Origin of the sequence: Mesorhizobium sp. M1348 (genome assembly GCF_040317925.1) — a bacterium.
In the GTDB taxonomy this organism is placed as follows: Bacteria; Pseudomonadota; Alphaproteobacteria; order Rhizobiales; family Rhizobiaceae; genus Mesorhizobium.
Genome location: NZ_JAMYLH010000008.1, coordinates 112,804 through 167,158, shown reverse-complemented (window position 1 = coordinate 167,158; position 54,355 = coordinate 112,804). Strand labels below are relative to the sequence as shown.

The 54,355-nt window shown below is 63.2% G+C and carries 61 protein-coding genes (1 of these 61 cut by a window edge); 28 read left to right on the top strand and 33 right to left on the bottom strand.

Features of this window, described 5'->3' with window-relative positions; translation table 11 throughout:
* A protein-coding gene (gene leuB, locus NKH13_RS16465) for a 3-isopropylmalate dehydrogenase (RefSeq protein WP_352719399.1) crosses the window boundary here: on the top strand, positions 1-458 show its end. It extends 646 nt beyond the left edge of the window; the window shows 458 of its 1,104 coding nt (coding positions 647-1,104); the start codon falls outside the window, past its left edge; the stop codon is at positions 456-458.
* 4 nt (positions 459-462) lie between these two features.
* Positions 463-948 (top strand): GNAT family N-acetyltransferase, encoded by a 486-nt coding sequence (locus tag NKH13_RS16460; protein ID WP_352913051.1) that lies wholly within the window; start codon positions 463-465, stop codon positions 946-948.
* Here NKH13_RS16460 and NKH13_RS16455 read toward each other — a convergent pair.
* The 3 genes from NKH13_RS16455 to NKH13_RS16445 form a co-directional block, all read right to left on the bottom strand.
* The gene (locus NKH13_RS16455) at positions 938-1,600 is read right to left on the bottom strand and encodes a DUF805 domain-containing protein (RefSeq protein ID WP_352913049.1); all 663 of its coding nucleotides are present in this window, start codon (positions 1,598-1,600) and stop codon (positions 938-940) included. The two genes, NKH13_RS16460 and NKH13_RS16455, sit on opposite strands and share 11 nt — an antisense overlap.
* A gap of 70 nt (positions 1,601-1,670) precedes the next feature.
* Complete coding sequence (locus NKH13_RS16450; protein WP_352719396.1) at positions 1,671-2,384, bottom strand: DUF805 domain-containing protein; 714 nt, start codon at positions 2,382-2,384, stop codon at positions 1,671-1,673.
* 83 nt (positions 2,385-2,467) lie between these two features.
* Positions 2,468-4,300 (bottom strand): DEAD/DEAH box helicase, encoded by a 1,833-nt coding sequence (locus NKH13_RS16445; RefSeq protein WP_352719395.1) that lies wholly within the window; start codon positions 4,298-4,300, stop codon positions 2,468-2,470.
* 201 nt (positions 4,301-4,501) lie between these two features.
* Here NKH13_RS16445 and NKH13_RS16440 point away from each other — a divergent pair, with 201 nt between their 5' ends.
* The 3 genes from NKH13_RS16440 (at position 4,502) to NKH13_RS16430 (ending at position 6,980) form a co-directional block, all read left to right on the top strand.
* Entirely contained in the window at positions 4,502-4,645 is a 144-nt protein-coding gene (locus tag NKH13_RS16440; protein ID WP_352719394.1) for a hypothetical protein, read from the top strand.
* 106 nt (positions 4,646-4,751) lie between these two features.
* A complete protein-coding gene (locus NKH13_RS16435; protein WP_023680535.1) occupies positions 4,752-5,786 on the top strand; it encodes an aspartate-semialdehyde dehydrogenase in 1,035 nt (344 codons plus the stop codon).
* A gap of 516 nt (positions 5,787-6,302) precedes the next feature.
* Positions 6,303-6,980, top strand: a complete 678-nt coding sequence (locus NKH13_RS16430) for a hypothetical protein (protein ID WP_352913046.1) — start codon at positions 6,303-6,305, stop codon at positions 6,978-6,980.
* Between the two features lie 134 nt (positions 6,981-7,114).
* Here NKH13_RS16430 and NKH13_RS16425 read toward each other — a convergent pair whose 3' ends face one another.
* Complete coding sequence (locus NKH13_RS16425; RefSeq protein ID WP_352913044.1) at positions 7,115-7,525, bottom strand: ACT domain-containing protein; 411 nt, start codon at positions 7,523-7,525, stop codon at positions 7,115-7,117.
* Between the two features lie 257 nt (positions 7,526-7,782).
* On the opposite strand from NKH13_RS16425, the gene NKH13_RS16420 reads away from it, so the two are divergent.
* Both NKH13_RS16420 and NKH13_RS16415 read left to right on the top strand, forming a co-directional pair.
* Complete coding sequence (locus NKH13_RS16420) at positions 7,783-8,193, top strand: DoxX family protein (protein ID WP_352913042.1); 411 nt, start codon at positions 7,783-7,785, stop codon at positions 8,191-8,193.
* Positions 8,194-8,377: 184 nt separating this feature from the next.
* Entirely contained in the window at positions 8,378-8,641 is a 264-nt protein-coding gene (locus NKH13_RS16415) for a YMGG-like glycine zipper-containing protein (protein WP_352466510.1), read from the top strand.
* A 72-nt stretch (positions 8,642-8,713) separates the two neighbouring features.
* Here the strand turns inward: NKH13_RS16415 and rpsP are convergent, their stop codons facing one another.
* The 7 genes from rpsP to NKH13_RS16380 all read right to left on the bottom strand — a co-directional run bounded on the left by rpsP (position 8,714) and on the right by NKH13_RS16380 (position 15,720).
* Positions 8,714-9,115 (bottom strand): 30S ribosomal protein S16, encoded by a 402-nt coding sequence (gene rpsP, locus NKH13_RS16410; protein ID WP_352913040.1) that lies wholly within the window; start codon positions 9,113-9,115, stop codon positions 8,714-8,716.
* 50 nt (positions 9,116-9,165) lie between these two features.
* The gene (locus tag NKH13_RS16405) at positions 9,166-9,492 is read right to left on the bottom strand and encodes a chorismate mutase (RefSeq protein ID WP_352913038.1); all 327 of its coding nucleotides are present in this window, start codon (positions 9,490-9,492) and stop codon (positions 9,166-9,168) included.
* 7 nt (positions 9,493-9,499) lie between these two features.
* Entirely contained in the window at positions 9,500-11,101 is a 1,602-nt protein-coding gene (gene ffh, locus NKH13_RS16400) for a signal recognition particle protein (RefSeq protein ID WP_352719391.1), read from the bottom strand.
* 410 nt (positions 11,102-11,511) lie between these two features.
* Positions 11,512-12,474 (bottom strand): CPBP family intramembrane glutamic endopeptidase, encoded by a 963-nt coding sequence (locus tag NKH13_RS16395; RefSeq protein ID WP_352913036.1) that lies wholly within the window; start codon positions 12,472-12,474, stop codon positions 11,512-11,514.
* Positions 12,475-12,621: 147 nt separating this feature from the next.
* Positions 12,622-13,224 carry a DUF1236 domain-containing protein gene (locus NKH13_RS16390; protein ID WP_352913034.1) on the bottom strand — a complete coding sequence of 201 codons (603 nt, stop codon included), beginning with the start codon at positions 13,222-13,224 and terminating at the stop codon, positions 12,622-12,624.
* A 63-nt stretch (positions 13,225-13,287) separates the two neighbouring features.
* Positions 13,288-14,382, bottom strand: coding sequence for a zinc-binding metallopeptidase family protein (locus tag NKH13_RS16385; RefSeq protein ID WP_352913032.1), 1,095 nt, complete (start codon positions 14,380-14,382; stop codon positions 13,288-13,290).
* A 90-nt stretch (positions 14,383-14,472) separates the two neighbouring features.
* Positions 14,473-15,720: a flavin monoamine oxidase family protein gene (locus NKH13_RS16380; RefSeq protein WP_352913030.1), complete on the bottom strand. Its 1,248-nt coding sequence runs from the start codon at positions 15,718-15,720 to the stop codon at positions 14,473-14,475.
* Between the two features lie 185 nt (positions 15,721-15,905).
* Between NKH13_RS16380 and NKH13_RS16375 the strand changes: the two genes are divergently transcribed.
* Positions 15,906-16,706, top strand: coding sequence for a lytic murein transglycosylase (locus tag NKH13_RS16375; protein WP_352466610.1), 801 nt, complete (start codon positions 15,906-15,908; stop codon positions 16,704-16,706).
* Between the two features lie 105 nt (positions 16,707-16,811).
* Here the strand turns inward: NKH13_RS16375 and NKH13_RS16370 are convergent, their stop codons facing one another.
* Both NKH13_RS16370 and NKH13_RS16365 read right to left on the bottom strand, forming a co-directional pair.
* Entirely contained in the window at positions 16,812-17,192 is a 381-nt protein-coding gene (locus tag NKH13_RS16370; protein WP_352913028.1) for a hypothetical protein, read from the bottom strand.
* A 799-nt stretch (positions 17,193-17,991) separates the two neighbouring features.
* The gene (locus tag NKH13_RS16365) at positions 17,992-19,215 is read right to left on the bottom strand and encodes an argininosuccinate synthase (protein WP_352913027.1); all 1,224 of its coding nucleotides are present in this window, start codon (positions 19,213-19,215) and stop codon (positions 17,992-17,994) included.
* A gap of 169 nt (positions 19,216-19,384) precedes the next feature.
* Between NKH13_RS16365 and NKH13_RS16360 the strand changes: the two genes are divergently transcribed.
* Positions 19,385-20,026 (top strand): LysE family translocator, encoded by a 642-nt coding sequence (locus tag NKH13_RS16360; RefSeq protein WP_352479689.1) that lies wholly within the window; start codon positions 19,385-19,387, stop codon positions 20,024-20,026.
* Here the strand turns inward: NKH13_RS16360 and NKH13_RS16355 are convergent.
* The 3 genes from NKH13_RS16355 to NKH13_RS16345 form a co-directional block, all read right to left on the bottom strand.
* Positions 19,998-20,477 carry a hypothetical protein gene (locus NKH13_RS16355; RefSeq protein WP_352913025.1) on the bottom strand — a complete coding sequence of 160 codons (480 nt, stop codon included), beginning with the start codon at positions 20,475-20,477 and terminating at the stop codon, positions 19,998-20,000. The two genes, NKH13_RS16360 and NKH13_RS16355, sit on opposite strands and share 29 nt — an antisense overlap.
* Positions 20,474-21,706: a dual-specificity RNA methyltransferase RlmN gene (gene rlmN / locus NKH13_RS16350; RefSeq protein ID WP_352913023.1), complete on the bottom strand. Its 1,233-nt coding sequence runs from the start codon at positions 21,704-21,706 to the stop codon at positions 20,474-20,476. The genes NKH13_RS16355 and rlmN overlap by 4 nt, the downstream gene beginning before the upstream one ends.
* A 192-nt stretch (positions 21,707-21,898) precedes the next feature.
* Positions 21,899-22,405, bottom strand: coding sequence for an invasion associated locus B family protein (locus NKH13_RS16345; RefSeq protein ID WP_352913021.1), 507 nt, complete (start codon positions 22,403-22,405; stop codon positions 21,899-21,901).
* Between the two features lie 361 nt (positions 22,406-22,766).
* On the opposite strand from NKH13_RS16345, the gene NKH13_RS16340 reads away from it, so the two are divergent.
* Positions 22,767-23,375 carry a methyltransferase family protein gene (locus NKH13_RS16340; protein WP_352719381.1) on the top strand — a complete coding sequence of 203 codons (609 nt, stop codon included), beginning with the start codon at positions 22,767-22,769 and terminating at the stop codon, positions 23,373-23,375.
* 45 nt (positions 23,376-23,420) lie between these two features.
* Here NKH13_RS16340 and NKH13_RS16335 read toward each other — a convergent pair whose 3' ends face one another.
* The 4 genes from NKH13_RS16335 to NKH13_RS16320 form a co-directional block, all read right to left on the bottom strand.
* Entirely contained in the window at positions 23,421-23,783 is a 363-nt protein-coding gene (locus NKH13_RS16335; protein WP_352719380.1) for a YkvA family protein, read from the bottom strand.
* 92 nt (positions 23,784-23,875) lie between these two features.
* The gene (locus tag NKH13_RS16330; protein ID WP_292665165.1) at positions 23,876-24,172 is read right to left on the bottom strand and encodes a 4a-hydroxytetrahydrobiopterin dehydratase; all 297 of its coding nucleotides are present in this window, start codon (positions 24,170-24,172) and stop codon (positions 23,876-23,878) included.
* Between the two features lie 6 nt (positions 24,173-24,178).
* Positions 24,179-24,775: an RNA 2',3'-cyclic phosphodiesterase gene (gene thpR, locus NKH13_RS16325; RefSeq protein WP_352466496.1), complete on the bottom strand. Its 597-nt coding sequence runs from the start codon at positions 24,773-24,775 to the stop codon at positions 24,179-24,181.
* Between the two features lie 136 nt (positions 24,776-24,911).
* Complete coding sequence (locus NKH13_RS16320; RefSeq protein ID WP_292665168.1) at positions 24,912-25,556, bottom strand: arylesterase; 645 nt, start codon at positions 25,554-25,556, stop codon at positions 24,912-24,914.
* Between the two features lie 107 nt (positions 25,557-25,663).
* Here NKH13_RS16320 and NKH13_RS16315 point away from each other — a divergent pair, with 107 nt between their 5' ends.
* From NKH13_RS16315 to NKH13_RS16300, 4 genes are all read left to right on the top strand, one after another.
* Complete coding sequence (locus NKH13_RS16315) at positions 25,664-26,374, top strand: ABC transporter ATP-binding protein (RefSeq protein WP_352913020.1); 711 nt, start codon at positions 25,664-25,666, stop codon at positions 26,372-26,374.
* The gene (locus tag NKH13_RS16310) at positions 26,374-28,923 is read left to right on the top strand and encodes an ABC transporter permease (RefSeq protein WP_352913019.1); all 2,550 of its coding nucleotides are present in this window, start codon (positions 26,374-26,376) and stop codon (positions 28,921-28,923) included. The genes NKH13_RS16315 and NKH13_RS16310 overlap by 1 nt, the downstream gene beginning before the upstream one ends.
* Before the next feature lie 219 nt (positions 28,924-29,142).
* The gene (locus NKH13_RS16305) at positions 29,143-29,922 is read left to right on the top strand and encodes a Bax inhibitor-1/YccA family protein (protein ID WP_254817871.1); all 780 of its coding nucleotides are present in this window, start codon (positions 29,143-29,145) and stop codon (positions 29,920-29,922) included.
* 167 nt (positions 29,923-30,089) lie between these two features.
* Positions 30,090-30,659 (top strand): GNAT family N-acetyltransferase, encoded by a 570-nt coding sequence (locus NKH13_RS16300; RefSeq protein ID WP_352913018.1) that lies wholly within the window; start codon positions 30,090-30,092, stop codon positions 30,657-30,659.
* Positions 30,660-30,663: 4 nt separating this feature from the next.
* Here NKH13_RS16300 and NKH13_RS16295 read toward each other — a convergent pair whose 3' ends face one another.
* Positions 30,664-31,050 carry a DUF2794 domain-containing protein gene (locus NKH13_RS16295; RefSeq protein ID WP_031212724.1) on the bottom strand — a complete coding sequence of 129 codons (387 nt, stop codon included), beginning with the start codon at positions 31,048-31,050 and terminating at the stop codon, positions 30,664-30,666.
* Positions 31,051-31,704: 654 nt separating this feature from the next.
* Positions 31,705-32,454 carry a DUF1223 domain-containing protein gene (locus NKH13_RS16290; protein WP_352913017.1) on the bottom strand — a complete coding sequence of 250 codons (750 nt, stop codon included), beginning with the start codon at positions 32,452-32,454 and terminating at the stop codon, positions 31,705-31,707.
* Between NKH13_RS16290 and NKH13_RS16285 the strand changes: the two genes are divergently transcribed.
* Entirely contained in the window at positions 32,453-32,584 is a 132-nt protein-coding gene (locus NKH13_RS16285; RefSeq protein ID WP_352913016.1) for a hypothetical protein, read from the top strand. The genes NKH13_RS16290 and NKH13_RS16285 overlap by 2 nt on opposite strands.
* Before the next feature lie 45 nt (positions 32,585-32,629).
* Positions 32,630-33,301 (top strand): ceramidase domain-containing protein, encoded by a 672-nt coding sequence (locus NKH13_RS16280; protein ID WP_352913015.1) that lies wholly within the window; start codon positions 32,630-32,632, stop codon positions 33,299-33,301.
* A gap of 66 nt (positions 33,302-33,367) precedes the next feature.
* Here the strand turns inward: NKH13_RS16280 and acnA are convergent, their stop codons facing one another.
* Positions 33,368-36,058, bottom strand: coding sequence for an aconitate hydratase AcnA (gene acnA, locus NKH13_RS16275; protein ID WP_352913014.1), 2,691 nt, complete (start codon positions 36,056-36,058; stop codon positions 33,368-33,370).
* A gap of 282 nt (positions 36,059-36,340) precedes the next feature.
* On the opposite strand from acnA, the gene ccmA reads away from it, so the two are divergent.
* From ccmA to NKH13_RS16255, 4 genes are all read left to right on the top strand, one after another.
* Positions 36,341-36,949 (top strand): heme ABC exporter ATP-binding protein CcmA, encoded by a 609-nt coding sequence (ccmA, locus tag NKH13_RS16270; protein WP_352913013.1) that lies wholly within the window; start codon positions 36,341-36,343, stop codon positions 36,947-36,949.
* Between the two features lie 70 nt (positions 36,950-37,019).
* A complete protein-coding gene (gene ccmB, locus NKH13_RS16265; protein WP_352913012.1) occupies positions 37,020-37,685 on the top strand; it encodes a heme exporter protein CcmB in 666 nt (221 codons plus the stop codon).
* Between the two features lie 126 nt (positions 37,686-37,811).
* Complete coding sequence (gene ccmD / locus NKH13_RS16260; RefSeq protein ID WP_352913011.1) at positions 37,812-37,979, top strand: heme exporter protein CcmD; 168 nt, start codon at positions 37,812-37,814, stop codon at positions 37,977-37,979.
* The gene (locus tag NKH13_RS16255) at positions 37,976-38,548 is read left to right on the top strand and encodes a DsbE family thiol:disulfide interchange protein (RefSeq protein ID WP_352913010.1); all 573 of its coding nucleotides are present in this window, start codon (positions 37,976-37,978) and stop codon (positions 38,546-38,548) included. The genes ccmD and NKH13_RS16255 overlap by 4 nt, the downstream gene beginning before the upstream one ends.
* A gap of 186 nt (positions 38,549-38,734) precedes the next feature.
* Here the strand turns inward: NKH13_RS16255 and NKH13_RS16250 are convergent, their stop codons facing one another.
* On the bottom strand, positions 38,735-38,902 hold the full coding sequence (locus NKH13_RS16250) for a hypothetical protein (RefSeq protein ID WP_023721879.1): 168 nt from the start codon (positions 38,900-38,902) through the stop codon (positions 38,735-38,737).
* A gap of 261 nt (positions 38,903-39,163) precedes the next feature.
* On the opposite strand from NKH13_RS16250, the gene NKH13_RS16245 reads away from it, so the two are divergent.
* Positions 39,164-40,081, top strand: coding sequence for an SMP-30/gluconolactonase/LRE family protein (locus tag NKH13_RS16245; protein WP_352913009.1), 918 nt, complete (start codon positions 39,164-39,166; stop codon positions 40,079-40,081).
* Between the two features lie 32 nt (positions 40,082-40,113).
* Positions 40,114-40,323 (top strand): tautomerase family protein, encoded by a 210-nt coding sequence (locus tag NKH13_RS16240; RefSeq protein ID WP_352913008.1) that lies wholly within the window; start codon positions 40,114-40,116, stop codon positions 40,321-40,323.
* Between the two features lie 263 nt (positions 40,324-40,586).
* Here NKH13_RS16240 and NKH13_RS16235 read toward each other — a convergent pair whose 3' ends face one another.
* The 8 genes from NKH13_RS16235 to NKH13_RS16200 all read right to left on the bottom strand — a co-directional run bounded on the left by NKH13_RS16235 (position 40,587) and on the right by NKH13_RS16200 (position 47,844).
* Positions 40,587-41,120: an NADPH-dependent FMN reductase gene (locus NKH13_RS16235; protein ID WP_352913181.1), complete on the bottom strand. Its 534-nt coding sequence runs from the start codon at positions 41,118-41,120 to the stop codon at positions 40,587-40,589.
* 40 nt (positions 41,121-41,160) lie between these two features.
* Entirely contained in the window at positions 41,161-41,781 is a 621-nt protein-coding gene (locus NKH13_RS16230) for a pyridoxamine 5'-phosphate oxidase family protein (RefSeq protein ID WP_352719366.1), read from the bottom strand.
* A 67-nt stretch (positions 41,782-41,848) separates the two neighbouring features.
* Positions 41,849-42,514: a septation protein A gene (locus tag NKH13_RS16225; RefSeq protein WP_352468104.1), complete on the bottom strand. Its 666-nt coding sequence runs from the start codon at positions 42,512-42,514 to the stop codon at positions 41,849-41,851.
* 60 nt (positions 42,515-42,574) lie between these two features.
* Positions 42,575-44,332: a signal recognition particle-docking protein FtsY gene (ftsY, locus tag NKH13_RS16220; RefSeq protein WP_352913007.1), complete on the bottom strand. Its 1,758-nt coding sequence runs from the start codon at positions 44,330-44,332 to the stop codon at positions 42,575-42,577.
* A gap of 11 nt (positions 44,333-44,343) precedes the next feature.
* On the bottom strand, positions 44,344-45,645 hold the full coding sequence (mtaB, locus tag NKH13_RS16215; protein ID WP_352913006.1) for a tRNA (N(6)-L-threonylcarbamoyladenosine(37)-C(2))-methylthiotransferase MtaB: 1,302 nt from the start codon (positions 45,643-45,645) through the stop codon (positions 44,344-44,346).
* Positions 45,645-46,529 carry a diaminopimelate epimerase gene (dapF, locus tag NKH13_RS16210; RefSeq protein WP_352913005.1) on the bottom strand — a complete coding sequence of 295 codons (885 nt, stop codon included), beginning with the start codon at positions 46,527-46,529 and terminating at the stop codon, positions 45,645-45,647. The genes mtaB and dapF overlap by 1 nt, the downstream gene beginning before the upstream one ends.
* Before the next feature lie 74 nt (positions 46,530-46,603).
* A complete protein-coding gene (locus NKH13_RS16205) occupies positions 46,604-46,765 on the bottom strand; it encodes a DUF1328 domain-containing protein (RefSeq protein WP_352719361.1) in 162 nt (53 codons plus the stop codon).
* Positions 46,766-46,833: 68 nt separating this feature from the next.
* Positions 46,834-47,844 (bottom strand): MBL fold metallo-hydrolase, encoded by a 1,011-nt coding sequence (locus tag NKH13_RS16200; RefSeq protein WP_352913004.1) that lies wholly within the window; start codon positions 47,842-47,844, stop codon positions 46,834-46,836.
* A gap of 303 nt (positions 47,845-48,147) precedes the next feature.
* Between NKH13_RS16200 and NKH13_RS16195 the strand changes: the two genes are divergently transcribed.
* Complete coding sequence (locus NKH13_RS16195; protein ID WP_292660650.1) at positions 48,148-48,687, top strand: protease inhibitor Inh/omp19 family protein; 540 nt, start codon at positions 48,148-48,150, stop codon at positions 48,685-48,687.
* Positions 48,688-48,830: 143 nt separating this feature from the next.
* Positions 48,831-50,033: a cell division protein ZapE gene (gene zapE / locus NKH13_RS16190; RefSeq protein ID WP_352913003.1), complete on the top strand. Its 1,203-nt coding sequence runs from the start codon at positions 48,831-48,833 to the stop codon at positions 50,031-50,033.
* A 33-nt stretch (positions 50,034-50,066) separates the two neighbouring features.
* Here the strand turns inward: zapE and NKH13_RS16185 are convergent, their stop codons facing one another.
* Positions 50,067-50,495 carry a GNAT family N-acetyltransferase gene (locus NKH13_RS16185; protein ID WP_352913002.1) on the bottom strand — a complete coding sequence of 143 codons (429 nt, stop codon included), beginning with the start codon at positions 50,493-50,495 and terminating at the stop codon, positions 50,067-50,069.
* Between the two features lie 232 nt (positions 50,496-50,727).
* Between NKH13_RS16185 and mdh the strand changes: the two genes are divergently transcribed.
* From mdh to sucD, 4 genes are read left to right on the top strand one after another with little or no spacing between them, the layout of a single operon-like run.
* Positions 50,728-51,696 (top strand): malate dehydrogenase, encoded by a 969-nt coding sequence (gene mdh, locus NKH13_RS16180; RefSeq protein ID WP_352913001.1) that lies wholly within the window; start codon positions 50,728-50,730, stop codon positions 51,694-51,696.
* A gap of 41 nt (positions 51,697-51,737) precedes the next feature.
* Positions 51,738-52,931: an ADP-forming succinate--CoA ligase subunit beta gene (sucC, locus tag NKH13_RS16175; RefSeq protein ID WP_352913000.1), complete on the top strand. Its 1,194-nt coding sequence runs from the start codon at positions 51,738-51,740 to the stop codon at positions 52,929-52,931.
* A 4-nt stretch (positions 52,932-52,935) separates the two neighbouring features.
* Positions 52,936-53,307, top strand: a complete 372-nt coding sequence (locus NKH13_RS16170) for a cupin domain-containing protein (RefSeq protein ID WP_352912999.1) — start codon at positions 52,936-52,938, stop codon at positions 53,305-53,307.
* A 49-nt stretch (positions 53,308-53,356) separates the two neighbouring features.
* Positions 53,357-54,259: a succinate--CoA ligase subunit alpha gene (gene sucD / locus NKH13_RS16165; protein ID WP_352719356.1), complete on the top strand. Its 903-nt coding sequence runs from the start codon at positions 53,357-53,359 to the stop codon at positions 54,257-54,259.
* The last annotated feature ends 96 nt before the right edge of the window (positions 54,260-54,355 follow it).

Genomic DNA, 54,355 nt, shown 5'->3' with positions numbered 1-54,355 from the left:
CCGACGTCAAGCTCGATCACATGTTGGCCGATGCCGGCGGCATGCAGTTGGTGCGCTGGCCGAAGCAGTTCGACGTCATCGTCACCGACAATCTGTTCGGCGACATGCTGTCCGACATCGCCGCCATGCTGACCGGCTCGATCGGCATGCTGCCGTCGGCCTCGCTCGGCGCGCCGGATGCGAAGACAAAAAAGCGCAAGGCGCTCTACGAGCCGGTGCACGGCTCGGCGCCCGACATCGCCGGCAAGGGCATCGCCAATCCGATCGCCATGATCGCCTCCTTCGCCATGTGCATGCGCTATTCCTTCGGCATGGTTGAACAGGCCGACCGGCTGGAAGGCGCGATCGCCGCCATTCTCGATCAGGGCTTGCGCACCAGGGATATTCATTCACCGGGGATGACCGAGGTCGGCACCGCTGAGATGGGCGACGCGATCATCGCCAAGTTCCTGGGCTGATCCCATGTCGGTCGACGTCCGCTGGGCGACGACCGGGGATGCCGCGGCACTCGCCACCATGCTTTGCGAAATGGCGGTGCATTACCGGCAGCCGCCACTCGACGCCAGCCAGACTTTGTCGGCGGCGCAGAAATGGCTTGGCGACGAAAGCCCGGCCTATCCGCATTTTGCGCTCGCCTTCGTCGATGGCGAAGTTTGCGGGCTGGCCTCGGTTGCGATCGCGCATCCCGGCATCGATCTCGAGCGGCTGCTGTTCCTCAAGGACCTGTTCGTGCGCGATACCGCCCGCGATGGCGGTGTCGGTCGAGCGCTGATGGTATTCCTCGCCGGCCATTGCCTCCGCGCGGGCATCGGCCGCATCGACCTGACCACCGAGGACTGGAACGAGGGTGCGCTGCGCTTCTACGACGGGCTCGGCGCGGAGCGCCACGGCCAGAAAGTCTTCCTCAGGCTTTCGAGCGAGGCGCTGAAGGCGGTCGCTAAGCCGTGACGCCGGCCGGCATCGCGCCCCAGCGATTTTCGCCAAATTGAGACGGAACCAATCCGAGGATGAGAAAGGTCACGCCAGCCGGAGTGAAGCAAAGCAAGGCAAGCCATCCGGTTAGCCCAATGTCGTGCAGACGGCGCACGATAAGCGCGATTAACGGCAGCATCATTGCCAGTACGAAAAACAAAGCAGGAAGGTAGCCGATCGACGTCCTTGGGCCGTCACCGAAACCGCCTATCGCCAGGTTGAGGAGAATGCCGAATCCGGACAGCGCGACGAGCACGACGATCGAGCAGATATAGAACCCCCAGAACTCCTTGCGGCGAGCGCGGCCGGTGAAATTGCGATAGTCGTAGACTAGCGCGCGCCGGAAATAGGCCCATAAGCCCATGGATCGGGCCGGCTGATTTTCGGCGGCACGGCCAGGCCGTTGCGGTTGTGCCGCGCGTGACGGCGAGGTATCGCTCGCTGCTGCCGTTATGGCGACGATATCGTGCGCCGTCCTGTCGTCCGCTCGGAACTCGACAAGCGCGCCCCTAGCAAGCGACACTCCCTGGCTCACATCCTCACGCGCGAAGATATAGCGCTTGCCGTCCGCTCCGTTGATGTAGCCGTAGTCCTGATCCTCGTCGTAGTGAAACACTGCGCCGCGCATTGCCTGCCCCTGGATTGCGTCGCAGCTATGCTATTTAAAGTTGCATACAATTGCAAGATGCGCGTTAAAGTTAAACCCCGACACCCGCCGGCACCGAACCCCATTGGTTTTCGCGCGACTGGGTCGGGATCAGCGCAAAGATCAGGATGATCAGGCCGCCGAAGGTCGGGATCAGGAAAAGCAGGAAGAGCCAGCCGGTCAGGCCGATATCGTGCAGGCGACGCACGTTGAGCCCGAACCACGGCAGGGCTGTCGCCAGCAGGAAGAGGCCGCAGAGGCCGACCGTCACTGCCGGCAATTCACTGTTGTCGAGATTGCCCATGGCGTCGTCGATGAAGACGCCGAGCCCTATGACCACGATCAGCGCAATCGTCCAGAACAAACAATAACCCCAATATTCCTTGCGGCGTGCACGGCCGGCGAAGTTGAAATAATTTTCGGTCAGGCCCAGCAAGAAGTAGCTCCACAGGCCGGTGGATTCGGCGGTATGGTTTTCAGCGGACCGGCCGAAATGTTGCGGCTGACGTACCCCGGGCGCATTTCCGGCCTGAGATGGCGCGGCGGTTGCAGTGGGGGCTTCGGCGGGCGCGCCGGCAGGTTGGGCGCGGATCAAAAAAACATCGCGTGCCCGTCCGCCAGCCGGCTGGAATTCGACGGTCGTGCCTCCGGCAACCGATGCTTCGCGGCGCAAATCTTCGCGCGCCAAAGTGTAGCGGTTGCCGTCGGCTCCGGTGATGAAACCGAAGCCCTCGTCTTCATCATAGTGAAGCACTTCGCCGCGCATGTGCTGCTCCCTTGCCCGCTGCCAGACTGGGCAAAGTTCCGGCAGACCGCAAGGGGCGTGCACGAAATGGAAGGGCCGGCTATTTACCCCGGCCGTTTCTTCGATTTCTTGTGTTTCGCCGGTCCGCCTTCGAACTTCGCCTTGGCCGGCTTGCCGGCCCAGGGCTTTGCCTCGAATGCCGGGCGCTTGTCAGCCGGTGCGCGCTTCTCGAATTTGGGCGCGTTTTGATCGAATGTCCGCTTGCCGCGGTGCGGCTTCTTGTCGGGCCGTGGCTCCTGATAGCCGGCCCGCGACAGATCGGGCGTGCCGTCCAACCGCTTGACCGCGATGTTGCCCTGCAGCTTGCGGTCGGGACCGATCGCCGCCAGAAAACGCTCGGCCCAGTCCGCTGCGATCTGCACGAAGGTTTCTTCCGGCTGCATCTTGATGGCGCCGATCTCGCGCTTGGAGATGCCGCCTGTCCGGCACAGCATCGGTATCAGCCAGCGCGGCTCGGCATTCTGCCGGCGTCCAACCGACAGCGAAAACCAGACGCTGTCGCCGAAATCGTCGCGGCGGCTCGGTGCCTCTTCCCGGCGCGCAAATTTTTCGCCCGACGGCGTGAACGGTGCCACGTCGAGAAGGTCCTCCGGCGCCGAGCGGCTGGAGCGGCACGTCCGTACGAAGGCGGCGGCGACCTGTTCGGGCCCGTGCTGATCGAGAAGCGCCTCGACGAAGCCGCGCTCCTCATCCTTCATAGGCTCGCTGAAGACCGGGTCGGCGAGAATGCGCTCGTCATCGCGCCGTATCACGTCGTCGGCGGAGGGCGGGCTCGCCCAGGTCGCCGCAAGGCCGGCACTTTGCAGCAGCCGCTCGGTGCGCTTGCGGGCATTATTGGGCACGATCAGCGCGCTGACGCCCTTGCGGCCCGCCCGTCCCGTCCGCCCGCTTCGGTGCAGGAGCGTCTCCGGGTTGGTCGGCAGGTCGGCATGGATCACCAACTCGAGATTGGGCAGGTCGATGCCGCGTGCCGCCACGTCGGTGGCGATGCAGACCTTGGCGCGGCCGTCGCGCATCGCCTGCAGCGCGTGGCTGCGCTCGTTCTGGCTAAGCTCGCCGGACAGCGCCACGACGGAAAAGTTGCGGTTGTTGAAGCGCGCCGTCAAATGGTTGACGGCGGCGCGCGTGTTGCAGAACACCAGCGCGTTCTTGGCCTCGTAAAAGCGCAGCACGTTGATGATGGCGTTTTCGCGGTCCGCCTGGGCGACGCTCAGCGCCCGGTATTCGATGTCGAGATGCTGCTTTTCCTCGCCGGAGGCCGAGATGCGCACGGCATCGCGCTGGTAGCCCTTGGCCAGAGTGGCGATAGAGCGTGGCACAGTGGCGGAAAACATAAGCGTGCGGCGCTCGGCAGGGGCAGCATCGAGGATGAATTCCAGATCCTCGCGAAAGCCGAGATCGAGCATCTCATCGGCCTCGTCGAGTACGACTGCCTTGAGCTCAGACATGTCGAGCGAGTTGCGGGTGATGTGGTCGCGCAGGCGGCCGGGCGTGCCGACGACGATATGGGCGCCACGCTCCAGCGCGCGCCGTTCGGTGCGCATGTCCATGCCGCCGACGCAGGACGCTATCGCTGCCCCGGTCAGCTCATAGAGCCATTCCAGCTCGCGCGTCACCTGCAAGGCCAGTTCCCGCGTCGGCGCCACGACCAGCGCCAAAGGTGCCGCGGCATGGGAAAAGCGCTCCGCGCCATCGAGCAGCGTCGGCGCCAAAGCCAGACCGAAGGCGACGGTCTTGCCGGAGCCGGTCTGGGCCGAAACCAGCGCATCGGCCTGGCCAAGCTCGAGAACCGCCTTCTGCACCGGCGTCAGCTCGACATAGCCGCGTTTTTCCAGCGCCTTTGCCAGCGCGGGAACAATAGCTTCGAAATTGGACATCTTGCTCTTTCGAAATTCGGATTCTGAATACCCGGCGACGGGTCAAATGTCGGCAAGCGCCACGGACGGGCGCCACGAGCCAGACGATGCTCGTTCGTACTTGGTGCCGCCGTCATTGTACAGGGCGGGCGGGTCGGCCTGGTTGCGATTGACTCTGGACGCAAACCGCGTAAAAGCCGGCACCGAACGGGATAGTTTTCGATGCGCGGCCTTCTGATGGCGCCCCTTGCATTCGACATCCCCGGCCCCAATGCGAACCATTGGGCCGGACGCTTCGGCGCGTCTTTCCGTTCCAGTAAAATCACGTTCAAAAAAACCGGCAAAACGACCACCAAAACGGTCTGATTCCCTTGGCCTAACCACCCTCTCCCGGGTCCGGCCCGGGGGTTGAAACCCGCATCGGCCGGCGGGTTTTCTCCAGAAACCGAGCGGAGAGGGACAGGAGATTTCGATGAGTTTCAAGGTTGCGATCGTCGGCGCCACGGGCAATGTGGGCCGGGAAATGCTCAACATACTGGAAGAGCGCGGCTTTCCGGTGAGCGAGGTGGTGGCGTTGGCCTCGCGGCGCAGCCAGGGCACGGAAGTGTCGTTCGGTGACCGCACGCTGAAGGTCAGGGCGCTCGACCAATATGATTTTTCCGACACCGACATCTGCATCATGTCGGCCGGCGGCAACGTCTCCAAGGAATGGTCGCCGAAGATCGGCAAGCAGGGCTGCGTCGTCATCGATAATTCGTCGGCCTTCCGTTACGACCAGGACGTGCCGCTGATCGTTCCGGAAGTGAACCCGGATGCGATTTCGCTGTTCACGCGCAAGAACATCATTGCCAACCCGAACTGCTCGACGGCGCAGCTGGTCGTGGCGCTGAAGCCGCTGCATGACGCCGCCACCATCAAGCGCGTCGTCGTCGCCACCTACCAGTCGGTCTCCGGCGCCGGCAAGGAAGGCATGGACGAATTGTTCACGCAGACGCGCGCGGTGTTCGTGGCCGACCAGGTCGACGTCAAGAAGTTCACCAAGCGTATCGCCTTCAACGTCATCCCGCATATCGACGTCTTCCTCGACGACGGCTTCACCAAGGAAGAGTGGAAGATGGTGGCCGAGACCAAGAAAATGCTCGACCCCAAGATCAAGCTGACGGCGACCTGCGTGCGCGTGCCGGTGTTCATCGGCCATTCAGAAGCGGTCAACATCGAGTTCGAAAAGCCGATCACCGCCGATGAGGCGCGCGAGATCCTGCGCGAGGCGCCGGGCTGTCAGGTCATCGACAAGCGCGAGGACGGCGGCTACATCACGCCGCTGGAATCGGCAGGCGAGGACGCCACCTTCATCTCGCGCATCCGCGAGGATTCGACCATCGACAACGGCCTGTCGATGTGGATCGTCTCCGACAATCTGCGCAAGGGCGCGGCACTGAATGCGGTTCAGATCGCGGAGCTGCTGGTCGAGCGCGGGCTGATCCAGCCGAAGAAGAAGGCGGCATAGTTTCGCTCACGGGCCGTATCGCCGCTACGCGGCTGGCCCCCGCGGGGGCGCCGGATAACCGGCGGCCCGCAGTCGCGGGCTCGGCCTTCGGCCGTTAGCTCCCTTCTCCCCGTTCACGGGGAGAAGGTGCCGGCAGGCGGATGAGGGGCAGCACCGGCGTCTCAAATAGGCAGCAAGGCGCCGGCGTCACAGCCGGTTCTCCTCCGCCAGGTCCAATAGCAACTCCAGCGCCTCCTCCGACCCCTCGTCAGGTTCTCCGCTCGCAGGCCTGAAATCCTTAAGCTGTGCACTTTGGCAGATAACCGCCCCAGACTGGCCTGTCGCCCTGCTTGACATGGCTCATAGACTGAGGCTGAACCGTTTGAATTGTCTTTGGGCCAATTGCCCAAGTCAGCTATTTGGCAGCGGCATCAATTCAAACCGTATGGCAAACCGTTGACAAACAATTTGGCATACCATATATACAGCCCAATCGAGCGGCCCATAACGAGCACGCCGTAAACGGAGACGACTACAATGGCTAATTTGTTGAGCGGATTTTCTGAAACGGTTAAGTGGCGTTTGCTGGTGGAAGCGGCGAAGAGGGCAGCGGAGGCGCAGGGCTACTCCCTGACTCGGGTACCGGGACGGGGCCTGTCAAACATTTGGAACATCACCAAGGACGGCAAGACGACGACGGCGTCTATCCGCACCACACGCGACCGTTACATCGCTTTCCCTCCCTTGGAGGGAGGCACCAAGTGGAAGACCCTCGATGATGTCGAGACGGTCATCGTTGCAACGGTGGACTCGAAGGACGACCCGGAAAATGTCGAGGTCTATATTTTCCCCGCCGAGGACGTGCGCAGGCGGTTCAATGCCCACTACGCCGCCCGCTCAAAGGAAGGCCAGATGATCAAAGACAATTTTGGCATGTGGGTTGGGCTCGACCGAGACAATCGCGGTCTGGCCGCCAGCGTCGGGACCGGCATTCTTGACCACTACAAGAGTGTAGCGATCTACTCCATTCCCGAGCTACTAGCCGCCAATCCTCAAGAAGAGGCGGATAGCGAAGAGCCGGAGCACTCCCCTGAGGCGGTCGCGCCCGGTCTGTCAACCATCGCTGAAGTGATGGCATGGGCAAGAGACCGCGTGGCCCAGCTTGCAGGGGTGCGGACAGAGGCGGTCAAGCTCGATTTGAAGATCGAATATTAAAATGCGCCAGATGCGAACATAAATTGGCTGGCCAGATCGCCTCGCAAACGGTCCGGCCGGACTTTCTAATTGCTCCCTCTGTATCCACCTAGTCTGCTTTGGTGGCGACGCCTGCGCCAATGCAGGCGTTGACATCATGCTGATCGGCTGTCGGCGGTGAGGTTCCTCAGCAACTCCAGCGCCTCCTCCGCCCGGTCGGCGGGCACGAACAGGTGATCGTGGTAGAAGGCCGAGACCGGATTGACGCCGATGCCGGCGGTGGCCAGTCGCGCGGTGATGGCGGCGAGGAAGCCGACCGCTTCCAGCGACGAATGGATGTTCAGCGTCAGCATCCGGCAGCGGAACACGGTTTTCAGTCCAGCGGCCTTGGCATGGTCTTCAAGCACGATCAGCGTCATGCCCTCGCGCTCGCGAAACAGCATCACCGGGTGGAGCCTGTCGGGAACGGGCGCATCGGGTGGCAACGTGGTGAAGACATGAACGCCGGCAAGTAATTCCGGCGTCATTGCCGCCAGCAACTTTTTCAGGTCGGTCTCTCCGGCCATCGGTTGCTTTCGTTGTGCGATTAGGCGGCTGCTGCCGTCGAGCGCTCGGAAGACACTCCTACGGATTTTCAATAACGCCCTCCACCTCACCCCGCAAGGTGGACTTGGCCAGGTTCGTTGCTGACTGAACGTACACACCCAAGGTTCGCCCCCGGAGTGAAAAAGAACTGGAGGCATGTCGGGTCGCCGTCATGGGCCGCGTCCTTGGTTCGAGCTGGCGAAGGAGCCAGTGCTCACAACGACCGGAGGGAACATCAATGACCATGTCTCAGGCAGCACCCGTCTCATCGCGTGCCCTGTGGGCCGGCCGCGTGCTCAGCGCCGTCATCGTGCTGTTCATGATCTTCGACGGCGTCATCAAGCTACCGCCGCTCGAAATCGTCACCCAAACCATGGTGCAGCTCGGCTGGCCGGCCGATGCCAATATCTCGCGCATGCTCGGCATCATTGGATTGGTCTCGACAGCGCTTTACGCGCTGCCGCGCACCTCGGTGCTCGGCGCCATCCTGCTCACCGCCTATCTCGGCGGCGCCATCGCCACGCATGTGCGTATCGGCAGCCCTTTGTTCTCGCACATACTGTTCGGCGTCTATCTCGGCGCCATCCTCTGGGGCGGCCTGTATCTGCGCGATCCAAGGGTGCGCGCGTTATTCCCGTTCAGCCAATAGCAGCGGCTTCGAAGCCGTTCGATGGCGGCCACGCCGCCAGAGCGGCCGCGGTCCGCCTTTCTACTCTTTGGATCAAATTGAGCGCCGCCGGGCGGCAGCCGATCTTCTTCTTTGGATCAAATCGCCTGGTTGCGAGTTAGGGGGTGCAGCGGCGAGGACGGCACCCTGTTGGAGAGGAACGACAATGAAAAAGGTGATGATTTTGATGGCCTTGCTGGTGCCGCTCGGCGCCTGCTCCCGTACTGAGCAAGGCGCGGCAGTTGGTGGCCTGGGCGGTGCGGCGGTCGGCGCTGCGGTGGCCGGCAACCCGACCCAGGGCGCGGTGATCGGCGGTGCGGCCGGCGCCTTGGCCGGTGCGCTGATTGGCCGTGCCAGCGAAAGCGGCCAATGCCGCTATCGCGATCGCAACGGTCGTGTCTACGTTGCGAGCTGCCCGGAAGGCTATTGATCGGGCCGCATCATATGGATGCAATAGCGAAACGGCGGGCAAGGCCCGCCGTTTCGTGGTTGTGGAGATGATTTATTCGGCGCTGGCGGCTTCCCCCTCGGCCGGCGCGGCTGCAGCGGCGGCAACGGCCGCGGCGGCATCTTCCTGAGCCTTCTTCAGCAAGGCTGCGCGCTCCTGCGCCTTCTTGCCGGGCTCGGCCTTCTTCGGGTTGGAGCGGGCTTCGCGCTTGGCGATGCCGGCTTCATCGAGGAAGCGCAGCACGCGGTCGGTCGGCTGGGCGCCATGCGACAGCCAATGCTTGACGCGCTCGGCGTCGACCTTGACGCGTTCGCCGTCCTTGGGCAGCAGCGGATTCCACGAGCCGAGCGACTCGATGAAACGACCGTCGCGCGGCGAACGCGCGTCGGCGACGACGACATGGTAATAGGGACGCTTCTTCGAGCCCGCACGGGCCAATCGGATTTTCAGTGGCATTTCTTTTCTCCTAAAAGCTCTGATTTGGTTGATCGGTTGGTGGCTGGTCCTCAGCCGGTTTTCGTCACGCCGTTGGATGCGGCGATCTGCTCGTGATGGCGGATCACTTCGCGGACGACGAAGTTCAGGAATTTCTCCGCGAAATCCGGGTCGAGATAGGCGTCCTTGGCCAGTTGGCGAAGACGGGCGATCTGCTCCTGCTCGCGCGCCGGGTCGGCAGGCGGCAGGCCATGTTCCGCCTTCAGCACGCCGACCGCCTTGGTGCAGCGGAAGCGCTCGGCCAGCATGTGGATCAGCGCCGCGTCGATATTGTCGATCGAGGCGCGATAATTGGCCAGCGCCGCACGCGCGTCCGCCATGTCCTTCTCTTCGTTCATGGCGCCCTCACTTCTTCTTGCCGAGGCCAGGCAGCCCGCCACCGCCCGGCAGGCCGGGAAGTTTCATGCCACCGGGCAGCCCAGGCAGGCCACCGCCGGCGGGAAGACCACCGGGCAGGCCCTTCATGCCGCCGAGCCCGGCCGCCTGCGCCTGCTTCTGCAAGGCTTCGAGCTGCCTGGGGTCCATCTTGGAGAGGTCCGGCATGCCGCCGCCCATCATGCCGCCTGCGCCGCCAGGCATCATGCCGCCAAGCCCCATCTTGGAAGCGAGGCCGCCCATCATGCCGCGCATCAGGCCGCCGCCTTTGCCCTTGCCGCCCATCGCCTTCATCATGTCGGCCATGCCGCGATGCATCTTCAACAGCTTGTTGATTTCGGCCGCGTCGGTACCCGAGCCGGCGGCGATGCGCTTCTTGCGCGAGTGCTTCAGAATATCGGGGTTGGCGCGCTCGGCCTTGGTCATCGACGAGATGATGGCGAGCTGGCGGCCGAACATCTTGTCGTCGAGACCGGCGGCGGCCATCTGGTCCTTCATCTTGCCCATACCGGGCATCATGCCCATGATGCCGCCCATGCCGCCCATTTTCGACATTTGCTGAAGCTGGCCGGCGAGGTCGTTCAGGTCGAACTTGCCCGACTGCATCTTCCTGGCCATCGCCGCCGCCTGTTCGGCGTCGATGTTCTCGGCTGCTTTTTCGACGAGGCTGACGATGTCGCCCATGCCGAGAATGCGGTCGGCGATGCGCTTGGGGTGGAATTCCTCCAGCGCGTCCATTTTTTCGCCGGTGCCGATCAGCTTGATCGGCTTGCCGGTGACGGCACGCATCGAGAGCGCCGCACCACCGCGCCCGTCGCCGTCCATGCGGGTCAGCACGAGGCCGGTGATGCCGACGCGCTCGTCGAAGCTTTTTGCCAGATTGACGGCGTCCTGGCCGGTCAGCGAATCGGCGACCAGCAGGATCTCGTGCGGCGACGACATCTTCTTGATGTCGGCCATCTCGACCATCAACGGCTCGTCGATATGGGTGCGGCCGGCAGTGTCGAGGATGACGATGTCATGGCCGCCGAGCTTGGCAGCCTGCACGGCGCGGCGGGCGATATCGACCGGCGTCTGGCCGGCGACGATCGGCAATGTGGCGACCTTGACCTGCTCGCCGAGCTGGCGGAGCTGCTCTTGCGCGGCGGGACGCCGCGTGTCGAGCGAGGCCATCAAGACCTTCTTGTTTTGACGGTCGGTGAGGCGCCTGGCGATCTTGGCCGAGGTCGTCGTTTTGCCGGAACCCTGCAAGCCGACCATCATGATGACGACCGGAGCCGGTGCATTGAGGTCGATGGCGACGCCCTCGGCGCCGAGCATCTCGACCAGCTCGTCATGGACGATCTTGACGACCATCTGGCCGGGCTTGATCGACTTGACCACGGCGGCGCCGACGGCCTTCTCGCGCACCTTGTCGGTGAACGAACGCACCACTTCCAGCGCCACGTCGGCCTCGAGCAACGCACGGCGAACCTCGCGCAGCGCCGCCGAGACATCAGCCTCCGACAAGGCGCCGCGGCCGGTGAGGCCGTTCAGGATGGAGCCAAGGCGCTCTTGTAGGGACTCAAACATTGGTCAACCCGCCGCGCGACAGCGCCTTGGATTCATTTTGATCCCTGTCGGGCCGATGGCCCTCCACGCCTCTTGTGCGTTCCTGTAGCGATTCAAACATTCTTTTTCCTTTTCCCTGGCACCCGGATGATGCCCGAGAGGTAATGCGTTCGCGCCAACTGTCCAAGCAAAAGCCGGTCCGGGCAAAGCCCAAAGCCAAAAAGCACCCGGGGGCGCACAGCGCTGCCGGGTGTTGGCCTCCGGGATCGATTTACAGCACTTCACCTCAAAGAGGTTTCGGCGTCCCGGTCGGTTTGCTCGGAGGAATACTCGTCGCGGAATTCGCGGCGTGTAGACAGGAAATCACCCGCAGAGTCAAGCTTTGGTCAAGCTTTGCGCCAGATATGCTCAGAACGACCAGGCAAGGCGCATCAGCGCACGCTGCTGGCGCGGGCCATATCCGGCTCGACCTTCAGCGGCGAGCGCGGATGCAAAAGCAGCAAAACGGTCAACAGGCTGCTGACGATGCCGATCGCAGCGATGAGGGCGGCATCTAAAGTCGTCCAACCGGCGGCTTCGAGCGGCTTGGCGTTGAACAGGGCGAAAGAATTATAGCTTTGCTGATGCGAAATCAGCAGGAAGCCGGTCAGATTGTTGCCGAGATGGGCGCCAAAGCCGGCACCGAGATTGCCGGTTGCGTAGACCAGAAGCGTCAGCAACAGCGCAAAGGCGGCGATCGAGGCCAGCACGCAGGCATTAATCGCGGGGCTCGAACCTGGGCTCCAATGTAGCGAGGTGAACAGCAATCCCGGCAGCAGCGCCCAGATGAATGGGTTCTGGAACCGGCTGGCCAGACCCCTGAGCAGATAACCGCGAAACAGCATCTCCTCCGACGAGGTCTGCAGAAAGGTCAGGGCGGCGATCGGGATCAGGAACAAAAGCCACGAGGACAGGCCGATCGCGCCGCGCGCGATGTCGGGCTGCAAACCATAAAGCAGGATCTCGGAAAGCAGCGAGGTGATCAGCACCGCGGCCAACCCTTTCAGGAACCCCGACCATGAAATGCGCCGGCTGACGCCGATCAGGACCGTCAGCTTCTCGCGATGGATCCAGCGCATGGCAGCCCAAAGGCCGAGCCAGATTCCGGCAAATGAAGCCAGCGCCGCGAGGATGCCCGCGGGAGAGGCCATGAAATCCTGCACCACCCCTGGCGGCGCGGTGCCTGACGACGCCTGCCACACGGCAAAGGCATAGGTGCCGCCGAACAGCACGGCGGCAGTGGTTCCGAGCCAGAACAGGACGACGACCACCGTTCCAAGCACAAGGCGCGGCAAGGTGGTTTTGTTGTTGGCGGTGTGCCGGAACTGTTGGAAGGCGGTTGGGTCGATGATCACGCGGGCTCGCTGGCTGGTGCTTCGGCTCGCAAGGTCTAGGACATCGGCCCCAATGTGGAAACCGGTATTGCAGCGGCAATACCGGCTTGTGGCAATGTCGGCAGTGCGAGCGGCCGCCGTTACAGGGCGACCGCCCTGTTTGTATCGTCAGCGCACGACGTACACGATACGCCGGCTGCTCGGATCGACCAGCGCCGGCTGGCCGTTCACATAGACGTAGCGATAATCATAATCGGGTATCTCGCGCAGCTCGACGGTGTCGGGCAAAGTCGCGCCGGTAACCACCTCACCCTCGAGATAGACCGGATCGAGCCGGTTCGTTTCGACATAGGTGCGGATTTCCGCCGGTGGCCGCCGGATGGGCTCGATTGCCTCGCCGGCAACGATCGCTCCGGTATAGGTGTCGGAATATTCGGCGCTATCGGCAGGCGGTGTCACGACGGCAATGTCGGCGCTGGCCGGACGCTGTGTCAGGACCACACGGCTGCCGCCGAAATCGGCCGTCACATAGTCGGAATAGACCCAGCCCTGGCCGTTGGCCTCGGCGATGGTGCACCATTTGCTATTGGCGATGCAGCCGTCGAGCGTCGCCGACTGGCCGGCGGCGAGCACACCGATGACCGGATATTGCGGCCCGGGGCCGGCGCGTACATTGAGATCGGTGATGGCCGAGACCGCAGTGTCGGCCAAAGCAGAGCCCGACATCGCTATGAGCGCTCCGGCCACCACCGGAAACAATATGCGTTTCATGGTTTTCTCTCCGTTTCACAGTCCCTCGGGACCGAAAACGAAGCAAAGCCGCATGCGTTCCGGCTAAAAGGCTTCGGCCGGCTCACGATTTGTTCCAGTAGTTTTCGGCAGGTCGGTCAAAAGCCCGTGAACAAAAGCAAGTTTTTGCGCCGCCACGTCCGAGATGACGAAGGGATAGAGATCGGGCAGGCCCATGCAGCGGTTGATCGAGTTGGACGCCTCCGACAGCACCAGCCAGCGGTCGAGAATCCTTTCGAAAGGCTCTGGCCTGGCGGCGGGTTCCGATGGTGCCGGCTGCAGCTCGCCGCCGGTGTCGGCGCGCGGCAGCTCGTTGGCTTCGACGGTCTCCAGCCGGCCGAGCGGGAAATTCAGGGCATGCACCATCTCCAGTGTGTCGGTGATGTGCATGTGATGCGCCCATGTCTCGGCCCAGTCCTCCCATGGGTGCGACGTCGCATAGGCCGAAATATGCCGCTGCTGCCAGTCGGGCGGCGCGCCATCGGCATAATAGGTTTTCAGCGCTTGTTCGTAGTCGGCGCGTTCGTCGCCGAACAAGGCGCGAAAACCGGCAAGCTTCTGCGGATCGTCGCGAATCAGGCGGTCCCAATAGTAATGGCCGAGCTCGTGGCGGAAATGGCCGAGCAGCGTGCGGTAGTTCTCGCCCATCTCGACGCGCCGCCGCTCGCGCTCAGCCGAGTCCGCCTCGGCGACGTTGAGCGTGATCAGGCCGTTGTCATGGCCGGTCAGGATGCGCTCGCCGCCGGGACCGCCACCGATCGGATCGGCAAGAAAATCGAACGCAAGGCCGATCTCGTCGCCAGGGTTCTGCTTGGGTGCGACCGGCAGGCCGAAGGCGAGCAGCGAATAGACGGCACGCTTCTTTGCCGCCTCGACACGGATCCAGCGGCGGCGATTGCCGTCGACCGACAGATCCGGGATCAACTGGTTCAGCGCACAGGCGCGGCAGAAGGCGTGGCCGGGCTCCGCCATCCAGTTGCAGGCGGATTCGTCGGCGTTGGTGCAGTGAAAGGCATCGGCGCCGGACAGCGCGAAGCGCGCATGCTCGGGATCGTAGAGCACGAGGCTGGCGCAGTTCAGGCATTGCGCGTTCTCGAAATAGAGACGGTGGCCACAATGCGGGCAGTCGAAAAGCTTCATTGGCGTCTCAAATCATTCGAAATGCGGAGGACGATGCGAGCAGGAGAACGCCAAACGCCTGTCAGCTGCCCGCGTTCCTGCCGGCCGATGCTATTTTGCCGCAAGCTGGGCGACGACCTCCTTGGCCACTGCCTCGCCCGATAGCCTGGCGCCGCCGCAGGTCTGCATCAGCGGACCGGCCAAATGCTCGCCGGCGAAGAAGATCTTTTTCGCCACCGGCTGCATCAGCGTGGCGCGCGCTTGCGAACGGCCGGGCCGCGCCGCCGCATAGGCGCCGCGCACGAACCGCTCTGCGCCCCAATTGGTCATCATCGCGCGTCCGACATGTTTTCGCACGTCGCCGCCGAAGATGCCGCAGAGCCGGTCGACGACGAAGTCGATGCCGGCCGCCTCGCCAGCCGCCGACATCTCCCAGGCGAAATCGCCGCCGACGAAACCGACCATCAGATCGAGGTCGAAGGGAAAGCAGAGGAAGTAGATGTCGTGCCTGGCCAGCCGCTCGATCAGCAAATCGTCGAACGGCTCCAGGCCGAGCCTTGTACCGGATATTTCGACCGGCAGCTTGGTCAGCATGCCCATCGGCAGGTCGAAGAAGGCAGCGAAATGCGCATCGGGGAGTGCAGGCGAGAACGCAATCTCCTCGAAGGCGAGCACTGCCGGCGAGGCGGTGACGACGATAGCCTTGGCGCGGATGGTGCCGCGATCGGTGACGCAGGCTACGCCCGGCCCATCCCAGATGATCTTGCGCACCGGTGTCGACAGCTCCACCGGCACGTCGGCACCGAAGCGGGCAACCAGCGTACCGAAGCCTTCCCTGGTGAAATAGTTCGGATCGAGATCGGCGGCGGCGTGAAAGTCGCGGATCGATATCTCGTCCTCGTCGGCGCCGAAATCCATCGGCCCGGCGAAGGTTGCGGCGGCGCGCGGCGCGTGTCCCTTGGCGAGCAACGCTGAAAGGCGATCATCGTCGCCTTCCCTCACCTGATGTGCCGCCACCAGTTCGAACAGCCTTGCGTCGGCCACCTTCATCGCGGCCTCTTCGGCTTCGCTTGCCTTTCGCTCACGGTAATAGAGATGATCGACATTCATGTCGTGGCGATGAAGTGTCCAGGCGGCGGCTTTCGCCTCGGGAAAGTAAGGGTTGCGGTCTGCGGCATGCAGCCAGGCGCAGCCGATGTCGAACGGCACGCCGAAATGCTGGTCGCTGGTCCAGGCGCGGCCGCCGATGCGGTTCATCGCTTCTAACAATTTGAAGGAAAAACCGGCGGCGCGCAGGGTCTTGGCAGCTGAAAGTCCGGCCGAACCGGCACCGATGATCACGACATCAACGTCTTCCATGCTTATTCTGTCCCCGCCACAATAATTACTTGATCGTAGGCAAATTCCCGGACATCCGCCAGTGTGGTGGATTTGAAGTTCCTGCTGTATTGAGTGCATCGGCGCAGCGCCGGGACAGTGACAAGCAGGTGTTTCGCTGGCAAATTCGCAATTGGGAACGTGATTCAGGCAACCAGGAGAGCAGCATGGCATTTCTTGCCAAGGGGAAGATGTTTGTAGTGGCCACGGTGGTGGCGGTGCTTGCGCTGGCGACGGGCGCGCAGGCGGCGGCCAGTTGTGGCAAAAACGGCGCCGGCTTCGAGGCGTGGAAACCGGAGTTTGCCGCGGAGGCCAAGGCCGACGGTGTCGGCTCGAAGGGTCTGGCCGCTCTGGCTCGCGCAACCTACGCGACAAAGACGATCTCCGTCGACCGCGCCATCCATAAGGCTTTCAGCGGCTCGGTGGAAGCTTTCATGAAGCGCCGTGGCGCGTCCGCGATCATTGCCAGGGGCCGTGCGCTGAAGAAGGCCAATGCTGCGCTGTTCGACAAGATCGAAGGGACCTACGGCGTGTCGCCGGGTGTGTTGCTCGCCATCTGGGGTATGGAGACGGGCTTCGGTTCCGCCATGGGCAACCAGAATACGGTCTCTGCCATTTTAACGCTTGCCTATGATTGCCGCCGTCCGGAGTTCTTCTATCCGCATGCCATTGCAGCCCTGAAGCTGGTTGATCGCGGAGCGCTGAGCGCCTCGTCGGTTGGTGCCGCGCATGGCGAGATTGGCCACACGCAGTTCCTGCCCGGAAATGTGTTGACGTATGGCGTAGGCAACAAAAATCTGCGCGACAAGAGCACTGCGTTGGCTTCCACCGCCAACTTCCTCAAGGGTCATGGTTGGCGGCCGGGCGCCAGCGCGCAGGCGAATATCGGCGCAATTGCTGGCTGGAATTCGGCGAGCGTCTATCAACAGGCCATCGCCCGCATGGCCACGGCGATCGATGCCGACTGACAGAAAACTCTAGAGCTTTGTTTTAACGCAATTCCGGACAGAAACCGTTTCACACTTTTCCTGGAATTGCTCTTCGGCAGAAAGCCCGGCCACGCGCCGGGCTTTCTATTTCACGTCGAGCGCGTAGGAGCAGCCGGCGAGCACCTTGCCGGGATGTGAATCAACGGTTGAGACATTGAGCGCAATGCGCGTGGAAAATGTTATGCCGTCGGCTTCCTCGCTGCTTTCAACGAGCACCTTCTCGCCAAGGAATTTGTCCGGTGTCGCGAGTTCGGGTGTGATGCCGAGCTCGCGGGCAAGGTCCGGTGCGGAAACGCCGTCAAACACCGCCATCGGCCCGGTTGCGGCAAAGACGACGGACGCCGTCTCGCGCCCGAAGACGTGGACCGGGACAGGCAACTGATATTGCCGGAGGAAGGGACTGCCGGCGGGAACTTCCTTCCAGCCAAGTTTTTCCGCCGCGCCGGGCTCACCGCTCAGCCACAAGGCGACCCGCTATAGGCCGGCACGTCGGCCCTGCATTCAATCAGCGACGCGAGGTCGAGCGAGGCGGGGTCATAGTCGTTGGCTTTGGCGACAGCCAAGTTCGCGAGAACAGCCAACGCGGGCAGGAAACCGGTTCTAAGAGTGGCCAGGCGCCTGGGCATATCACTCTCAATAATGCGCGTAGCCACTCAAGGGGCATTTCTGTGAAACGGGAGCCTGGAAGGTGCCGTCAACACCGTTGCAGGTGCGAAACTTGAGCGTCATGGCGCCGGGGTGGCCGCTTTTGGCTTGCCCTCGATGACTACCGGGACTCCGGAATCCTGCGCGTAGCCGCTCAACGGGCATTGCTGGGAAACGGGAATCTGGAAGGGGCCGTTAAAACTTTTGCAGGTACGGAATTTGGAGTTCAGCGGGGCCGGGGTAGCCGCCTTTGGCTTGCCCCCGATGACTGTCGGGACTCGGGGACCCTGTGCGTAGCCGCTCAACGGGCATTGCTGGGAAGCGGGAATCTGGAAGGGGCCGTCAAAACTTTTGCAGGTATGGAATTTGGATGTTTGCCCCGACGGGGGTTGCGTCGATTGACATCCGGTAAAGACGGCCACCGCCGCAAGCATAAGAAAAATTCTGTTTTTCACTTGTCAAAGCCCTCCGATCCGCAAGACAAGTAAGATTAAACCATCGAAAAGGTCAAACAGGAAACGATCTGAGAGCGCGGCCTCGATTATATTAGGTACGCCAAATAAAACCTGGCGTATTCACCGGGTTCCTAACTCGTCTAAGCATTTGGCCTGTTGGAATATCAGCCCTTGCGGTTGCGCGCCGCCAGCGTGCGCAGCCTGAGCGCGTTGAGGCGGATGAAGCCTTCGGCGTCCTTCTGATCGTAGGCGCCGCGGTCGTCCTCGAAGGTGACCAGCGCATCGGAATAGAGCGTCTTCCTCGACTTGCGGCCGATGATCATGACGTTGCCTTTGTAGAGTTTTAGCCGCACCGTGCCTTCGACGTCTTCCTGGCTCTTGTCGATCATCGCCTGCAGCATCAGCCGCTCGGGCGCGAACCAGAAGCCGTTGTAAATGAGCTCGGCGTAGCGCGGCATGAACTCGTCCTTGAGATGGGCGGCTCCGCGGTCGAGCGTGATCGATTCGATCGCCCGGTGGGCCGATATCAGGATGGTGCCGCCGGGGGTCTCGTAGACACCGCGCGATTTCATGCCGACGAAACGGTTCTCGACCAGGTCGAGCCGGCCGATGCCATTGTCGCGGCCGAGATCGTTCAGCGCCGCCAGCATCGTCGCCGGCGACAGCTTCTTGCCGTTGAGCGCAACCGGATCGCCCTTGAGGAATTCAATCTCGATCTCGGTGACCTCATCGGGCGCATCCATCGGCGAGATGGTGCGCTGGTGGACGAATTCCGGCGGCTCGCTCCAAGGGTCTTCCAGCACCTTGCCCTCGGAGGAGGAGTGCAGCAGGTTGGCATCGACCGAGAAGGGTGCGTCGCCCTTCTTGTCCTTCGGCACCGGGATCTGGTGCTGCTCGGCGAAGTTGATGAGGTCGGTGCGCGACTTGAACGACCAGTCGCGCCAGGGCGCGATGACCTTGATGTCGGGGTTGAGCGCATAGGCCGAGAGCTCGAAACGCACCTGGTCGTTGCCCTTGCCGGTGGCGCCATGGGCGATCGCGTCGGCGCCGGTCTCCCTGGCGATTTCGACAAGATGTTTCGAGATCAGTGGCCGGGCGATCGAGGTGCCGAGCAGATACGTGCCTTCATAGACAGCGTTGGCGCGGAACATCGGAAAGACGAAATCGGATACGAACTCCTCGCGGACATCGACGATGCGGATATCCTTGATGCCCATCATCTCGGCCTTGCGCCTGGCCGGCTCCAGTTCGCCACCCTGGCCTAGATCGGCGGTGAAGGTGACGACCTCGGCGCCGAGCTCGGTCTGCAGCCATTTCAGGATGATCGAGGTGTCAAGGCCGCCGGAATAGGCGAGCACGACTTTCTTGACGGCTTTTGCTTTCGACATGGTGGGCGGTTCCGCGACAGGGGTTCTTCGCGGGCGAGGTATCACGGCGTTTTAGGCCAGCGCAAGGGACGAACGATGCCTGGACCAGATGCTGCATCTCCCAGAGGCTGGCGAGAATACGGCTCTTGCGGTATGGCTGCGCCGTCTTTTTGCCGCTACGAGACGAGCCATGTCCTTCATCCCCGACAGTACGACGCTTATCCAGTTCTCCATCGCCACCTTCATCCTGGCGATCACGCCTGGGCCTGATATGACGCTGTTCGTGTCGCGCACGCTGAGTCAGGGCCGCGCCACCGGCTTTGCCTCGATGGCCGGCGCCTTGTGCGGCACGCTGATCCACACCACGCTAGTGGTGGTCGGCGTCTCGGCGCTGATCGTCGCTTCGCCGATGGCGTTCTTCGTGCTGAAGATTTTCGGCGCCGGCTATCTGGTCTTCCTGGCATGGCAGGCGATCACAAAAGGTTCGGCGTTTTCACCGGAGAAGAAGAGCGGGCCGCAGATCTCGCTGTTCCGCAGCTGGGCGGCGGGGCTCGGGGTCAATCTGCTCAACCCGAAGATCATCCTGTTCTTCATGACCTTCCTGCCGCAATTCGTCTCCGCGCATGATCCCAACGCGCCGGGAAAACTGTTCTTCCTCGGCGCGATGTTCGTCGTGCTGGCGATCCCGGTGACGGCGCCGATGGTGCTGGCGGCGGAAAAGTTCTCGGCCGCGATGAAATCCAGCCCGCGCGTGACGCGCGTCGTCGACTATCTCTTTGCCGGAGTTTTTTCGGCCTTCGCGCTCAAGATCCTGACGGCCCAGGCGAAATAGGGCGTCCGATCTGACGCCAGCTTCCGGCCGAGCGCCCGGCGCTCAGCCAGTAGAAAATACCGCCGACCATGCCGCAGCCGATCACCGCCAGCATGACGCTGGTGTTGGTAACCTCGAAATTGGCATCGGCCGTCTGGTGGACGAAGCCGAGGAAGACCGCCGCCACCGCCGCGCCCGCCAGTGCATAGAACAGCCAGTCGCGCCGGCCGAGGATTTCGGAAACCAGGATGGCGATCGCCGCCGGCATGAAAGCGAAATAGGCGACGAACAGCGCGACGAAAGGGACGGAAAACCACAGGGAGGCCTGCGCCGCCGGTTGCGTCTCGTCCGTCATCAGCCCAAGAGACGCCAGGAACATGATGTTAAGGAAGGCGCTTGCCGCCAGCGAAGCAACACCATAGCCGACAAGGATGACGGCGAAGCGGATCAGATAGGCGACGAGGCGATTCACGCCTCGCCGTGCCCCGCGATCATCATCGCTTCCAGCGCCAGCCGGTCGACTTTGCGCATGCGCTCGGAGTCCGACTTGAGCTGGCCGCAGGCGGCGAGGATGTCGCGGCCGCGCGGCGTGCGGATCGGCGAGGCATAGCCGGCATTGTTGATGTAGTCGGCGAATTTCTCGATCGTCTCCCAGTCCGAGCACTGGTAGTTGGTGCCCGGCCACGGATTGAACGGGATCAGATTGATCTTGGCCGGAATGCCCTTGAGCAGCTTGACCAGCGCCTTGGCGTCTTCGATGGAATCGTTGACGTCCTTCAGCATCACATATTCGAAGGTGATCCGCTTGGCGTTGGACAGGCCGGGATAGGCACGGCAGGCAGCGATCAGCTCGCTCAGCGGATATTTCTTGTTGATCGGCACCAAAAGGTCGCGCAGATCGTCGTTGGTGGCGTGCAGCGAGATCGCCAGCATGACGCCGATCTCCTCACCGGTGCGGAAGATCTCGGGCACGACGCCCGACGTCGAGAGCGTGATGCGCCTCTTCGACAGGGAAAGCCCGTCGCCGTCGGATGCGATAAGCAGCGCCTTCTTTACCGCCTCGAAATTATAGAGCGGCTCGCCCATGCCCATCATGACGACGTTGGACACTTTCCTGCCCTCGGCCGGGACGATGGCGCCGTCGGGCGTGTCGCGGTCGGGAAAGTCGCCGAGCCGATCGCGGGCGGTCAAAAGCTGGGCGAGGATTTCCTCGGCGGTCAGGTTGCGCACCAGCTTCTGCGTGCCGGTGTGGCAGAAGGAACAGGTCAGGGTGCAGCCGACCTGCGAGGAGATGCAGAGCGTGCCGCGGCCTTCTTCGGGAATGTACACGGTCTCGATCTCGACCGGCCGGCCGGCGCCGCGCGGCGGAAAGCGGAACAGCCATTTGCGCGTGCCGTCGGAGGAAATCTGCTCCTCGACAATCTCGGGCCTGGCGACGGTGAAATGCTTGTCGAGTGCGGCGCGCAGATCCTTGGAGATGTTGAACATGCCGGCAAAATCGGAAACGCCGCGCACATAGATCCAATGCCAGAGCTGTTGGGCCCGCATCTTCGCCTGGCGCTCCGGCACGATGCCGGCAGCGACAAGGGCGGCCCCGAGTTCGGCGCGCGTCAAGCCGATCAGCGACGGCTTTTCAGGCGGCGTGCGGGAGCGCAACGCGTCACGCGCGCCTCCGGCGGTAAGATCGAATGAAAGGGTCATTGTTGCGCCAATATAAGCGATTTGCGGCCGAATACAGCATCGTGCCCGAAATGAAGCGCGGCGCATAGCACAGCTTGATGGCGGAGTCATGCTGGGGGTTCTCCCTTCTCCCGCAAGGGAAAAGGAAAGACCGCACGAACGCTGGGTCCTTTACGCTGCTGTGTTAGGTAGTGAACATCCCGGACGAGGACTCTACTTGCACTTGGCGATCGAGGCCAGCGCCGCCGAGATGCCCTTCAGCGAGAAGACGTAGGTGGTGGTGTTGCCGCGGCCGGACTTGGCCGACACCTTCATGTCGGCGCCGGTCTTCATTGCGGCGATCAGCACCGGCTCCTCGGCGGCGTTCTCGACCCAGGCCGACTTGCCGCGCGTGAACATCGAGAAAGACTTCTTGTCGATGGTGACGGTGGCCTTGGAACCCTCCTGGAAGGTATAGCCGGCGATGAATTGCGGCTCGTAGGACACTTGCTGCCCCGGCCGCTGGCTGACGAAGAAGAACATATCGCCGTGATCGAGCGTCGGCGGCTGCTTGTCGGTTGGCACCGTCAGGACATAGCAGACCTTGCCGCCGCCCGACGCCTGATAACTGTAGGTGCCCCAGGCATTGTGCTGGCCGATCTTGGTTGCCGACTGCGCCAGCGCGGGCACCGTCAAGGCCACCAGGGCCAGGCTGGAAACTATAGCAATCAATCCGCGCATCGCTTTTCCCGTATTCCACTGGTGCGGCGGCAGGCCGGCCCGGCGTCCTGCCCGTCGCTTCATTTTGATTTAATCTGGGTTACCAAACGGTGAATTTCCCCTGAGAAAAGGATGTTCACGCCAGGAAACCGCCGCCGTCTTCGCGCTGCCGCTCGAAAAAGCGGCTGGCGCAATGTCCCTGCCGCGACTTGGAGGCCACGAAAACGGCAAGAGTTTGACTTTTCAAGCAGCTAGGTCTTGCGGCGATTCTCGCTTTTTTGAGGTGCGTGACGAATTTCCCTGCAGGCGGTACCATGTCTGCGTTCGCCGCCACGGCACTCGGCCAGGGTGCCCTCCTTGGCGGCTTACGGGAGATTTGGTCATGGCCATTTCCGAGACAGTTCTGATCCTGGCGGGCGGCACAGTCGTCCTGGCGATCGTGTTCGGCATTCGTGTCGCCGTCCGCGCGGCGGCCAGCGGCGCGGTGCCACGGTCGGATGGCGGAGAGATGGCAGGCGGATCGGGCGCGCCTGACGTGCCCGGGGTCATTGCGCTGCCGCCTTTGATCTTCCTCGGCTTCCTGGCGGCGGCAACCGTGCTCGAGGTGCTCGCGCCGCTCCCGGTCATGGCCGGGCAGGCCCTCGCCCGCTATCTGGCCGGCGCTGTGCTCGCGGTGTGCGGCTTTGTGCTCATCTTTATGGCGGCGGGCCGCTTTCAGGCCGCTGGAACCAACATACCACCGACCTTGCCAACGACCGCGCTGGTCGTCGACGGGGTCTATCGGCGGACCAGGAACCCGTTCTATCTGGGAGCGACCCTCATCTATCTGGGCCTCGGCGTCGCGGCCGGAAGTCTTTGGGCTATCGCGCTCGTCATCCCCCTGCTGTGGGTGATCAATACCGGCGTCATCGAGCCGGAAGAGCGCTACCTCGAGCGGAAGTTCGGAGATGTCTATCGCGCCTACAAGGCGCGGGTGCGGCGGTGGGTTTGACGGCCGGAAAGTCGGATCTCGCGCGATTTTTTGCGTCGCACCGGCTCAGCTCTTGTCGGCGATGGCCTGCTTGGCGGCGAGCCGGTGCGCCGGCGTGATGTGGGCGCTGACGGCGGTAATCGCGGCGGTCAGCACGGCGATGTCGTCGGTGAAGCCTAGCCCAAGGATGAAATCGGGGATGACGTCCGTCGGCAGCACGAAATAGCCGAGCGCAGCCAGCAAGGTGCCCTTGGCGCGCAGCGGCGTCTTCTTGTCCATGGCGCAGTAATAGGCGGCGACCACCTCTTCCATGAACGGGATCTGCCGGGCGGCCCTCTTCGCCGTACGCCAGAACTTTTCGCGCACTTCGCTCTCATTGCCCGGCTTGCTGCCGAGGCCGAAGAAATCAAAACCGGATTTTTGCGCCATCAATCTCTCCTTGCCGCCGTCGCGTGACTTCACGCGTGACCGCGAGGCAAAATGTGGTGAAAGCTGAACCTCGCTGCAAGGTGCAGATAGGCTCAGCCGCCGAAATAGCGGTTCATCTTCCTGGCCAGATCGAAATCCAGCGCCGTCAGGCCGCCGGCGTCGTGCGTGTTGAGGGTCACGTTTACCGTCTTGTAGACGTTCGACCAGTCGGGATGGTGGTCCATCTTCTCCGCCGCCAGGGCGACGCGGGTCATGAAGGCAAAGGCTTCGGAGAAATTCTTGAAGGTGAAGGTGCGCGTGATCGAGCCACCATCCTTGGCCAGCGACCAGCCGTCGAGGCCGGCAAGTTCGGCGCTAATCGCTTCCTTTGCAAGTTTCTCCCTGGCCATGTCCGTCTACCGCATGATCCGCGAAGCGTCGGCGGCACCGACCAAACGGCTGGCGGCCCGGCTGTCGGCACCCGAAAGCGGCCAAGCTTCCTCGACGACGTAAGGCCCGCCGCCGACCGAGTCGCGCGACGACATCAGCACGAAGCGGCCGACCCGGAACGGCAGCGTCGAAAAATTGCCGCGCGCCGACAGATACTGGGCGACGTCGAGCGGGCTCGAATTGCGCAGGCGGGCCAGCGTCACATGCGGCATGAACTTGCGCGGGTCGGCCGGGATGCCGAGCCGCTGGCAGATGCGCTCGATCTCGGCCTGCAATGCGGAAAGATCGGGCGAAGCGGCGACCCCGGCCCACACCGCATGCGGCTTTTTCTGGCCGAAGGCGCCAACGCCGGACAGCGTCAGCGGGAAGGACGGGCGGTGAACGCGGTCGAGCGCGTTGGCGATCTCGTCGGCGACATGGCCCTCGACATCGCCGATGAAGCGCAGCGTCAGATGATAGTTTTCGACGTCGATCCAGCGGGCTCCAGGCAGGCCGCCCCTGAGCAGGGACAACGAAAGAGCGGCATCACGCGGTATTTCGAGGGCGGTAAAAAGACGCGGCATGGGAAGCCTCCTGTCCTCGAATCGAACTCTTGCCCTAGCGAATCATCGATATTCAAACGGGGCAAGGGGTTTGTTGGTCGCAGGCCTGCCTAAAAGCTTCCCCTGCGGAAGGTGTTGCGGCGGCGAACCCTCCCCTTCAGGAATTGCCCCGGACCGCTTCAATGGTCTTCTCCACGCTGGGCAGGATACCTTCGACGATGCGGTCGACGCCTCGGGCGTTTGGATGAAGACCGTCTTCGAGCTGCAGGACGGATTGGCCGGCGATGCCCTCGAGAAAGAAAGGATAGAGCGGCACGCCGTATTTTTCAGCCAGTCTCGGAAAGGTCGCGTCGAAGGCGGTCTGGTAATCGGCGCCGAGATTGGGCGCCGCGCGCATCCCGGCCAGCAACACAGCGATCTTGCGCTGCTTCAGCTTTGCCAGCATGGCGTCCAGGTTCTTTTCCGCTATGGCGGGCGAAACGCCGCGCAGCATGTCGTTGGCGCCGAGCTCCAGGATGACCAGTTGCGTGCCGTCCGGCACCGACCAGTCGAGCCGCGACAGGCCGCCGCTCGTCGTATCGCCGGAGACGCCGGCATTGGTGACCGTGACATCGTAGCCCTTGGCGCGCAGCGCCGCCTGCAGCTTTTCGGTAAAGCCTTCCCCTGGCCCGAGCCCAAAGCCTGCCATCAAGCTGTCGCCGAAACCGACAATGGTGAAGGGCTCGGCGCGTGCCGACGGAATGGCGCCGCAGATTGTGAGGAAAAGGGCGAAGGCCGCGGCAAAGGTGTGTTTGAAAGCCATGCGGCAGGCCCCATATGACGAGGAACATCGGTTTGCGAAGGCAGGTTTTCATCTTTGTCGAGCATCTGATGCTCTGCCCTCATTCCCCCATATAGGACGATTTGATTTTGGAAGAAGCCGTCATTTCGCTGAAAGACGTATCGCTGACACTCGGCGAAGGTGCATCCTCGGTCCATGTGCTGAAGGGCGTCAGCCTTGATGTCGCGGCCGGCGAGGCAACCGGCATCGTTGGACCTTCAGGTTCGGGAAAGTCGACATTGCTGATGGTCTTGGCCGGGCTTGAAAGGGTCGATTCGGGAGCGGTACGAATTGCCGGCGAGCTGCTCAACGGCAAAAGCGAAGATCAGATCGCATCGTTTCGGGGACGAAACATCGGTATCGTGTTCCAGTCTTTCCATCTCATCCCCAATATGACGGCGCTGGAAAACGTCGCCGTCCCGCTGGAGCTTGCCGGTCATGTCGATCCGTTCGGCGTGGCGGCGCGCGAGCTGGCGGCGGTCGGTCTCAGGGATCGCGTCACCCATTACCCCGGCGAATTGTCTGGCGGCGAGCAGCAGCGCGTGGCGATCGCCCGGGCGCTGGCGCCGTCGCCGCGCATCCTGATCGCCGACGAGCCGACCGGCAATCTCGACCAGGCGACGGGGCGGCACGTCGCCGACCTGCTGTTTGCCAAGGCGGCCGAACGCGGCATGACGCTGGTGCTGGTCACGCATGACCCGGTGCTCGCGGCGCGCTGCTCGCGCCAGGTGTCGATGCGGTCGGGGCTGATCGAGGACGCGCCTGAGCCGGCCACCAGGGCCGGCAAGGTGACCGCCTGATGCCGCTGTCGCAAACGCTGAGGCTCGCCTTTCGGTTTTCTCTGCGAGAAATGCGTGGCGGGCTGTCCGGCTTCCTGATCTTCCTTGCCTGCATCGCGCTCGGCGTCGCGGCAATCGGCGGCGTCAATTCGGTGGCGCAAGCGATTTCCGCCGGTGTTGCCGACCAGGGCCAGACGCTGCTCGGCGGCGATCTCCGCTTCCAGCTCAACCAGCGCGATCCGACCAGAGCCGAACGCAGCTTCCTCGACCGGCTTGGCACGGTTTCGCACAGTGCCAACATGCGCTCGATGGCGAGGCTCGAGGACGGCTCCGACCAAGCGCTGGTCGAGGCCAAGGCGGTCGACGGCGCCTATCCGCTCTATGGCGCGCTGGAGACCGAGCCGGTGCTGTCGCGAGAGGATCTGTTCGACCAAAAATCCGGAGTCTTCGGCGCCGCGGCGCCGGACCTTTTGTTCGAGCGGCTGAACCTTGGCATCGGTGACCGGCTGAAGCTCGGCAGCGCGACCTTCGAGCTGCGCGCCAGGCTGGTCAACGAGCCGGATGCGGTGTCGGATGGCTTCGGCTTTGCGCCGCGGCTGATGGTGTCGACCGACGGGCTTGCCGCTTCCGGCCTGATCCAGCCGGGCAGCCTGGTCGAGAATGCCTATAAGGTCCGCCTGCCCGGCGGCACTACTGAGACACAGATCAAGGCGATCCAGGAGCAGGCGGCAAAAGAGTTCCCGCAGGCCGGCTGGTCGATCCGCACGCGCAGCAACGCAGCGCCGGCGCTGTCCTCGAACATCGAGCGGTTTTCGCAATTCCTGACGCTGGTCGGGCTGACGGCGCTGGTGGTCGGGGGCGTCGGCGTGGCCAATGCCGTGCGTGCCTATCTCGACGGCAAGCGCGGCGTCATCGCCACCTTCAAGAGCCTGGGGGCTTCGGGAGGGTTCGTCTTTGCCGTCTATCTGGTGCAGATCCTGATGATCGCCGCCCTCGGCATCACGCTGGGCCTGGTGCTCGGCGCATTGATGCCGTTTGTTGCAAGTGCCGCGCTGCAGTCGGTCATTCCGGTGCCGGCGGAAGGTGGGTTCTATCCCGGCGCGCTCGGCATGGCAGCGCTGTTCGGGCTGCTGGTGACGCTGGCTTTCGCCTTGCTGCCGCTCGGCCGCGCCCGCGACGTGCCGGCAACGGCGCTGTTTCGCGAAATGGGTTTCGAGGGCCGGGGTTTTCCCCGCCCGCTCTATATCGCCGCGGCATTGGGTATCGCGCTGCTCCTGGCGGTACTGGCGATCCTGTTTTCCGGCGACCGCCGTATTGCCTCGATCTTCGTCGGCGCCACGGTCTTTTCGTTCCTGGTGCTGCGTGTCGTCGGCACGCTGGTGCAGTGGGCGGCGAAGAAAAGCCCGCGCGTGCGCTCGACCGCGCTCAGGCTCGCCATCGGCAACATCCATCGGCCTGGCGCCTTGACGCCGTCCGTGGTGCTGTCGCTTGGCCTCGGGCTGACGCTCCTGGTCACCTTGGCGCTGATCGACGGCAATCTCAGGCGGCAGATCTCGGGCAGCCTGCCCGAACGGGCGCCGAACTTCTTCTTCGTCGATATCCAGAGCGGCGACGTCGATGCTTTCTCCGCGCTGGTCGGCAAAGAGGCGCCGCAGGGCAGGCTGATCAGGGTCCCGATGCTGCGCGGCCGGGTGATGGCGCTCAACGGCGTCGCTGTCGACAAGGTCAAGGTTCCGGCCGAAGGCGCCTGGGTACTGCGCGGCGATCGCGGCCTGACCTATGACGCAAAGCTGCCGGAGAATGCGACGCTGACCGAGGGCAGCTGGTGGCCGGAGAACTATGCCGGCCAGCCGCTGGTCTCGTTTTCCGCCGAGGAAGGCAAAGAGATCGGGCTGAAGCTCGGCGACACCATCACCGTCAACGTGCTCGGCCGCAACATCACGGCGAAGATCGCCAATTTCCGCCAGGTCGAATGGGAAACCATGGGCATCAATTTCGTCATGGTGTTCTCGCCCAACACATTCGCCGGGGCGCCGCATGGCTGGTTGGCGACGCTGACCGAGACGAATGCGTCGGCGGCCGACGATGCGCGTCTTCTCAACGCCGTCACCCGGGCTTTTCCAGCGGTGACGACGGTCAGGGTCAAGGACGCGCTCGAAATCGTCAATCGGCTGGTGGCGCAGCTCGGCACGGCAATCAGGGCAGCGGCCGGCGTGGCGCTGATCGCCTCGGTGCTGGTGCTGGCCGGGGCGCTCGCCGCCGGCAACCGGGCCCGCATCCACGACGCGGTGGTGCTGAAGACGCTGGGTGCGACCAGGAAAACGCTGATCGCCGCTTTTTCGCTGGAATACATGCTGATCGGCCTTGCCACTGCGATCTTCGCGCTGGCGGCGGGCGGTGTGGCGGCGTGGTTCGTCGTCGCGCGCATCATGACGCTGCCATCGCACTTCATGCCCGAGGTGGCGGTGGCGACCATCGGCTTTTCGCTGGTGGTCACGGTCGGCATCGGCCTTGCCGGGACGTGGCGGGTGCTGGGCCACAAGGCGGCGCCGGTGCTGCGGAATCTTTGAGCCAGAGCCGGTTTTGATTAAATCTCGTTAATGTTTCGGCCGGGAAGGCCAATAAAACCGGATCTCCGGCACTTCACGGAGCATTACGTCCGGTTACGGTCTTGTCCTTTACGCCAAGAACCATCATATTTCGGCGCAGGCATGCTGGAGCCCCGCCAGCGGCGCCTGGGTTCAAATGGACCTGACACCGGACGGGGCAGAAGCAATATGAGGATTTCCATGGCTGATCCCGTTCGCAATTATCAGACGCGCGCCGTGCCCGGCGCCGGCGTCGATGCTGCCATCGACCAGGGCCTGCGCGCCTACATGATCAAAGTCTACAATCTGATGGGGCTTGGCCTCCTCATCACCGGCCTTGCCGCGGTCGGCACAATCATGCTGGCCACCACCAGCGATCCCGCCTCGGCGGTCGCGACGTTGCCAAGCGGCGAGATGCTGACCTCGTTCGGCTACGCAATCTTTGGTTCGCCGCTGAAATGGCTGGTGATCTTTGCCCCTCTGGCAGCGGTGATGTTCCTGTCGTTCCGCGTCCAGTCGATGAGCGTTTCGGCCGCGCAGACGACGTTCTGGGTCTATGCCGGCCTCGTCGGCCTATCTCTCTCGTCGATCTTCCTGGTCTACACCACCGCCAGTATCTCGCAGACCTTCTTCGCCACCGCCGCCGCCTTTGGCGGGCTGTCGCTCTACGGCTACACGACCAAGCGCGATCTCTCGGCGTTCGGTTCGTTCCTGGTCATGGGCCTGGTCGGCCTGATCATCGCGATGGTGATCAACATCTTCCTGCAGTCGTCGGCGCTTTCCTTCGCCGTTTCGGCGATCGGCGTGCTGATCTTCGCAGGCCTCACCGCCTACGACACGCAGAACATCAAGGAGATGTATTTCGAGGGCGACGAGACTGATGTCGCCGGCCGCAAGGCGATCATGGGCGCATTGAGGCTCTATCTCGACTTCATCAACCTGTTCATGTTCCTGCTGCAGTTCATGGGCGACCGTCGCTAGTACGGCGTTCCTTGTCGACCATGATCTTTTCCGAAAACCGGTTTCCACTTTTCGGGATCATGGTCTGACTGGACCAGCGAGTTTGGAAAGGGCGGCCCAATGGCCGCCCTTTTCTTTTGTGCCGGCTTTTGCTGAGATATAGGGCAGATGAACGACTTGCATAAATTATGAGCAGCATCACGTTACGGGCCGCAACGTCGGCCGATCTCGACCGGATCACGGAAATCTATGCCGACGCGGTGACGAGTGGCACGGCGAGCTATGAACTCGAGCCACCAAGCCGGACCGAGATGGGCGCGCGCTTCGACAGCCTGATGGCGGGCGGCTTTCCCTATCTCGTTGCGGAAAAGGCCGGCGGCGTGCTCGGCTATGCCTATGCCGGGGCGTTCCGGCCGCGCCCGGCGTACCGCTTCGTCGTTGAGGATTCCGTCTATGTCGCGCTCGAGGCCAAAGGGCAAGGCGTCGGGCTGCTCTTGATGCAAGGGCTGATCGAGGCGGCCAAGGCGGCGGGTTTTCGCCAGATCATCGCGGTGATCGGCGACGGCCGGCCCGACAGCGCCTCGGTACGGTTGCACGAGAAGCTCGGCTTTCGTCATTCCGGCCGCCTGGAAGGCTCAGGGTATAAGCACGGACGCTGGCTGGATACGGTGTTCATGCAGTTGCCGATCAATGGCGGGGCGTCCATCCCGCCCGATCCGCAATCGCTGCCCGAGCGGAAGTTCCGCGAACAAAAATAAGAGGTTACGCCTCGACCAGCTTCAGCGTTCGGTCGAACACGCCAAGTACCCGGCCGAGCTCCTGGCCGCGCTTGAGGATGCGCCCGCCGGCGGCGATGACAGCGAACGCGCCTTGCCGGCGCGCCAGCTTCGGATCCTTGACGATCTGGAAAAGCGGCACTTCGCTGGTGCGGCGGAAGACAGAAAAAACAGCGCGGTCGGCGAGATGGTCGATGGCATAGTCGCGCCACTCGTTGGCGGCAACCATACGGCCGTAGAGCCTGAGGATCTGGTCCAGTTCGCGCCGGTCGAACCGCACCGGCTGGTCGAGGCGTTCGCGTCTTGCCTCATGCAGCGGGATCAATATTGCGGATGCGTCCCCATCCTCCGTCCCGCTGCTGCGATCAGTCATGCCTGGATCCTCGCAATGAATCGTACGCCGACCAAAGTTGGCGCTTTCGCTGCGGAATTGCAAGGCCCGGCCGGGCAAGGCCAGCACCGCGCGGTTTCTCCAGCGTCCAGTCACGTTTGCGAAACGCCTGTTGGAATTGGTGATGCTTTGCCACAATCCTGCCATTTTTTATCCGTGCTCATGCCCCAATGTCCGACGAATTTATCGGCGTTGCCTGAGACGGTTCGGTCCGGCACCGGCTCGTAAACCCCAAGCCCCCCGCCCACGGGTCTGCGTCGGATCGAACCAACCTCGGTTTTTCCTTGGACAGATCGGGTGCGACGATCCCAAAACCTAAATGACCGGCGTCAGAAGCAAGCTGACGCCGGTTTTTTATTGGCCGGCCGCTGGGATCGCCTCCGAAAGCGGGGCACGTTAAGACGGCCATGCGAGGGCCCCTAATTGCGTTATGATCGTCGGTCTGCGCAGCCCCTCATTGCCCTGCCGGGCGTTTCTCCCCGTACAGCGACGGGGAGAAAGACGCAGTCGGCCACGGTTTTGCCAATCACCAGCGTTGCACGAAGAACGCCGATGCCGCGGCCAGTTCCGTTCTCCCCGTCACTATACGGGGAGAAGATGGCGGCAGGCGGATGAGGGGCAGCGCGACGTTTCAGTTCAAGGCTTGCGGATAAAGGCTGCACCCAGGATCGGACCGGGCATGCCGTCCTTGCCGACCGACTGCAGCAGCACGGCGCAGCCGCCCTTCTTGGCGATCTCGCTCATTGGCAGTTCGTAGCGCTGCGCCTTGCCGTGCCACATGCCGGCGGTCTGGATGCTGGAGACGGCGTTCCAGTAGGTCATGCTGCGGCCGCTGTTTTCGCCCTTGCCGATCTTTATCGTCTGCGGCGGATTGAAATAGACGATGACGACATGCGCGTCGGTGGGGCCGGTCACGGCGTCGCCGGCATCGATCATGACGCGATCGCTGGTCCGGCTGACCTTGATGCCGACGCGCATGCCTTCGCCGACCCTCTCCATGCGGGCCAGCGCGCCGTCGACTTCCTTGCGGCTGGCGCCGTTGACATGGCTGCGGCCGTTTATGACGGCTTGCGGGGTGTAGACGGAACGACTGCCGAAGGCGCGCATATACTCATATTGCCGCTCGGTATTTTCCTTGCGGCTCAGCGTGTCCTGCCAGCCGAGGTAATCCCAATAATCGACATGATAGGCGAGCGCGACGATGTCCTCCTTGGCGGCGAGCTCGGCGAAGAATTCGTCGGCCGGCGGACAGGAGTTGCATCCCTGGCTGGTGAAGAGCTCGATGACGCCTAATGGCTTGTCGGTTGGCTCGGCAAGGGCCCTGCCGGCAAACGCCGAGAGGGCCAGCGCAAGGGCCGCAAGCCGCAATGGTCTTCGAGATGGCATGACCGTTCCGATCCCGCCGGTGACGCCGGCTTTGTTCTGGTTATCGAAATATGTGGCAGAAGCGGCAGTCAACGGGAAGTCACGTTGCGGTGAAATTTTGCCGTTGCAACCGCTGGCAAGGGCGCAATAGGTGGACTTGCACTTCACCATGGAAGCGATTCGGGCGGCAATCAGCATGTGGCAATCTCTCCTGGCGCCGGTCGATCTTTATTGCGAACGGACGGGGCCGGAATTCTGGGCCGAACCGCTCAATGCGCTGAGCAATCTGGCTTTTTTTGCCGCCGGGCTATGGGGTGTCTGGCAGGTGCGCACGCGCGGAACCGGCACCTTCGCCGAAGTGCTGGCCTGGTGGGTGGTGGCGATCGGCGTTGGGTCGTCGCTGTTCCACACCTTTGCCACAAGGGCAATGATCCTGGCCGACGTGCTGCCCATTGCAGGGTTCACGCTGGCCTACACGCTGTTCAACCTGCGACGTTTTCTCGGCATGAAATGGGGCAAGGCGATCGCCATCTTCGTCGCCTTTTACGCCGTTGCCGGGCTGGTGACCTTTGCCGTGCCGGACTGGCTGCGCCAAGCGTCGAACGGGACGACCGGCTATCTGCCGCCGTTTCTGGCGCTCGCCTTCTTCGGCGCCTGGGTGGCGGCCAGCGGCAATCGCGCCGGCTGGTACAATCTGGCGGGTTCGGCGATCTTCGTCGTGTCGGTCATCTGCAGGATGATCGATCCGCTGGTCTGCGGCGGCTTTCCGCTCGGCACGCATTTCCTGTGGCACATATTCAACGGGCTGATGCTCGGCGTGCTGCTGGCGGCGACAGCGCGGTTTGGCAAGCCAAGAACAGGGCAGTAGGGCAGTAGGGCAGTAGGTGGCTTGTCCTGGCTCCCTACTGCCCTACTCCCTTATTGCCCTACTCCCTTAAGCCGCAAGATCGCGCAGCACGTATTGCAGGATGCCGCCATTCTTGAAGTAGTCGAGCTCGTCCAGCGTATCGATGCGGCAGATGATCGGAACCTCTTTGACGCTGCCGTCGCCATAGGTGATCCCGGCGATCATCTTCTGCCGCGGCTTGATGTTGCTCAGTCCGTCGATCTCGACCAGCTCGTCGCCCTTGAGGTTGAGCGAGGCCCATGAGGTGCCTTCCTCGAAGACGAAGGGGATGACGCCCATGCCGACCAAATTGGAACGGTGGATGCGCTCGAAGGACTGGGCGATGACCGCGCGGACGCCCAGCAAATTGGTGCCCTTGGCCGCCCAGTCGCGCGACGAGCCGTTGCCATATTCGACGCCGGCGAAGATGACCAGCGGCACGCCCTCCTTCTTGTAGTGCATGGCTGCGTCGTAGATCGATTCCTCTTCCTTCGACGGGTAATGGATGGTGTAGCCGCCCTCGCGGCCGTTCTCGCCCAGCATATGGTTGCGGATGCGGATATTGGCGAAGGTGCCGCGCATCATCACCTCATGGTTGCCCCGGCGCGTGCCGTACTGGTTGAAATCGGCGACGCCGACGCCGTGGTCGGTGAGGTACTTGCCGGCCGGCGAGGCCGCCTTGATCGAACCGGCCGGCGAAATGTGGTCGGTGGTGATCTTGTCGCCGAACAGGCCGAGCACACGCGCGCCCTTGATATCGCCGATCTTGCCGAAGCCTGACGTCATGCCGGCGAAATAGGGCGGGTTCTGCACATAGGTCGAATTGTCGTCCCAGGCATAGGTCTGGCCTTCCGGCGCCTTGACGTTCTGCCAGTACTCGTCGCCCTTGAAGACGTCGGCATATTTGCGGGCGAACAATTCGCGCGTGACGTTCTTCTCGATGAATTCCTGGATCTCGGCCGAACTCGGCCAGATGTCCTTGAGATAGACTGGATTGCCGTTGCGATCCTCGCCGAGCGGCTCCGTGGTCAAATCCTTGGTCACGGTCCCGACCAGCGCGTGGGCGACGACCAGCGGCGGCGAGGCGAGATAGTTCGCCTGCACGTCGGGCGAGACGCGGCCTTCGAAATTGCGGTTGCCAGACAAGACTGCCGCAGCAATCAAGCCCTTATCGTTGATGGTCTTTGAGATCGGCGCCGGCAGCGGGCCGGAATTGCCGATGCAGGTGGTGCAGCCGAAGCCGACCAGGTTGAAGCCGATCTGGTCGAGCTCCTTCTGCAGGCCGGATTTCTCGAGATATTCGGCGACGACCTGGCTGCCCGGCGCCAAGGAGGTCTTGACCCACGGCTTCTGCTTGAGGCCGAGCCGGTTGGCGTTACGCGCCAACAGCCCAGCGCCGATCAGCACGCTCGGGTTCGAGGTGTTGGTGCAGGAGGTGATGGCGGCGATGACGACATCGCCATGGCCAAGATCGTAGTCCGTGCCTTCGACGGCATAGCGCTTGTCGATTTCGGCGGCCTTCTTGTATTCGGTCTCCATGGCCTTGGCGAAGCCGGCCGGAATGCCTTCAAGTGCGACCCGGCCTTCCGGCCGCTTCGGGCCGGCCATCGACGGGACGACACTGCCGAGATCAAGCTCGAGCAGGTCGGTGAAGACCGGATCGGCCGAGCCGGCATCGCGCCACAAGCCCTGTGCCTTCGAGTAGGCCTCGACCAGGGCAATACGGCTTTCGTCACGGCCGGACATGGTGAGATAGCGGATGGTTTCGCTGTCGACCGGGAAGAAGCCGCAGGTGGCGCCATACTCGGGCGCCATGTTGCCGATGGTGGCGCGGTCGGCCAGCGTCATGTTGGACAGGCCCGGCCCGAAGAATTCGACGAACTTGCCGACGACGCCCTTCTTGCGCAGCATCTGGGTGACGGTGAGCACCAGGTCGGTAGCGGTGACGCCTTCCCTCAGCCTGCCGGTGAGCCGGAAGCCGATGACTTCAGGCAGCAGCATGGAGACCGGCTGGCCAAGCATCGCGGCCTCCGCCTCGATGCCGCCGACGCCCCAGCCGAGAACGCCGAGGCCGTTGATCATGGTGGTGTGCGAATCGGTGCCGACGCAGGTGTCGGGATAGGCGGTGGTCTCGCCGTCTTCGCTGTTGGTCCACACGACCTGGCCGAGGTACTCAAGGTTGACCTGATGGCAGATGCCGGTGCCGGGCGGCACGACGCGGAAATTGCGGAAGGCCTGCTGGCCCCATTTCAGGAATTTATAGCGTTCCTCATTGCGCTCATACTCAAGCTCGACATTGCGGGCGAAAGCCATCGGCGTGCCGAACTCATCGACGATGACCGAGTGGTCGATGACCAGATCGACCGGCACCAGCGGATTGATCTTTTGCGGGTCGCCGCCGAGCGAGGCCATGGCGTCGCGCATGGCGGCAAGGTCGACCACGGCTGGAACGCCGGTGAAATCCTGCATCAGCACGCGGGCCGGGCGATAGGCGATCTCGACGCCGGCGGCGCCCCTGTCGGTCAGCCAGCCGGCGACCGCCTGGATGCTCTCCTTGGTAACGGAACGGCCGTCCTCGTTGCGCAGCAGGTTCTCCAGCAGCACCTTCATCGAATAAGGCAATTGGGCAATGCCGGTGAGGCCGTTCTTTTCGGCCTCGACAAGATCATAGTAGATGTATTCGGTGCCGCCGGCGGTCAGCGTGCAGCGGCAATTGAAGCTGTCGAGTGATTTGGACACGTGCGATCCCTAACTGTCGGTTGCCGGGAGGAAACGGACGCCAGTGGGCATGCAAATCACGCGCAAAGGTGCGGGTACGGCCATTTCCGCTGTCCGTTCCCAAGCGTCCGGGCCGTTCAAGGCGGCACGCGCGCTGGTTCGGCGCAAATTCGGTTCCCGTGCCGACCGCTGGCACGGATGATGCGGATATAGAGAATTTTCCGGAATAGTTCTAGACACGGAATTGCCATTTTTGCTGCGGCGCACCGAAGCCGCGCTTGAACTTTCGGCGAAGGGGAACGGATGCGGCTGATCGCCGAAAATCTGGGCGGCGAACGCGGCGGCGAGACGGTATTTTCCGGCATCGAATTCGCGCTGGGGGAAGGCCAGGCGCTGGTCGTCACCGGGCCCAACGGCGCCGGCAAATCGACGCTGCTCAGGATCATCGCCGGACTGTTGCCGGTGGCGGCAGGCCGTGTGCGATTCGAAGGTGGTGGCGAAGACTTTCCGTCGGCCGCCTCGGCCTGTCACTATCTCGGCCACCTCGACGCGATGAAGACGGCATTGAGCGTTAAGGAGAACCTGTGCTTCTGGCGCGATTTTTCGGGCGCAGGTTCCAAGGGTGTTGAAGAGGCGCTGGAGACCGTCGGGCTGGGCGGCATCGGCCATCTGCCGTTCGGCTATCTCTCGACCGGCCAGCGCCGGCGGGCGGCGATTGCAAAACTGCTGGTCAGCCACCGGCCATTGTGGCTGCTGGATGAGCCGACGGCAGGGCTGGACAAGGTTTCGGAGGAGAGATTCGGCGAATTGATGGGGAAGCACCTCAATGGTGGGGGGATCGTGGTTGCGGCCACGCATTTGCCGCTGGGGATCGCGGGGGCACAAGGGCTGGTGATGGGCGAGGCCGCTTGATGTTGGTGCTCTACGCGATGGAACTCCATCCTTTGCTTGGCCTTCATGCATGCATCGGGACCAAACAATAATGTGGTCACTCTTCCTGCGCGACATCCGCCTGAGTATCCGCGCCGGCGGCGGGGCGCTGACCGGCGTGATTTTCTTTCTCGCCGTGATCGCGACCATCCCTTTCGGCGTCGGTCCCGACCTGAGGCTGCTGGCCCGCGTCGGCCCGGCGATCCTGTGGATTGCCGCCTTGCTGGCCTGCCTGCTCGGCCTCGACCGGCTGTTCCAGGCCGACCGCGAGGACGGCTCGCTCGATCTTCTGGTGCTTGGCAACGATCGGCACATGCTGGCCTTGACCGTCCTGACGAAATGCCTGGCGCATTGGACGGGAAGCGTGCTGCCGCTGGTCATCGCCGCTCCGCTGCTCGGCCTGTTCATGAACATGGAGCCGGCCGGCATCGGCGCCACGGCGCTGACGCTTCTGGTCGGCACGCCGGCGATCACCTTCATCGGTGCTGCCGGTGCAGCGGTGGCAGTGGCGTTGCCGCGTGGCGGGCTGCTGATCTCTGTGCTGGTGCTGCCGCTGACCATTCCCGTGCTGATCTTCGGCGTATCGGCCAGCTATGGCGCGGTGGCGGACCCCGATCCCTTCCTGCAGCCCTTCCTCATTCTTGCCGCGCTGACCCTGTTCCTTGCCGTGCTCGGGCCGGTGGCGGCGGCGCTGGCGCTGCGGCACGGAACGGATTGATGTGTTGGCTTCGGCTCATGCCTGCGGCGCGGCGAACAATTGCGGAGCCGATGGCGCGGCGTTAAGAGAAGACATGTCGGAACAAGGCGAGACGGACCGGTTGGAAAGCGCCGCGGAGCGAAAAGCATGAGCGTACACGCGCTTTATGTCACCGCCGCCTATGCGATCACGGCCGTGGTGCTGGGCGGGCTGATCGGCTGGATCCTGCTCGACCAGCGCGGCCGCAGGCGAGAGCTCGCCGAGCTGGAGGCGTCCGGCTTGCGCAGGCGCTCCGATAAGGCAGCAAAATCATGAGCACGGAAACGGAAACACCGGCGCGCCGCCGCCTGATCGTGCTGGTGCCGCTGCTGGTCTTTCTCGGGCTGGCGGGATTGTTCCTGGCGCAGCTCTTGTCCGGGCGCGACGTGTCGGAAGTGCCGTCGGCGCTGATCGGCCTGCCGGCGCCGCAGACCAACCTGCCGGCGCTCGAGGGCACCAATTTGCCGGGCCTCGATTCAAAACAGTTCGTCGGCCAGGTGACGCTGGTCAACGTCTTCGCGTCCTGGTGCGCGCCGTGCCGCGAAGAGCATCCAGTGCTGCTGGCGCTGTCGCAGGACAGACGCTTCGTCATGGCCGCGCTGAACTACAAGGACCAGCCGGAAAACGCCCGTCGGTTCCTTGGCGATCTCGGCAATCCGTTCCAGGCGATCGGCGTCGACCAGGTCGGGCGCGCGGCGATCGACTGGGGTGTCTACGGCGTGCCGGAGACCTTCGTCATCGGCAAGGATGGCAAGATCGCCTACAAGCATGTCGGGCCGCTGACGCCGGACTCGGCGCAGACGCTGCTGTTGCCCGAAATCGAGAAGGCGCTGACGGCGCGTTGATATTCAGGTGATGCCGGCCTGCAAACGGCGGCTTCCTGCGCTTCCGGTGCTCGCGTACCCAAAGTACGCTCCGCTCCGGTTCTCGGAATCCACCTGTTTGGTCGCTGCGCGCTCGTCTTCGACTCCGACTCGGCCTGACCTGAATATCAACGCGCCTAGGCGCGGCCGAGTTACTCGACCGAAGATTCAGCCGTAGATCTGCTTGTGGACCTGATAGAGCATTTCGCTGCGGTCGGCGCGCATGTCGGCGAGGTCGCGGCTGCTGAAGCTGTCGATTTCGGCGACGAGGCGGTTGTAATGCCGGCGCTTGGCGATGCTGGCGCGAGCGCGGCTCATGAGGCTGTCGATGATCATAGCGAGTTTCCTTTGCGCCGCACTTCGCGGCAAGTGTTCCTCCCTTGATCGATACGAAGCATGACATAGTTATGGTGCGTTGCAAAAATAAGATGTTGCAATGCACCATTGCGCTGGGCGCATAGCCGGTTAACGGGACGTGACCTGCCGTCCGGGCCAGCATTCGCTTCCATAATGCTTCTGACGCATCATCGATCTTGCCATATCGATCGCAGGCTGGCTTGATCGTGCCTCGCCAAGCGACTGCTACCGGGAGGAACCATGGCCAGCGAATTCTACGAAGTTCTCGATCCGCGCTTTTCGCGGCTGTTCAATGGCAATGCACAGGTCGACAGGCTGTTTACCGGCTGCCGATGGGCGGAAGGACCGGCCTGGTTTGCGGCCGGGCGCTATCTGGTCTGGTCCGACATCCCGAACAATCGCATGCTGCGCTACGACGAGACCGACGGCAGCGTCAGCGTGTTCCGTCAGCCGTCCGGCAATTCCAACGGCAACACCGTCGACCGGCAAGGCCGGCTGGTTACTTGCGAGCATTCCGGCCGCCGCGTCAGCCGCACCGAGCATGACGGGTCGGTTATCACCATAGCGGACAAATGGCGCGGCAAGCGGCTGAACTCGCCCAATGACGCGGTGGTCAAGTCCGACGGTTCGATCTGGTTCACCGATCCGAGCTACGGCATCGATACCGATTACGAGGGCGACAAGGCCGAAAGCGAGATCGGCGCCTGCCATGTCTACCGGATCGATCCCGGCACCGGCGAGACCGAGGCGGTGATCACCGACATGGTCAGGCCCAACGGGCTCGCTTTTTCGGTTGACGAGAGCAAGCTCTACGTCGCCGATACCGGCCGCACGCATGGTGCACAAAACCCGGCGCACATCCGGGTGTTCAATGTCGGCCAGGGCGGCAAGACGGTCTCAGGCGAAAAGGCCTTTGCCGACTGCACCGCCGGCCTGTTCGACGGTTTCAGGCTGGATGCGGACGGCCGCATCTGGACCAGCGCCGCGGACGGCATCCATTGCTACGATCCAGACGGGACGCTGATCGGCAAGGTCAAGGTACCGGAAGTCGTTGCCAATTGCGTGTTCGGCGGCAACAAGCTGAACTGCCTCTACATCGCCGGCACGACCTCGCTCTACATGGTCCGGCTCATGGTCAACGGCGCCAAAACCTACTGAGCGGCCGCCAAGCATATCCAAGGGAGGGAACCATGCCATTCGTGAATATCCGCCTGGTCAAGGAGGTGATTGCCGATGACCCGGCCGGCAAAAAGGCCGCGATCGCCGCCCAGGTGACGGCGGCCATCACCGGCGTCACCGGCCTGACCAACAATGATGTCTGGGTGGTCTTCGAGGAGGTCGCTGCACGCGACTGGTTCGTCGGCGAGACCGACGTTGAGACGCGGAGACGGAAGGGCTAGTTCCAGAGTAGGCGCCATCGGCGAAGCTGCCAATCTCCCCCCTTGCGGGGGAGATGCCTGGCAAGGCAGAGGGGGGTGCTGTTCCTCCGACTTACCTGCCAATTATGGCACGCCCTTTCAGGCTGTTCCGGTTGGGAATGGCTGAAGTCGAAAGTTGGCGATCCGTCGCACCCCCTCTGTCCTGCCGGACATCTCCCCCGCAAGGGGGAGATTGGACGTCACTCGGCTTTCGCCAGATGCCAAGGCTATAAGGCCCCGACTGCTCATCGAGCGCCAATGAATTCGGCAAAAGCCGAAACGGCGCCGCGCATCGCCAGCCGGTTTTCCGGTTCCGCCAGGATTTTCTCCACCGCCGGCGGTCCCTTGCCGAGCAGACCGATTTCGAGCGCCCTGTCTTCGTAAAGCGCAAAAGACATTGTCCGCATGATCTCGGCCAGTGCGGCGCGAGCAAACAGCGAGCGCGGCGAGGCATGGACCAGCATGGCCGGTTTGCCGACGGCGGCATCGTGCGACACCAGCCAGTCGAGCGCGTTCTTCAGGCCGCCTGGCACACCGTGGGCATATTCCGGGCAGGAGACGATGACGCCGTCAGCGGCGGTGACCGCATCGATCAGCGCCGCTGCTTGCGGCGGCGTCCGCTCGCCTTCGTCGTCGGGGTTGAAAATCGGCAGCCGGCCAAGCCCGTCGTAGACGGAGACGTGACAGTCCGGCGGCGCGTTTTGCGCGAGTGCCGCGATCAGGCCCGAATTGGTCGAGGCGGCGCGCAGGCTGCCGGAGATGGCGAGGATGTTGAGCAAAGGAATGGAGACCGGCTTGGGCGATTCGTTGCCGGGCACGCTACCACATGGTCTTCCTGTATTCCCCGTCCAACCAGCGGTCGGTCGCCTCGGCCGAGTCGGCGAGCGCCAGCTGGTCGCGCAGGATCTGGCCGAGCGTCGGCAGCGTCGCGCGGTCGTACCAGCTCTCCGGCTTCCATAGTTCGGAGCGCATGAAGGCCTTGGCGCAATGCATATAGGCGGCCTTGACCGTCACCACGACGACACTTTGCGGTGCCTTGCCGTCGACCGCCAGCCGCTCACGCAATGCCGCATCGACGGTGATGCGGGCATCGCCATTGACACGTAGCGTTTCGTTCATGCCGGGAATGAGGAAGAGCAGCCCGATCGAGGGATTGAGAAGGATGTTCTCCAGCGTGTCGAGCCGGTTGTTCCCGGGCCGGTCGGGGATGGCGATGGTCTTCTCATCGAGCACTGTTACGAAGCCCGGCCTGTCGCCCTTCGGCGTCACATCGGCATTGCCGGCACCGTCGGACGAGCCGATCAGCACGAAAGGGCTCTTGCCGATGAAGGAACGGCAGTGGCCATCCAGGGCCTTCAGCTCCTTGCGGATCGAGCCGTCAGTCGGCCGAGGCGTCTTGTAGATCGTCCTCAACTCGTCGCGCGTGGCGATGAATTCCATGCCCCTCTCCTCTTATTCTGACGCAATTCCGGACGGAAAACCGCTACACACTTTTCCTGGAATTGCTCTATTTGCCGGCCTTCTCTTCCTTGCCGGCCTTGTCCTCTAGTGAATGCCGCAGGATCAACGGCATTTGGCTTAACGTGAAGACAAGTGTAATGGGAATCGTGCCCCAGACCTTGAAATAAAGCCAGGCTTCCTCGGAAAAGTTGCGCCACACAACCTCGTTCAGGGCAGCCAGAAAAAGGAAGAAGAGCCCCCATCGGAAAGTGAGCTTGCGCCAGCCTTCGGCGTCGAGATTGAAGGCGGAATCAAAGACATAGCCCAACAGCGATCTGCCAAACGCCAACCCGCCAAGCAGCGTGATGCCGAACAGGCTGTTGATGATTGTCGGCTTCATGAACGCGAAGGTCTTGTCCTGCAGCCACAGCGCCAGCGCGCCAAACACAAACACCACGATGGCCGAGACCAACGGCATGATCGGCCAGCTGCGCGTCAAAATCCACGAAACGCTGAGCGATAGCGCCGTCGCCACCATAAAGAACGCCGTGGCAATCAGGATAGGCTCGCCGATATGGCCGAGGATCGGAAACTTCCCGACAAGCCACGCGCCGCGGATGGTGGTGAAAAAGAACACCAGGCCAGGCCCGAGTTCGAGCAGGAATTTCAGGCCCGGGTTCAACGCCTTACGTCGCGGATCGGACGGATCGCCTTCGAGGATGGGTGGGTTCATAGGGTCCTTCTTACGCACGATCCAATCCAAAAAGCCTGCAGCTTTTTGGGATCATGCTCGTCAAGCTACGCCAGCGATCGCCCTGGCGAATTCGCTTGCGGAAAAGGGTTCGAGGTCGTCGACCTGTTCGCCGACGCCGATGAAATAGACCGGCAATTTGTGCTTTGCCGCGATCGCCACCAGAATACCGCCGCGCGCCGTGCCGTCCAGCTTGGTCATCACCAGGCCGTTGACGCCGGCGACATTGCGGAAGATCTCGACTTGGTTGAGCGCATTCTGGCCGGTGGTGGCATCAACCGTCTGCAGCACGGTGTGCGGCGCTTCCGGATCGAGCTTGCCCAGCACCCGGACGATCTTTTCCAGTTCCGCCATCAGCTCGGTCTTGTTCTGCAGCCGCCCGGCGGTGTCGATGATCAGCACGTCGGAGCCGGCCTCCTTCGCCCGCTCGAATGCGTCATAGGCGAGGCCGGCGGCGTCGGCGCCGAGCTTCGAGGCAATGACCGGCGAGTTGGTACGCTCGCCCCAGATCTTCAGCTGCTCGATCGCGGCGGCGCGGAAGGTGTCGCCGGCCGCGAGCATCACCGAGAGGCCGCCATCGGTGAGCTTTGCCGCCAGCTTGCCGATGGTTGTTGTTTTCCCCGTGCCGTTGACGCCGACGACCAGGATGACATGCGGCTTGTGGCTGAGGTCCAGCTCCAGCGGCATGGCGACGTGGGTCAGCACCTTTTCCACTTCGGCCGCCATGATGGCGCGGACTTCGGTGTCGGAGACGTCCTTTCCGTAGCGGCTGGCGGAGAGCGCGTCGGTGACGCGCAACGCCGTCTCCATGCCGAGATCGGCGCGGATCAGCACATCCTCCAGGTCCTGCAGCGTGTCGTCGTCCAGCTTGCGTTTGGTGAAGACGCCGGCGATGTTGCCCGACAATTCTCGGGAAGAGCGGGCAAGCCCGTCTCGCATTCGCTGGAACCAGGAGCGCCTCGGAGCCGGTTCGGGCGCCTTCTGGGGCTCGGCTTTCTGCTCGACCTTCTTAGTTACGGTCACCTTACCGGGGGCGGGTTTTGGCTCCGGCGATGGTTGCGAAATGGCCTCCGGTTCGGGCGCGATCTCGGTCAAGACCGGTTTCGTTTCGACCGGGGCGGGCTGGCGGATTGGAGGCGGGATTTCGGCCGGCGGCGCTTCGGGCGCTGGTGGCGTGACTTCGGCCGCGGGTGCCGCGTCTTGCGCAGGTTGGAGCTGCCCTTCACCCTTACCCTCTCCCCGTGAGGTACGGGGAGAGGGGGGCGTCAGCGTTGCAGCTTCTTCTTCGGCGTCCGTGGAAGGGGCTTCTGCGTTACGATGAGCCCCCTTCTCCCCGTCACTATACGGGGAGAAGGTGCCGGCAGGCGGATGAGGGGCAGCGCCAGCTTCCGTGGACGGAGGCTCGGGCTGAACGATCTCCGGCTGCTCCGCCTCAGGAACTGGCTCGGGAGCGACGGGTCCGGCCCGGATCTCCTCCGGCTCTTCAGCAGGCGTTTCCGGCTCCGGCTGGATGTCTGGCTCGGGTGGAATGGTCGGCGACGGTTCGGGCTTCGGCTCTTCCGCGGGCGCCGGTTGCGGTGCCGGAGGCAACTCTGGTTCGACTGGCGGTGGAGGTACGGCTTCGACTTCGGGCCGCGGCTCTTCGCGTTTCAAAAACTCCGGGACGGCCTGCTCTGCGGCCGGCTTCAGCGCTTCCAGTTCATCCCATTTGATCGGCGGCAGCGGTGCGGCCTCGTCGGGCCGCTCTTCGACGACTTCCTTCTTGCCGAACGAAAATATCTTCTTGAAAAACCCAGCCATGTCTTGCGCTCTCAGGCGGCGCGAGCGGCAAGCGGCGCGGCGATCAGTCTGATACCGTCATCGCCGGCGATATCAGCCTCGACGATGTCGCCCGGCGTGCCCGCCGACAATACGGCCAGTGTAAACCCCTCGGTGCGGCCAAGGCCGTCACGCTCGACCAGGATCGACTGACGCGTTCCAGCGAGCGAGGCAAGATGGCGGCGATGGGCGACCTCGCCGGTGGCGCGCAGGCGTGCCGCGCGCTGCTTGACGACGTCGCGGCGGAGCTGCGGCATGCGCGCGGCGGGCGTGCCCTGGCGCGGCGAAAACGGGAAGACATGGAGATGCGTCAGGCCGCATTCCTCGACGATCTTTTCCGAGTTTTCGAACATTGCGTCCGTCTCGGTCGGGAAGCCAGCGATAATGTCGGCGCCGAAAACGATGCCGGGGCGCAGTTTGCGCACATCCTCGCAAAAGCGGATCGACTGGTCGCGGCTGTGCCGGCGCTTCATCCGCTTCAGTATCATGTCGTCACCCGATTGCAGCGACAGATGCAGATGCGGCATCAGCCTCGGCTCGGTGGCGATGGCGTCCAGCAGATCGTCATCGGCCTCGATCGAGTCGATGGAGGAAAGCCGCAGGCGTTTCACGTCCGGCACCTGCTTCAGGATGGTCTTGACCAATTTGCCAAGCTTCGGCGCGCCCGGCAGATCGGCGCCGAAACTGGTCATGTCGACGCCGGTCAGCACGATCTCGGCATAACCATTGCCGACGAGTCGCTTGACCTGCTCGACCACGGCGCCCATCGGCACCGAGCGCGAATTGCCGCGACCGTAGGGAATGATGCAGAAGGTGCAGCGGTGGTCGCAGCCGTTCTGCACCTGGACAAAAGCGCGTGCCCGGCCCTCGATGGCGTCGACCATGTGGGCGGCCGTCTCGCGCACCGAAAAGATATCGTTGACGCGCGCCTTCTCGGTGTCGTTGACGCCGAAATCCGGCAGCGCGCGATAGGAATGCGCCCTGAGCTTTTCCTCATTGCCGAGGACGAGATCGACCTCGTCCATGGCGACGAAATCCTGCGGGCCGGTCTGCGCGGCGCAGCCGGTGACGATGATGCGGGCCTGTGGGTTCTCGCGGCGAGCTTTGCGGATTGACTGCTTGGCCTGGCGCACCGCCTCACCGGTGACGGCGCAGGTATTGAAGATGATGGCGCCGCCTTCGAGGCTACCGAGGCCGGCACTTTCCGCCTCGCGCCGCATCACCTCGGATTCATAGGTGTTCAGCCGGCAGCCGAAGGTGACGACGTCGATACCCCTGTTGCCAAGAGGAGCCATCAGGCGGCGCTTTCGGTGTCGCGCGCCCACGCCCCGGTCGACGGATCGAAGCTGCCGGAAAATTCCCATTCGGCGGCACCGGTCAGGATGACTTGGTCGTCGTCGCGCCACAAAACATGCAGCGAGCCGCCGCCGGGCGTCATCAGCGTGACGCTGCGGCCGGTGCGCCGGGTGCGGGCCGCAGCGACCACGGCGGCGCAAGCGGCCGAGCCGCAGGCCTTGGTCAGGCCGGCGCCGCGCTCCCAGGTACGGATGACCATGGTCTCAGGCGAAGTCACCTGCGCGATGGTGATGTTGGCGCGCTCGGGGAAGATCGGGTGGTTTTCGAGCAGCGGGCCGAAGCGCTCGAGCTCGTAGGACCAGACGTCGCGGTCGACCCAGAAGATGGCGTGCGGATTGCCCATCGAGACGACCGAAGGCGAATGCAGTACCGGGGCATCGATCGGGCCGATCTGCAGCTCGATCATGCGGGTGTCGCGGAATTCCTCGGCCAGCGGGATGTCCTGCCAGCCAAAGCGCGGCCTGCCCATGTCGACCGAGATCATTCCGTCGGCATGTTCCTCGGCATTGAGGATGCCGGCGACTGTTTCAAAGGCAAATGTCTTCTGGCCGGTCTCAGCCGCGAGCGCCTGGACGACACAACGCATGCCGTTGCCGCAGGCTTGCGCGCTGGTTCCGTCGGAATTCAAGATGTCGATGAAAAAGGCGGTGCCCGGCGTCCTGGGGTCGTGGATCGCCATGATCTGGTCGAACCTGGTCGCCGCATCGGCATTAAGCGCGACGGCTGCCGCAGGCGTCACCCGATCGGCACGGCCACGCATATCGGCAACGATGATTTCGTTGCCGATGCCGTTCATCTTGGCGAAAGGGGCCGCGCTTGCCATCGATCGAAAGGTCTCTTGCCGGTTTGGCGCCTATATGGCGGATAGCGGCAGAAATTACCAGCGCGGCGTGATTTTCAAGTCACCACGAAGACGCCAAGCACGATCAGCAGGAAGATGATCAGCACGATGCCGATGAGGATGCGCGCGCCGGTTGCGGCGGCTCCGGCCAGTGCCGGCATGCCGAGCAGGCTCGCCGCGGCCGCGATAATCAAAAGAATGATGATCCACCTGATCATGAGAGACCTCGCAGCCGACAGGTTTGAACACCTACAAACGTCTATGTGATGCCTTAGGTTCCGCCGCGCTAGACCTCCGGCACGTCCCAGACTTCGCCCGGCCGCAAGGCGCGAAAACGTTGCCGCGGCAGGCCGGCAGCATCGAGCGCTTCGCCGAGCTTTCTGGGCGGCTCATCGATCGACTCGTTGGTGAGCCGGAACGTGCCCCAGTGACAGCCGGCGGCATAGGCGGCGTTGCACAAAAGCATGCCTTGCACCGCCTCTTCCGGATCCTGGTGATGCGGCGCCATGAACCAGCGCGGCTCGTAGGCGCCGATCGGCAGGATGGCGAGGCGGAAGCCGCCGTGCTTTTGCGCCATCAGCCGGTAATTGATGCCGCCGTGGAAGCCGGTGTCGCCGGCGAAATAGATCTTTGCGCCGGGTGTCTCGACGACGAAACCCGCCCACAGCGCCATGCGCCGGTCGCGAGTACCGCGGGCCGACCAGTGGTGCACCGGCTCGACATAGACGGCGACGCCATCGCCGATATCGACCCGGTCGCCCCAGTCATGCGCCGAAAGCCGCATACGGGGCACGGCAGCGCCGATGATTGTGTCGTTGCCAAGCGGCGTCAGCAGCAGCGGGTCGTGTCTTGTCTTCAGGCGCTTCAACGTGGCGAGGTCGAGATGGTCGTAATGGTTGTGGCTGACCAGCACGAGGTCGATCGGCGGCAAATGCGAAAAGGCGATGCCCGGTGGATTGACGCGTTTCGGACCGGCGAAGGAGAGCGGCGAGACGCGTCGCGACCAGACCGGGTCGGTCAGGATGTTCAGGCCGGCTGTCTGGACGAGCAGCGAGGAATGACCGACCATGGTGAGGCGCAGCGCAGAACCATCGAGGCGCTCGACCGGTCTTGCCGGTGGAAACGGGCTCGGATCCGCCGCCGGCCATTTCGAGCGCTCGCGACTCAATTGCCATTTCAACAGATCGGCAAAGCGACCCGGCGGCCGGCCGTCGGGATTGAAGAACAAGGTGCCGTCGAAATGATCGCTGGGCGGCCCGCTGTAATAGCGGTTGGCGGCTCTCTTTCTCGCGGCCAAGAAATCGGCTCCCTGCAGTTTGCTGATCGCCAAGAGATAATGCCGGAGCCGGCCCGCGCAAGCATTTGAGGTGAACGCCAAGGTTTTGGCGCCGGTGCGCCGTATCGCATCAACCGGAGGTGCCGGCCAAACGGCCAAGGCGTAACGCAATTCAGGCAATGTGCATTTTGCGACAAATTTGCAACATTAGCGGCGCAAACCGTATTTTAACCATATCGGGTTGAAATTTCGCCACCTTCTCCATCTTGGTGAGGGGGACATTGCGCGGACGGCACCCCCAGCCCGATCCGACGGAGGTTGAGAATGAAATTTTCGAAAACCGGCCTGCTGGCCGTATCGCTGGCCGCGCTCGTTGCGAGCGGCTGTTCAACCTCACGGTTCACATCAATGGACGACCAGCAGCCGGCGCCCCTGGAACCTGCGCCTGCCGGCAAGGTGACCGCAAACCAGCTGCCGCCGCCGGCAACACCCGGCCCGGCCGATCCGTCGAAATTTCCAACCGCACCGCAGAACACCCAGGTCGCCTCGCTGCCGCCGGACGGGACGGCTCCGGCCGGTGCGGCCGACCTTACCGCGTCCAGCGTCGCCGGCGTGTGGAAGGCAAGCGTGTCCGGCCAGAGCTGTCAGGTGGCGACGCCGCAGACGAAATTCGGTTCGGGCTACCGCGCCGGACCGCTGCATTGCCCGGCGCCGCTCGACGGCATCAAATCTTGGAACGTCGCCGGCAAACAGCTGACGCTCTTTGACGAGAACGGCGGCACGCTGGCACGGCTCTATTCCTCGGGCGGCGAGAAATTCGACGGCCAGACTTCCAACGGCCTGCCGATCTCGCTTACAAGGTAAGAGAACGGCCCCCATTGTTACGCAAATCCGGACGGAAAACCGTTACACACTTTTCCTGGAATTGCTCTCTTTTGTTTTTTACGCAATTCCGGACAGAAAACCGCTACACACTTTTCTTGGAATTGCTCCGGACGACGTGACCGATGCATCTGCGTGACGGCCTCCAGACCCATGCGACCGTCAAGCAGCGCTACGACCATCTGGTCGAGACGGGCGCCATCGGGCGCGACCCGGCGCAGGAGCGGATCGCCGCTGCGCTCGACCGGCTGATCGACGAAATATCGGCCAAGCGGCTGGCGCATAAATCAAGCGCGCTGGGGTGGCTGTTCGCCCGCAAGCGCGAAGTGCACGAGGCGGTCAAGGGCCTCTATATCCATGGCGGCGTCGGCCGCGGCAAGACCATGCTGATGGACATGTTCTTCGAGCTGCTGCCGGCGCGGCGCAAGCGCCGGGTGCATTTCAACGACTTCATGGCCGACGTGCAGGACCGCATCCAGAAGCACCGGCAGGCGCGTAAAGAGGGCACGGCCAAGGAGGACGACCCGATCCCGCCGGTGGCGCGCGCGCTGGCCGAGCAAGCCTGGGTGCTGTGCTTCGACGAGTTCTCCGTCACCGACATCGCCGATGCGATGATCCTGTCCAGGTTGTTTTCGGCGTTGTTTGCCAATGGCGTGGTGCTGGTCGCCACCTCCAATGTCGCGCCGCAGGATCTCTACCGCGACGGCCTGAACCGTCAGCTGTTTTTGCCGTTTGTCGCTATGCTGGAGCGCCACGCGCAGGTGCTGGCGCTTGACGCCGACAAGGATTACCGCCTCGACAAGCTCAGCCACATGCTGGTCTACATCACCCCCGCCGATGCCGCCGCTGACCATGCGCTCGACGACGCGTGGGCTGTGATGACGCATGGCAGGCCGACGGCCGAGACGATGCTGACGGTTAAGGGCCGGCACGTCGTAGTGCCGCGTGCTGCCGGCGAGGCGGCGCGGTTTTCCTTCGCCGATCTCTGCGAGAGGCCGCTCGGCGCCCGCGACTATCTTGCCATTGCCAGCCGTTTCTCGACCATCTTCATCGACCATGTGCCGGTGCTCGGCGAAGGCAAGCGCAACGAAGTCAAGCGCTTCATCCTGCTGGTCGATACGCTCTACGATCATCATGTACGGCTGGTGATGAGCGCCGCGGCACCGCCGGCGCAGCTCTATACGGCCAAGCGCGGCAACGAAGTCTTCGAGTTCGAGCGCACCGCATCGCGGCTGATCGAGATGCAGAGCCACGACTGGCTGGAGGACTGGGCGGAGAGGCAGAGGGCGCAGGGATCATCGACGGAGGCACGGCAGGCTCAGGCGTGAAGGATAGTACAGAAGGGGCGCTGCCGCCGGCGCCTATAACCGATAGACATACATGACGAACCCCTCCGCCGGCCCATGCGGCTCTTTTCGCGACGCGTAAAGTGCGCGAGCAGCAACATTGTCCGGCTCGGTGCCGACCCACGCCTCCTCACAGCCATGCTCGCGACCGAGTGCGAACATGGCGCCGAGCATCCTCGTCGCAATGCCCTGGCGTTGAAGGGCCGGCGCCACGCCGACCTCGTCTATGTAGAGTTCGCTCACCTTGTCCGGGTGGCGGTGGATGACGGCTGCGCATTGGCCAACGACGATGCCGTCGGCGAGGGCTACGACCATGAAATGACCGGGCTCCGCGAGATAGGCGGAGAGCCGATCCGGCCTGACCGACTCGTCGAAGACTTCGTCGGCAACCCGCATCACAAGGGCGTCATCGCCAGGAAACAGCCTTCTGATTTCCAGTGCCATTGTGTAGAATTCCTCAAGTCGGCTTCAGAATTTTGACGTTTACGTAATTCCCATTGTTTCTAACCGATTGAAATTACTCACTCCAAAATAATCGTTTGAATTTTTGTGCGACCGGGGCTATTGCGTGCGGCGAATTTCGCGGTTCCGCAGCATTCCGGCCTCTTCCTCCGACGCCGTCATCAAATCGTCAAGGATTTGGGCGCCGTCATAGTCAAAGGGAAAACATCCTGACATGGCACGCAACAAGATAGCGCTCATCGGCTCGGGCATGATCGGCGGCACCCTCGCCCACATGGTCGGCCTCAAGGATCTCGGCGACGTCGTGCTGTTCGATATCGCCGAAGGCATCCCGCAAGGCAAGGGGCTGGACATCGCGCAGTCGTCGCCGGTCGATGGGTTCGACTCCAGGCTGACCGGCGTCAACGACTATGCCGGCATCGAGGGCGCCGACGTCTGCATCGTCACCGCCGGCGTGCCGCGCAAGCCCGGCATGAGCCGCGACGATCTTCTGGGCATCAATCTGAAGGTGATGGAGCAGGTCGGCGCCGGCCTCAAGAAATACGCGCCGAAAGCCTTCGTCATCTGCATCACCAATCCGCTCGACGCCATGGTCTGGGCGCTGCAGAAGTTTTCCGGCCTGCCGAAGAGCCATGTCGTCGGCATGGCCGGCGTGCTCGACAGTTCGCGCTTCCGCTATTTCCTGGCCGAGGAATTCAAGGTCTCGGTCGAGGACGTCACCGCCTTCGTGCTCGGCGGCCACGGTGATTCCATGGTGCCGATGATCCGCTATTCGACGGTTGCCGGCATCCCGTTGCCCGACCTCATCAAGATGGGCTGGACCTCGAAGGAGCGGCTCGACCAGATCGTGCAGCGCACCCGCGACGGCGGCGCCGAGATCGTCGGCCTGCTCAAGACCGGCTCTGCCTTTTATGCGCCGGCCGCCTCGGCCATCGCCATGGCCGAAGCCTATCTCAAGGACAAGAACCGGGTGCTGCCCTGTGCGGCGTACCTCTCCGGCCAATATGGCGTCAAGAACACCTATGTCGGCGTTCCCGTGGTGATCGGCGCCGGCGGCGTCGAGCGGATCATCGAGATCGAGCTCGCGAAGAGCGAGCAGAAGATGTTCGATAATTCGGTCGCGGCGGTGCAGGGCCTGTGCGACGCCTGCGTCAAGATCGCTCCGCATCTCGCGGCCAAGTAAGCCGGCAACCAAGCCCGCCAAGCAAGCTGGAGACATAGCGCATGAACATCCATGAATATCAGGGCAAGGCGCTGCTGAAAGGCTTTGGCGCACCAGTGGCCGAGGGCGTGCCGGTGTTCAAGGCGAGCGAGGCGGAAGCCGCCGCCAAAGCGCTGCCCGGCCCGCTCTATGTGGTCAAGAGCCAGATCCATGCCGGCGGCCGCGGCAAGGGCAAGTTCAGGGAACTCGGCCCCGATGCCAAGGGCGGTGTCAGGCTGGCGAAGTCTGTAGCCGAGGTCGTCGCCAACGCCAAGGAGATGCTCGGCCACACGCTGGTCACCAAGCAGACCGGCCCGGCCGGCAAGCAGGTCAACCGGCTCTATATCGAGGACGGCGCCGACATCGAGCGCGAGCTCTATCTGTCGATCCTGGTCGACCGCTCGGTCGGGCGCGTCGCCTTCGTCGTCTCGACGGAGGGCGGCATGGACATCGAGGCGGTCGCCCACGACACGCCGGAAAAGATAATCACCGTCGCCATCGACCCGGAAAAGGGCGTGACGGCCGACGATGTGAAGAAGCTCAACGCCGCACTGAGGCTCGACGGCGACGCGGCCAAGGATGGCGCCATGCTGTTTCCGATCCTCTACAAGGCGTTTGTCGAGAAGGACATGAGCCTGCTCGAGGTCAATCCGCTGATCGTCATGAAGAGCGGCCGGCTGCGCGTGCTCGACGCAAAAGTGTCGTTCGACAACAACGCGCTGTTCCGTCACCCGGACGTGCTCGAATTGCGCGACACCTCCGAAGAGGACGAGAAGGAGATCGAGGCGTCGAAATACGACCTCGCCTATGTCGCGCTCGACGGCAATATCGGCTGCATGGTCAACGGCGCCGGCCTCGCCATGGCGACGATGGATATCATCAAGCTCTACGGCGCCGAACCGGCCAACTTCCTCGACGTCGGCGGCGGCGCGTCCAAGGAAAAAGTGACGGCGGCGTTCAAGATCATCACCAAGGATCCGGCGGTCAAAGGCATTCTGATCAACATCTTCGGCGGCATCATGAAGTGCGACATCATCGCCGAGGGCGTCATCGCCGCGGTCAAGGAGGTCGGCCTGCAAGTGCCGCTGGTGGTGCGGCTGGAAGGCACCAATGCCGAACTCGGCAAGAGGATCATCAACGACAGCGGGTTGAACGTCGTGTCGGCCGATGACCTCGATGACGCAGCCAAGAAGATCGTGGCGGCGGTGAAGGGCTGAGCCTGTGCCTCCGCACAAGATAAACCTCGTCGAGGCGGCGGATACGAAGATCAAGAAGGTCTTCGATCCGCATATTGCCGGCGACGTCAACGATTCCCAGGTCAAGATCGCCAAGTTCGGCGACGTCTTCGACTGGCATGCGCACGACAATGAAGACGAGGCCTTCCTTGTGCTGCGCGGCCGCATCGCCATCGATTTCCGCGACGGCACGGTGGAGCTTTCCAGCGGCGAGTTCATCGTCGTGCCGCGCGCCGTCGAACACCGGCCGCGCTCGCTGAGCGAGGAGCCGGTGGTGCTGATGTTCGAGCCGGCGACGACGCTCAACACCGGCAATGCCAACAGCGACCTCACCGTCGCGGATCTGAAGCGGTTGTGACCATGAGCGCGCGGCCTTCCCCGATCAACGGTTTTTGAAAAGGACCATCATGTCCATTCTCGTCGACAAGAACACCAAGGTGCTGGTGCAGGGCCTGACCGGCAAGACCGGCACGTTCCATACCGAACAGGCGCTGGCCTATCACGGCACAAAAATGGTCGGCGGCATCCACCCCAAGAAAGGCGGCGAGACCTGGACCGGCGCCAAGGGCGAGGCACTGCCGATCTTCGCCACCGTAGCCGAAGGCAAGGCCAAAACCGGCGCCAACGCTTCGGTCGTCTACGTGCCGCCGGCGGGTGCTGCAGAAGCGATTCTGGAAGCGATCGAGGCCGAGATCCCGCTGATCGTCTGCATCACTGAGGGCATACCGGTGATGGACATGATCAAGGTCAAGGCGAGGCTCGACCGCTCGAAATCGCGGCTGATCGGACCGAACTGCCCCGGCGTGCTGACCCCCGACCAATGCAAGATCGGCATCATGCCCGGCAACATCTTCCGCAAGGGTTCGGTCGGCGTTGTTTCGCGCTCGGGAACGCTTACCTATGAGGCGGTGTTCCAGACCACCAATGTCGGCCTCGGCCAGACCACCGCCGTCGGCATCGGCGGCGACCCGGTCAAAGGCACGGAGTTCATCGACGTGCTGGAGATGTTCCTCGCCGACGACGAGACCAAGTCGATCATCATGATCGGTGAGATCGGCGGTTCGGCCGAGGAAGACGCCGCGCAGTTCCTCAAGGACGAGGCAAAGCGCGGCCGCAGCAAGCCGATGGCCGGCTTCATCGCCGGCCGCACCGCGCCGGCGGGCCGCACCATGGGCCATGCGGGCGCGGTCATCTCCGGCGGCAAGGGCGGCGCGGAAGACAAGATCGCGGCGATGGAATCGGCCGGCATCAAGGTTTCGCCATCGCCGGCACGGCTGGGCACGACCCTGGTCGAAGCGATCAAAGGTTAGGGGAGTAAGGGAGTACGGGAATAGGGGAGTAGGGAACAAGACGAGGGCATTTGCCCTACTCCCTTACTCCCCTATTCCCGTACTCCCCTCCAACAA

Coding starts and splice junctions, on each gene's coding strand:
- NKH13_RS16360 (WP_352479689.1), top strand. CDS start 19,385: ATGTCCTTCATCCCCGACAGTACGACGCTTATCCAGTTCTCCATCGCC.
- NKH13_RS16280 (WP_352913015.1), top strand. CDS start 32,630: ATGTGGCAATCTCTCCTGGCGCCGGTCGATCTTTATTGCGAACGGACG.
- NKH13_RS16240 (WP_352913008.1), top strand. CDS start 40,114: ATGCCATTCGTGAATATCCGCCTGGTCAAGGAGGTGATTGCCGATGAC.
- ccmB (WP_352913012.1), top strand. CDS start 37,020: ATGTGGTCACTCTTCCTGCGCGACATCCGCCTGAGTATCCGCGCCGGC.
- NKH13_RS16330 (WP_292665165.1), bottom strand. CDS start 24,172: ATGGCCAGGGAGAAACTTGCAAAGGAAGCGATTAGCGCCGAACTTGCC.
- ftsY (WP_352913007.1), bottom strand. CDS start 44,332: ATGGCTGGGTTTTTCAAGAAGATATTTTCGTTCGGCAAGAAGGAAGTC.
- NKH13_RS16435 (WP_023680535.1), top strand. CDS start 4,752: ATGAGTTTCAAGGTTGCGATCGTCGGCGCCACGGGCAATGTGGGCCGG.
- rpsP (WP_352913040.1), bottom strand. CDS start 9,115: ATGCCACTGAAAATCCGATTGGCCCGTGCGGGCTCGAAGAAGCGTCCC.
- NKH13_RS16425 (WP_352913044.1), bottom strand. CDS start 7,525: ATGGCCGGAGAGACCGACCTGAAAAAGTTGCTGGCGGCAATGACGCCG.
- thpR (WP_352466496.1), bottom strand. CDS start 24,775: ATGCCGCGTCTTTTTACCGCCCTCGAAATACCGCGTGATGCCGCTCTT.
- NKH13_RS16445 (WP_352719395.1), bottom strand. CDS start 4,300: ATGTCCAATTTCGAAGCTATTGTTCCCGCGCTGGCAAAGGCGCTGGAA.
- NKH13_RS16430 (WP_352913046.1), top strand. CDS start 6,303: ATGGCTAATTTGTTGAGCGGATTTTCTGAAACGGTTAAGTGGCGTTTG.
- NKH13_RS16255 (WP_352913010.1), top strand. CDS start 37,976: ATGAGCACGGAAACGGAAACACCGGCGCGCCGCCGCCTGATCGTGCTG.
- NKH13_RS16415 (WP_352466510.1), top strand. CDS start 8,378: ATGAAAAAGGTGATGATTTTGATGGCCTTGCTGGTGCCGCTCGGCGCC.
- NKH13_RS16455 (WP_352913049.1), bottom strand. CDS start 1,600: ATGCGCGGCGCAGTGTTTCACTACGACGAGGATCAGGACTACGGCTAC.
- NKH13_RS16225 (WP_352468104.1), bottom strand. CDS start 42,514: ATGAACCCACCCATCCTCGAAGGCGATCCGTCCGATCCGCGACGTAAG.
- NKH13_RS16185 (WP_352913002.1), bottom strand. CDS start 50,495: ATGGCACTGGAAATCAGAAGGCTGTTTCCTGGCGATGACGCCCTTGTG.
- NKH13_RS16295 (WP_031212724.1), bottom strand. CDS start 31,050: ATGACTGATCGCAGCAGCGGGACGGAGGATGGGGACGCATCCGCAATA.
- NKH13_RS16335 (WP_352719380.1), bottom strand. CDS start 23,783: ATGGCGCAAAAATCCGGTTTTGATTTCTTCGGCCTCGGCAGCAAGCCG.
- NKH13_RS16195 (WP_292660650.1), top strand. CDS start 48,148: ATGAAATTTTCGAAAACCGGCCTGCTGGCCGTATCGCTGGCCGCGCTC.
- NKH13_RS16305 (WP_254817871.1), top strand. CDS start 29,143: ATGGCTGATCCCGTTCGCAATTATCAGACGCGCGCCGTGCCCGGCGCC.
- NKH13_RS16205 (WP_352719361.1), bottom strand. CDS start 46,765: ATGATCAGGTGGATCATCATTCTTTTGATTATCGCGGCCGCGGCGAGC.
- sucC (WP_352913000.1), top strand. CDS start 51,738: ATGAACATCCATGAATATCAGGGCAAGGCGCTGCTGAAAGGCTTTGGC.
- NKH13_RS16320 (WP_292665168.1), bottom strand. CDS start 25,556: ATGGCTTTCAAACACACCTTTGCCGCGGCCTTCGCCCTTTTCCTCACA.
- NKH13_RS16440 (WP_352719394.1), top strand. CDS start 4,502: ATGCGCGGCCTTCTGATGGCGCCCCTTGCATTCGACATCCCCGGCCCC.
- NKH13_RS16380 (WP_352913030.1), bottom strand. CDS start 15,720: ATGGAAGACGTTGATGTCGTGATCATCGGTGCCGGTTCGGCCGGACTT.
- NKH13_RS16390 (WP_352913034.1), bottom strand. CDS start 13,224: ATGAAACGCATATTGTTTCCGGTGGTGGCCGGAGCGCTCATAGCGATG.
- NKH13_RS16340 (WP_352719381.1), top strand. CDS start 22,767: ATGGCCATTTCCGAGACAGTTCTGATCCTGGCGGGCGGCACAGTCGTC.
- NKH13_RS16345 (WP_352913021.1), bottom strand. CDS start 22,405: ATGCGCGGATTGATTGCTATAGTTTCCAGCCTGGCCCTGGTGGCCTTG.
- ffh (WP_352719391.1), bottom strand. CDS start 11,101: ATGTTTGAGTCCCTACAAGAGCGCCTTGGCTCCATCCTGAACGGCCTC.
- NKH13_RS16385 (WP_352913032.1), bottom strand. CDS start 14,382: ATGAAGCTTTTCGACTGCCCGCATTGTGGCCACCGTCTCTATTTCGAG.
- NKH13_RS16250 (WP_023721879.1), bottom strand. CDS start 38,902: ATGATCATCGACAGCCTCATGAGCCGCGCTCGCGCCAGCATCGCCAAG.
- NKH13_RS16460 (WP_352913051.1), top strand. CDS start 463: ATGTCGGTCGACGTCCGCTGGGCGACGACCGGGGATGCCGCGGCACTC.
- NKH13_RS16420 (WP_352913042.1), top strand. CDS start 7,783: ATGACCATGTCTCAGGCAGCACCCGTCTCATCGCGTGCCCTGTGGGCC.
- NKH13_RS16300 (WP_352913018.1), top strand. CDS start 30,090: ATGAGCAGCATCACGTTACGGGCCGCAACGTCGGCCGATCTCGACCGG.
- NKH13_RS16375 (WP_352466610.1), top strand. CDS start 15,906: ATGGCATTTCTTGCCAAGGGGAAGATGTTTGTAGTGGCCACGGTGGTG.
- ccmD (WP_352913011.1), top strand. CDS start 37,812: ATGAGCGTACACGCGCTTTATGTCACCGCCGCCTATGCGATCACGGCC.
- NKH13_RS16285 (WP_352913016.1), top strand. CDS start 32,453: ATGACCGTTCCGATCCCGCCGGTGACGCCGGCTTTGTTCTGGTTATCG.
- mdh (WP_352913001.1), top strand. CDS start 50,728: ATGGCACGCAACAAGATAGCGCTCATCGGCTCGGGCATGATCGGCGGC.
- NKH13_RS16290 (WP_352913017.1), bottom strand. CDS start 32,454: ATGCCATCTCGAAGACCATTGCGGCTTGCGGCCCTTGCGCTGGCCCTC.
- zapE (WP_352913003.1), top strand. CDS start 48,831: ATGCATCTGCGTGACGGCCTCCAGACCCATGCGACCGTCAAGCAGCGC.
- NKH13_RS16365 (WP_352913027.1), bottom strand. CDS start 19,215: ATGTCGAAAGCAAAAGCCGTCAAGAAAGTCGTGCTCGCCTATTCCGGC.
- NKH13_RS16450 (WP_352719396.1), bottom strand. CDS start 2,384: ATGCGCGGCGAAGTGCTTCACTATGATGAAGACGAGGGCTTCGGTTTC.
- NKH13_RS16310 (WP_352913019.1), top strand. CDS start 26,374: ATGCCGCTGTCGCAAACGCTGAGGCTCGCCTTTCGGTTTTCTCTGCGA.
- ccmA (WP_352913013.1), top strand. CDS start 36,341: ATGCGGCTGATCGCCGAAAATCTGGGCGGCGAACGCGGCGGCGAGACG.
- dapF (WP_352913005.1), bottom strand. CDS start 46,529: ATGGCAAGCGCGGCCCCTTTCGCCAAGATGAACGGCATCGGCAACGAA.
- mtaB (WP_352913006.1), bottom strand. CDS start 45,645: ATGGCTCCTCTTGGCAACAGGGGTATCGACGTCGTCACCTTCGGCTGC.
- rlmN (WP_352913023.1), bottom strand. CDS start 21,706: ATGACCCTTTCATTCGATCTTACCGCCGGAGGCGCGCGTGACGCGTTG.
- NKH13_RS16230 (WP_352719366.1), bottom strand. CDS start 41,781: ATGGAATTCATCGCCACGCGCGACGAGTTGAGGACGATCTACAAGACG.
- sucD (WP_352719356.1), top strand. CDS start 53,357: ATGTCCATTCTCGTCGACAAGAACACCAAGGTGCTGGTGCAGGGCCTG.
- NKH13_RS16245 (WP_352913009.1), top strand. CDS start 39,164: ATGGCCAGCGAATTCTACGAAGTTCTCGATCCGCGCTTTTCGCGGCTG.
- NKH13_RS16405 (WP_352913038.1), bottom strand. CDS start 9,492: ATGAACGAAGAGAAGGACATGGCGGACGCGCGTGCGGCGCTGGCCAAT.